The organism is Longimicrobium terrae (assembly GCF_014202995.1).
Lineage (GTDB): Bacteria > Gemmatimonadota > Gemmatimonadetes > Longimicrobiales > Longimicrobiaceae > Longimicrobium > Longimicrobium terrae.
On sequence record NZ_JACHIA010000019.1, the window covers coordinates 1 to 57,671 of the forward strand.

General features: G+C 69.1%; 51 protein-coding genes (1 of these 51 running past the window's edge). 45 read left to right on the forward strand and 6 right to left on the reverse strand.

The features are described from left to right. The first annotated feature begins 781 nt into the window (after positions 1-781). From era to HNQ61_RS22190, 33 genes are all read left to right on the forward strand, one after another. The gene (gene era, locus HNQ61_RS22030) at positions 782-1,717 is read left to right on the forward strand and encodes a GTPase Era (RefSeq protein WP_170036913.1); all 936 of its coding nucleotides are present in this window, start codon (positions 782-784) and stop codon (positions 1,715-1,717) included. Beyond that, a complete protein-coding gene (locus HNQ61_RS22035; RefSeq protein WP_221239714.1) occupies positions 1,714-1,902 on the forward strand; it encodes a Trm112 family protein in 189 nt (62 codons plus the stop codon). The genes era and HNQ61_RS22035 overlap by 4 nt, the downstream gene beginning before the upstream one ends. A gap of 79 nt (positions 1,903-1,981) precedes the next feature. Beyond that, a complete protein-coding gene (locus tag HNQ61_RS22040; protein ID WP_170036915.1) occupies positions 1,982-2,947 on the forward strand; it encodes a GGDEF domain-containing protein in 966 nt (321 codons plus the stop codon). Between the two features lie 29 nt (positions 2,948-2,976). Continuing rightward, positions 2,977-3,705, forward strand: coding sequence for a zinc-ribbon domain-containing protein (locus HNQ61_RS22045; protein WP_170036917.1), 729 nt, complete (start codon positions 2,977-2,979; stop codon positions 3,703-3,705). Between the two features lie 318 nt (positions 3,706-4,023). Continuing rightward, a complete protein-coding gene (locus HNQ61_RS22050) occupies positions 4,024-4,602 on the forward strand; it encodes a T6SS immunity protein Tdi1 domain-containing protein (RefSeq protein ID WP_170036919.1) in 579 nt (192 codons plus the stop codon). Positions 4,603-4,825: 223 nt separating this feature from the next. After that, a protein-coding gene (gene prfB / locus HNQ61_RS22055) for a peptide chain release factor 2 (protein ID WP_338088143.1) occupies positions 4,826-5,939 on the forward strand; the annotation gives its coding sequence in 2 pieces (ribosomal slippage) (positions 4,826-4,882 and positions 4,884-5,939; 1,113 coding nt in all). Further along, on the forward strand, positions 5,932-7,497 hold the full coding sequence (gene lysS / locus HNQ61_RS22060; RefSeq protein ID WP_170036923.1) for a lysine--tRNA ligase: 1,566 nt from the start codon (positions 5,932-5,934) through the stop codon (positions 7,495-7,497). Before prfB ends, lysS begins: the two co-directional genes overlap by 8 nt. 106 nt (positions 7,498-7,603) lie before the next feature. Next, positions 7,604-8,842, forward strand: coding sequence for an ABC transporter permease (locus HNQ61_RS22065; RefSeq protein ID WP_170036925.1), 1,239 nt, complete (start codon positions 7,604-7,606; stop codon positions 8,840-8,842). After that, positions 8,835-9,590 carry an ABC transporter ATP-binding protein gene (locus tag HNQ61_RS22070; RefSeq protein WP_170036927.1) on the forward strand — a complete coding sequence of 252 codons (756 nt, stop codon included), beginning with the start codon at positions 8,835-8,837 and terminating at the stop codon, positions 9,588-9,590. Before HNQ61_RS22065 ends, HNQ61_RS22070 begins: the two co-directional genes overlap by 8 nt. After that, a complete protein-coding gene (locus HNQ61_RS22075) occupies positions 9,580-10,089 on the forward strand; it encodes a UvrB/UvrC motif-containing protein (protein ID WP_170036929.1) in 510 nt (169 codons plus the stop codon). Before HNQ61_RS22070 ends, HNQ61_RS22075 begins: the two co-directional genes overlap by 11 nt. Further along, positions 10,086-11,183 carry a protein arginine kinase gene (locus tag HNQ61_RS22080; RefSeq protein ID WP_170036931.1) on the forward strand — a complete coding sequence of 366 codons (1,098 nt, stop codon included), beginning with the start codon at positions 10,086-10,088 and terminating at the stop codon, positions 11,181-11,183. Before HNQ61_RS22075 ends, HNQ61_RS22080 begins: the two co-directional genes overlap by 4 nt. Positions 11,184-11,245: 62 nt before the next feature. Next, on the forward strand, positions 11,246-13,732 hold the full coding sequence (locus tag HNQ61_RS22085; RefSeq protein ID WP_170036933.1) for an ATP-dependent Clp protease ATP-binding subunit: 2,487 nt from the start codon (positions 11,246-11,248) through the stop codon (positions 13,730-13,732). Positions 13,733-13,871: 139 nt separating this feature from the next. After that, complete coding sequence (gene bamA, locus HNQ61_RS22090) at positions 13,872-16,193, forward strand: outer membrane protein assembly factor BamA (protein ID WP_170036935.1); 2,322 nt, start codon at positions 13,872-13,874, stop codon at positions 16,191-16,193. Between the two features lie 27 nt (positions 16,194-16,220). Continuing rightward, positions 16,221-16,784: an OmpH/Skp family outer membrane protein gene (locus tag HNQ61_RS22095; RefSeq protein WP_170036937.1), complete on the forward strand. Its 564-nt coding sequence runs from the start codon at positions 16,221-16,223 to the stop codon at positions 16,782-16,784. 504 nt (positions 16,785-17,288) lie between these two features. Beyond that, positions 17,289-18,359 carry a UDP-3-O-(3-hydroxymyristoyl)glucosamine N-acyltransferase gene (gene lpxD / locus HNQ61_RS22100; protein WP_170036940.1) on the forward strand — a complete coding sequence of 357 codons (1,071 nt, stop codon included), beginning with the start codon at positions 17,289-17,291 and terminating at the stop codon, positions 18,357-18,359. Further along, complete coding sequence (locus HNQ61_RS22105) at positions 18,356-19,675, forward strand: bifunctional UDP-3-O-[3-hydroxymyristoyl] N-acetylglucosamine deacetylase/3-hydroxyacyl-ACP dehydratase (protein WP_170036943.1); 1,320 nt, start codon at positions 18,356-18,358, stop codon at positions 19,673-19,675. The genes lpxD and HNQ61_RS22105 overlap by 4 nt, the downstream gene beginning before the upstream one ends. A 10-nt stretch (positions 19,676-19,685) precedes the next feature. Further along, on the forward strand, positions 19,686-20,474 hold the full coding sequence (lpxA, locus tag HNQ61_RS22110; RefSeq protein ID WP_170036946.1) for an acyl-ACP--UDP-N-acetylglucosamine O-acyltransferase: 789 nt from the start codon (positions 19,686-19,688) through the stop codon (positions 20,472-20,474). Next, on the forward strand, positions 20,474-21,457 hold the full coding sequence (locus tag HNQ61_RS22115) for a Gfo/Idh/MocA family oxidoreductase (protein WP_170036949.1): 984 nt from the start codon (positions 20,474-20,476) through the stop codon (positions 21,455-21,457). Before lpxA ends, HNQ61_RS22115 begins: the two co-directional genes overlap by 1 nt. A gap of 44 nt (positions 21,458-21,501) precedes the next feature. Then, a complete protein-coding gene (lpxB, locus tag HNQ61_RS22120) occupies positions 21,502-22,662 on the forward strand; it encodes a lipid-A-disaccharide synthase (protein WP_170036952.1) in 1,161 nt (386 codons plus the stop codon). Then, positions 22,659-23,369, forward strand: a complete 711-nt coding sequence (locus tag HNQ61_RS22125; RefSeq protein ID WP_170036955.1) for a lysophospholipid acyltransferase family protein — start codon at positions 22,659-22,661, stop codon at positions 23,367-23,369. The genes lpxB and HNQ61_RS22125 overlap by 4 nt, the downstream gene beginning before the upstream one ends. Before the next feature lie 385 nt (positions 23,370-23,754). Further along, the gene (locus HNQ61_RS22130; protein ID WP_183685802.1) at positions 23,755-24,774 is read left to right on the forward strand and encodes a tetraacyldisaccharide 4'-kinase; all 1,020 of its coding nucleotides are present in this window, start codon (positions 23,755-23,757) and stop codon (positions 24,772-24,774) included. Continuing rightward, positions 24,771-26,342, forward strand: coding sequence for an L-aspartate oxidase (gene nadB, locus HNQ61_RS22135; protein WP_170036961.1), 1,572 nt, complete (start codon positions 24,771-24,773; stop codon positions 26,340-26,342). The genes HNQ61_RS22130 and nadB overlap by 4 nt, the downstream gene beginning before the upstream one ends. A 17-nt stretch (positions 26,343-26,359) precedes the next feature. Beyond that, entirely contained in the window at positions 26,360-26,533 is a 174-nt protein-coding gene (locus tag HNQ61_RS22140) for a hypothetical protein (RefSeq protein ID WP_170036964.1), read from the forward strand. Positions 26,534-26,656: 123 nt separating this feature from the next. Beyond that, a complete protein-coding gene (locus HNQ61_RS22145; protein ID WP_170036967.1) occupies positions 26,657-26,896 on the forward strand; it encodes an addiction module protein in 240 nt (79 codons plus the stop codon). Positions 26,897-26,925: 29 nt separating this feature from the next. Beyond that, a complete protein-coding gene (locus HNQ61_RS22150; RefSeq protein WP_170036970.1) occupies positions 26,926-27,207 on the forward strand; it encodes a type II toxin-antitoxin system RelE/ParE family toxin in 282 nt (93 codons plus the stop codon). Continuing rightward, positions 27,204-27,680, forward strand: coding sequence for a 23S rRNA (pseudouridine(1915)-N(3))-methyltransferase RlmH (locus HNQ61_RS22155; protein WP_170036973.1), 477 nt, complete (start codon positions 27,204-27,206; stop codon positions 27,678-27,680). The genes HNQ61_RS22150 and HNQ61_RS22155 overlap by 4 nt, the downstream gene beginning before the upstream one ends. 363 nt (positions 27,681-28,043) lie before the next feature. Then, positions 28,044-29,672 (forward strand): bacillithiol biosynthesis cysteine-adding enzyme BshC, encoded by a 1,629-nt coding sequence (gene bshC, locus HNQ61_RS22160; RefSeq protein WP_170036976.1) that lies wholly within the window; start codon positions 28,044-28,046, stop codon positions 29,670-29,672. A 53-nt stretch (positions 29,673-29,725) separates the two neighbouring features. Beyond that, a complete protein-coding gene (murJ, locus tag HNQ61_RS22165) occupies positions 29,726-31,480 on the forward strand; it encodes a murein biosynthesis integral membrane protein MurJ (protein WP_170036979.1) in 1,755 nt (584 codons plus the stop codon). A gap of 315 nt (positions 31,481-31,795) precedes the next feature. After that, the gene (locus tag HNQ61_RS22170; protein ID WP_183685804.1) at positions 31,796-32,014 is read left to right on the forward strand and encodes a hypothetical protein; all 219 of its coding nucleotides are present in this window, start codon (positions 31,796-31,798) and stop codon (positions 32,012-32,014) included. Next, positions 32,011-32,211, forward strand: coding sequence for an acetyltransferase (locus tag HNQ61_RS22175; protein WP_170036981.1), 201 nt, complete (start codon positions 32,011-32,013; stop codon positions 32,209-32,211). The genes HNQ61_RS22170 and HNQ61_RS22175 overlap by 4 nt, the downstream gene beginning before the upstream one ends. 82 nt (positions 32,212-32,293) lie before the next feature. After that, the gene (gene uvrC / locus HNQ61_RS22180; RefSeq protein WP_170036984.1) at positions 32,294-34,168 is read left to right on the forward strand and encodes an excinuclease ABC subunit UvrC; all 1,875 of its coding nucleotides are present in this window, start codon (positions 32,294-32,296) and stop codon (positions 34,166-34,168) included. Between the two features lie 504 nt (positions 34,169-34,672). Continuing rightward, positions 34,673-35,668: a D-alanine--D-alanine ligase gene (locus HNQ61_RS22185; RefSeq protein ID WP_170036987.1), complete on the forward strand. Its 996-nt coding sequence runs from the start codon at positions 34,673-34,675 to the stop codon at positions 35,666-35,668. Between the two features lie 109 nt (positions 35,669-35,777). Next, a complete protein-coding gene (locus HNQ61_RS22190) occupies positions 35,778-36,686 on the forward strand; it encodes a rhomboid family protein (protein ID WP_170036990.1) in 909 nt (302 codons plus the stop codon). 423 nt (positions 36,687-37,109) lie between these two features. On the opposite strand, the gene HNQ61_RS22195 is transcribed toward HNQ61_RS22190, so the two are convergent. Next, positions 37,110-37,682 (reverse strand): TetR/AcrR family transcriptional regulator, encoded by a 573-nt coding sequence (locus HNQ61_RS22195; protein WP_170036993.1) that lies wholly within the window; start codon positions 37,680-37,682, stop codon positions 37,110-37,112. 266 nt (positions 37,683-37,948) lie between these two features. Between HNQ61_RS22195 and HNQ61_RS22200 the strand changes: the two genes are divergently transcribed. The 5 genes from HNQ61_RS22200 (at position 37,949) to HNQ61_RS22220 (ending at position 43,774) form a co-directional block, all read left to right on the forward strand. Continuing rightward, the gene (locus HNQ61_RS22200) at positions 37,949-38,962 is read left to right on the forward strand and encodes a hypothetical protein (protein ID WP_170036996.1); all 1,014 of its coding nucleotides are present in this window, start codon (positions 37,949-37,951) and stop codon (positions 38,960-38,962) included. Further along, positions 38,959-40,050 (forward strand): tail fiber domain-containing protein, encoded by a 1,092-nt coding sequence (locus HNQ61_RS22205; protein WP_170036999.1) that lies wholly within the window; start codon positions 38,959-38,961, stop codon positions 40,048-40,050. Before HNQ61_RS22200 ends, HNQ61_RS22205 begins: the two co-directional genes overlap by 4 nt. Before the next feature lie 29 nt (positions 40,051-40,079). Continuing rightward, on the forward strand, positions 40,080-41,165 hold the full coding sequence (locus HNQ61_RS22210; protein WP_170037002.1) for a tail fiber domain-containing protein: 1,086 nt from the start codon (positions 40,080-40,082) through the stop codon (positions 41,163-41,165). Between the two features lie 75 nt (positions 41,166-41,240). Further along, positions 41,241-42,494, forward strand: a complete 1,254-nt coding sequence (locus tag HNQ61_RS22215) for a tail fiber domain-containing protein (protein WP_170037005.1) — start codon at positions 41,241-41,243, stop codon at positions 42,492-42,494. 86 nt (positions 42,495-42,580) lie between these two features. Then, positions 42,581-43,774, forward strand: a complete 1,194-nt coding sequence (locus HNQ61_RS22220) for a tail fiber domain-containing protein (protein WP_170037008.1) — start codon at positions 42,581-42,583, stop codon at positions 43,772-43,774. A gap of 471 nt (positions 43,775-44,245) precedes the next feature. Here the strand turns inward: HNQ61_RS22220 and ligD are convergent, their stop codons facing one another. The 4 genes from ligD to HNQ61_RS22240 all read right to left on the reverse strand — a co-directional run bounded on the left by ligD (position 44,246) and on the right by HNQ61_RS22240 (position 51,075). Beyond that, positions 44,246-47,065: a DNA ligase D gene (gene ligD / locus HNQ61_RS22225; RefSeq protein WP_170037011.1), complete on the reverse strand. Its 2,820-nt coding sequence runs from the start codon at positions 47,063-47,065 to the stop codon at positions 44,246-44,248. A gap of 14 nt (positions 47,066-47,079) precedes the next feature. Then, positions 47,080-48,027, reverse strand: a complete 948-nt coding sequence (gene ku, locus HNQ61_RS22230; RefSeq protein ID WP_170037014.1) for a non-homologous end joining protein Ku — start codon at positions 48,025-48,027, stop codon at positions 47,080-47,082. Between the two features lie 517 nt (positions 48,028-48,544). Further along, positions 48,545-50,308 (reverse strand): HEAT repeat domain-containing protein, encoded by a 1,764-nt coding sequence (locus HNQ61_RS22235; protein WP_170037017.1) that lies wholly within the window; start codon positions 50,306-50,308, stop codon positions 48,545-48,547. A 17-nt stretch (positions 50,309-50,325) separates the two neighbouring features. Beyond that, positions 50,326-51,075, reverse strand: a complete 750-nt coding sequence (locus tag HNQ61_RS22240) for a polyprenol monophosphomannose synthase (RefSeq protein WP_170037020.1) — start codon at positions 51,073-51,075, stop codon at positions 50,326-50,328. 100 nt (positions 51,076-51,175) lie between these two features. On the opposite strand from HNQ61_RS22240, the gene HNQ61_RS22245 reads away from it, so the two are divergent. Next, entirely contained in the window at positions 51,176-52,375 is a 1,200-nt protein-coding gene (locus HNQ61_RS22245; protein WP_170037023.1) for a glycosyltransferase, read from the forward strand. A gap of 326 nt (positions 52,376-52,701) precedes the next feature. On the opposite strand, the gene HNQ61_RS22250 is transcribed toward HNQ61_RS22245, so the two are convergent. After that, positions 52,702-53,088 (reverse strand): hypothetical protein, encoded by a 387-nt coding sequence (locus HNQ61_RS22250; RefSeq protein WP_170037026.1) that lies wholly within the window; start codon positions 53,086-53,088, stop codon positions 52,702-52,704. 99 nt (positions 53,089-53,187) lie between these two features. Between HNQ61_RS22250 and HNQ61_RS22255 the strand changes: the two genes are divergently transcribed. The 6 genes from HNQ61_RS22255 to HNQ61_RS22280 all read left to right on the forward strand — a co-directional run. After that, positions 53,188-53,379 carry a hypothetical protein gene (locus tag HNQ61_RS22255; RefSeq protein ID WP_170037029.1) on the forward strand — a complete coding sequence of 64 codons (192 nt, stop codon included), beginning with the start codon at positions 53,188-53,190 and terminating at the stop codon, positions 53,377-53,379. A gap of 10 nt (positions 53,380-53,389) precedes the next feature. After that, positions 53,390-54,025 (forward strand): methyltransferase domain-containing protein, encoded by a 636-nt coding sequence (locus HNQ61_RS22260; protein WP_170037032.1) that lies wholly within the window; start codon positions 53,390-53,392, stop codon positions 54,023-54,025. 78 nt (positions 54,026-54,103) lie between these two features. Beyond that, complete coding sequence (locus HNQ61_RS22265; protein ID WP_170037034.1) at positions 54,104-54,739, forward strand: Ig-like domain-containing protein; 636 nt, start codon at positions 54,104-54,106, stop codon at positions 54,737-54,739. 159 nt (positions 54,740-54,898) lie between these two features. Beyond that, complete coding sequence (locus HNQ61_RS22270; protein WP_170037037.1) at positions 54,899-55,465, forward strand: hypothetical protein; 567 nt, start codon at positions 54,899-54,901, stop codon at positions 55,463-55,465. 1 nt (position 55,466) lies between these two features. Further along, positions 55,467-56,597 (forward strand): glycosyltransferase, encoded by a 1,131-nt coding sequence (locus HNQ61_RS22275; protein WP_170037040.1) that lies wholly within the window; start codon positions 55,467-55,469, stop codon positions 56,595-56,597. Continuing rightward, positions 56,594-57,671, forward strand: the start of a protein-coding gene (locus HNQ61_RS22280) for a YfhO family protein (RefSeq protein WP_170037042.1). Its footprint extends 1,361 nt past the window's final position; the window shows 1,078 of its 2,439 coding nt (coding positions 1-1,078); the start codon lies at positions 56,594-56,596; the stop codon falls past the right edge of the window. The genes HNQ61_RS22275 and HNQ61_RS22280 overlap by 4 nt, the downstream gene beginning before the upstream one ends.

Here is a 57,671-nt window from a genome sequence, read left to right on the forward strand (position 1 = left end):
GGCCACCCGGTGGGAGAGTACGGCGCCGCCGGCCTTATCTTCAGAACCGCCCGTCTCGAGCTTCACGCTCGGGGCGGGCGTTTCTGCGTTTGTACACCAGTGCGTGAGTGCGTCAGTACGCGTACGAAGGTACGAGAGTACGAGAGTGGGGCGTCTGGAGCGTCCCTGCGGCGCCGCCTCCGCACCCGGGCGGCCGCGTGCTCCAGGCCAGGTGCGTGCTCCAGGCCAACCCGTGCTCCGGGCCAAGCGCGGCATCGTGCGGCGGAGATCCGTCCGGCGGTTGAAACCGCGCCTCGAAACACGCGAAGTCCGCCTCCGCGGACTGCGGCCGCGGACCTCGTGCACGCTCGCGCACTCTCTCGAGAGCACCATCGTTCTCGTCGGGCGCCCCACGGCGTCATCCTGAGGCGGCGCCGACGGGACTCTCCGTCGCACCGAGCCGGGCGCCGACGAAGGATCTACCATCCGCGCGAGAACGGGCAGAGGGACGTGGCCAGGCTCGGCCGCACAGTCCTCCTCTCCATCGCGAATCCTTTCTCCAACACCGCCCGCGCAGACGGACGACGCGAGAAGCGGAGGCGATCGGCCGCGTGGGGACGATCCGGTGCAGGTGATCGGCCGGTCCACGGCTGTCGTGTGTGCGGCGAGCGGGTGGCGGCAAGTGGTAGACCGTGGACCGCGGCCGCGGCGCATTGCGGATTATCTCACGAATTGCCTTGCGGGTATGGCTTCGCGGGGAATAGATTCGCGCATGGATTCCGTTGAGCACCAACCTGATGCCGTGACCCGCGACGACGATTCGCCCGCCGGGACCTCCGCCGCCACGCGCGCGGGCTACGTGGCCCTGGTCGGCTACCCCAATGCCGGCAAGTCGTCGCTGATGAACCGGCTGGTGGAGCAGAAGCTCAGCATCGTCACGCCGCTGGCCCAGACCACGCGTGAACGGGTGCTGGGCATCGACTCGCGCGACGGCGTGCAGATGGTGTTCATCGACACGCCCGGCCTGGTGGAGCCGCGCTACCTGCTGCACCGCGCCATGCTGTACGCCGCCACGGAGGTCATCGACGACGCCGATGTGGTGCTGCTGCTGGTGGACGCCGCCGCGGGCATGCCCGAGTTCTCCCCCGACGTGCTGCGGCTGCTGACGCTGGCCAAGTCGCTGCTGGTCATCAGCAACAAGCACGACCTGGCCAAGCCCGCGCAGCTTGAGACGGTGCGCAACTGGTCGCGGGAGCGCTTCGGGCTGGAGCCGTGGGAGGTGTCGGCGCTGGCGGGAACGGGGATCGACGAACTGCGGGCCGAGATCGCGCGCCGGCTTCCGGAATCGCCCTTCCTTTTTCCCGAAGACGACATCTCGTCGCAGCCGGTGCGCTTCTTTGTTTCGGAGTTCGTGCGCGAGGCCGCGTTCGAGCTGTTCGAGAAAGAGGTGCCGTACAGCATCGCCGTAAAGGTGGACGAATTCCGCGAGAATTCGTCGCCGCTGTACATCCGCGCCACGATCTACGTGGAACGGCCCACCCAGAAGGCCATCATCATCGGGCAGGGCGGGGCGGCCATCAAGCGGCTGGGCCAGTCGGCGCGGCTGAAGATCGAGGAGTTCGTGGGCGGGCCCGTGTACCTGGACCTGTGGGTCAAGGTGGTGCCGCGCTGGCGCAAGGACCCTCTGCAGCTGCAGCGCTTCGGCTTTTCTGTACCCAATCCGGAGAAGAACGCGTGATTGAACCGTGGCTGCTGGACCTTCTGGTGTGCCCCAAGTGCAAGGGCGACCTTCGCTACGATCAGGACCCGGAGTCGCTGGTGTGCGAGCGCGACCGCCTGCGCTACGAGGTGCGCGACGGCATTCCGATCCTGCTGATTGACGAGGCGCGGCCGCTGGAAGCCGCCGCGGGCACCCCGGCCTGATCCGGGGTTTGACAGCCCCGGCCGCCGCCGGATAAAATCTTTCCGCCGTTTTTCAGCGGTTCTACTTCGCTCCCCGTCCATGCCCCAGCGCATTCTTCTGCACTTTTCGCCGCACGGCCGCGCCGCGCCCCAGACCGTCCGCGAGTTCGCGGACGAGCGGGGGCTGCCGCTGGTGGACGCCGCCAGCGCCGCGGACGTGCTGGAGCGCGTGGGCCGTGCGTACCCGGCCGCGCTCGTGCTGGACGGCTCTCCCGACGCCGGGCAGGTGCTGGAGCTCTGCCGCCACCTCAAGGGCGTGGCGTTCACGTCCGTCGTCCCCCTCATCGTCTACGTGGCCGGTGGCGGCGAGGCGGGCGGGGACGACGCGGCCGCGCTCGCCCTGGAGGCCGGCGCCGACGAGGTGCTGGCGGACGGACTGTCGCAGCGCGAGTGCGAACTCCGGCTGCGCCTGGCGCTGCGCCGCGCCGAGCGCGACGTGAGCGTGCATCCCACGACGCTGCTTCCCGGCACCGTGCAGATCGAGCGCGACATCGCGGAGCGGCTGCGCGCGGGAGCCCGCTTCGCGGTGTGCTACTGCGACCTGGACCACTTCAAGGAATTCAACGACCGCTACGGCTACAACAACGGCGATCGGGTGATTCTGATTCTGTCGCGCATCCTGCGCGACATCGTGCGGGCGTACTCGCCCAGCGCGTTCGTGGGCCACATCGGCGGCGACGACTTCATCTTCAACGCGCCGCTGGAAGACTTCCGGCAGTGCTGCGAGGACGTGATCAGCGTGTTCAGCGAGCTGATTCCGCTGCACTACGCCGAAGAAGACCAGAAGCGCGGCTTCTTTCGCGGCAAGGACCGCCGCGGGGAGGAGTACGAGGTGCCGCTGATGACGCTGTCCATCGGCGTGGTGACCAACGAGCACCGCCGGTTCGTGCACACGGCGCAGATCAGCGAACTGGCGACGGAGATGAAGGCCTACGCCAAGACTTTCTCCGGCTCCATCTACGTCGTGGACCGGCGGCACAACGACGCGCCGCCGCCGCTGGGTTGAGGGACTCTGAACATTCCGCGAACAAGGCCATGAACGCCCAGTGCACGCACTGCAGCACCGTTTTCCGCGTGGATCCCGCCAAGGTTCCGGCCGGCGGCGTTCGCGTCCGCTGCTCCATCTGCCGCGGCGTGTTCGAGGTGGCGGGGTCGCCCGCGCCCGCGCCGGTGCTGGCGTCCACCGAGGCCCCGGCCGCGAGCGCCGCGACGGCTCCTGAGCCGGCCCCCGCGCCTGCCGCGCCCCCGCCCGCGGACGCGCCGACGGTCACCACGCACGCGCCCATCGTCACCACGCCGGTCGCCGCCGAGGCGCCCGCAGCGCTTCCCGCGGCCGCCCCGGCACCGGCTCCCTCCCCGCCGGCTTCCACGCCCGCTCCGGCTGCTCCCGCCGTGGCTTCTCCGGCGCCGACACCGCGTCCCGCGCCGGCTTCCGCGCCCGCCGCTGCACCCGCATCTGCCGCCGCGCCGGCTCCCGCGGCCGCGGCTCCTGCGCGCTCCGGCGGATTCGGGTTCGGCTCGTCCGATCCCGGCGCCAAGGCCCGGCGCCTGGCCCGCGCGCTGATCTCCGACATCGTCATGTACTATCCCGAGCGGCGCGACAAGGCGCTCGCGGACGGCTCGCTCAAGCGCGAGTTCATGGAGGAGATCAAGAAGAGCTGGGAGGAGTACGTGGGGCAGGTGGGCACGGAGACGGCGCGCAGCACGCCGCACTTCCGCGATTCGCTCAACGAGATCCTCGCCAAGGGGCAGGTAATCTTCTAGCAGGATCTCCGCGGCGCTTGGCAGGGGCGCTGTACGCGCGTGACCGCGGGCCCCTCGCGGCCACGGGACGAAGATCCTCGTGCAGCGACAGATCATCCAACGACAGCGCTTCTCGCCGTTCGGGTGAGGACCCGGTCCGGACAGTCCTGGTGAACGCGCCTCCCGGACTGTCCGGGCGTTTGTCCGTCGCCCTACCGGGTTCCCGCGATCTGCCCGCCCCGCCATGCGCCTGCCCGCTCCGACATGCGCCACGTTCATGGCTCCTCACCCGCAAACCGCTTCCCTCCCGGCAGGATCCGCTCGCGCCATAGGAGATTCATGTTCAGTTTCCTGAAACGAAAGATCCGTCCAGAGGCCGGGACGGCTGGCCTTGAGGGTGGGGGCGGGCCGTACCAGACGTTTTTGGGCGGGGCCTACCGGCAGCATGCGAGCGCTGATCGCGATCGGTACACCGCGTTGGCCGTGGAGGCGTTTCCGGACTTCGGCGGGCGCATCGACTGCTTCGGGATTGACTGGCTCGGAAACCAGTTCGCGACGGACTTGGCCCGCGTCGTTGGCGGCAGGCCTCAGATCCTTTTGCTTGAACCCGGCACGGGCGAGGTTCTCGAGTTGCCGGCGACCATGGACACCTTTCACGACGGGCTGCTCGTGCAGGAGCCGGACGCCGTCGCCGCCCATGAATTCTTCAAGCGGTGGCTGGCGGCGGGAGGCGCGGTTCCGGCGTACGGCGAGTGCGTGGGGTACAGAAAGCCCCTGTATCTGGGGGGAGCAGATGACATTGCGAACCTTGAAATCATCGATCTCGAGGTGTACTGGAGCATCTCTGCCCAGCTTCTCGCCAAGCTGCGCGGTCTGCCTGCGGGCACCTCTGTCGGACGGGTGACGCTCGACGACTGAGCTTCGCCTCGGCGGATTTATGCGAGTCGGCGCACGTCTGCGGTTCCAGGGGTCCGATGCCCTACTCCACGGCTCGGGGCGCTGCCATCCCGCCGGGGCTTCCGGAGTGCCGTACCCCCCCGTACTTTCCAGCACTTCCCGGAACGGATACATTCCCCGGGGCGTACAATGAATGGGGCCGCTCTCCCGGGCGGCCCTTGTCGTTGCCACAAACCGACTGACGATGAGCAACAATCTTCGCACCGACCTTGAAACGTACCGCAACCGGCTCGATGAGCTGGGGAGGTTTCTTTGACCTGGCTGCCAAGCAGGAGAAGCTGAGGCAGCTGGAGTCCCGCATGGCCGACCCGTCGTTCTGGAACGACGGCGAAAAGGCCCGCGACGTCATTGCCGAAACCAACCGCGTCAAGGGCTGGGTGGAGCCGTGGGAGACCATGTCGGGGAAGGTGACCGACCTGGGCGACATGCTCGACCTGCTTGAGGTGGAGAACGACGAGGGCATGGCCGCCGAGGTGCAGGCCGAAGTGGAGGCGCTGGGCCCCGCGCTGGAGCAGCTGGAACTCAAGAACATGCTGCAGGGCCCGGATGACCACCGCGACGCGCTGGTGACCATCCATCCCGGCGCCGGCGGCACCGAAAGCCAGGACTGGGCGCAGATGCTTCTGCGCATGTACACCCGGTTCGGCGAGCGCCACGGCTTCGACGTGGAACTCCTCGACCTTCAGGAGGGCGAAGAAGCCGGCATCAAGGACGCCACGCTGGAAATCCGCGGGCAGTACGCGTACGGCTTTCTCAAGGCCGAGCGCGGCGTGCACCGCCTCGTCCGCATCTCGCCGTTCGACAGCGCTGCGCGGCGCCACACGTCGTTCGCCTCCGTGTTCGTGTATCCCTCGGTGGATGACACGATCACCATCGAAGTGCGCGAAGAAGACATCGAGATGGACGTGTACCGCGCGTCCGGCGCCGGCGGCCAGCACGTCAACAAGACGTCGTCCGCGGTGCGCCTGCGCCACCTCCCGTCCGGCATCGTGGTGGCCTGCCAGCAGGAGCGCTCGCAGCACAAGAACCGCGCGACGGCCATGAAGATGCTCAAGGCCGCGCTCTACCAGCGCGCGCTGGAGGAGCAGGAGGCGGAAAAGGCGAAGCTGGAGAACACCAAGACCGACATCGCCTTCGGCAGCCAGATCCGCTCGTACGTCTTTCAGCCGTACACCATGGTCAACGACCACCGCACCGAGCTCAAGGTGCCCGACGTCCAGAAGGTGATGGACGGGGATCTGGAGCCGTTCATCCACGCCTACCTGCGGCAGTACGGGGCCGTGCACACGGATGAGTGACGAGTCGCTGACGGTGTCCGACGCGCTCACGGATGAGCGCGTCGTGGCGGACCGCGTGGCCAAGCTGGCGCGCCTGCGGGCGCGGGGCGTAGAGCCATACGCCTACTCGTATGACCACTTACATCCTGTGGCTGAGGCCATTCGGATGTTCGTCGAACGAGAGGAACGTAATGGCGACGCTACGTCGGAAGAGGGTGAAGACAATATTTGGGTCAGAGTAGCGGGGCGACTCGTTAGTAAGCGCGTGATGGGGAAGAGCACCTTCGCACACTTAGCTGACCGCACGGGCAAACTGCAGTTGTATTTTCGCGTCAATGATTTGACTGCGGACTACGATCTGCTCGATCTACTTGATCTTGGGGATTGGCTTGGGGCGGAAGGAACGCTCTTCCGAACCCGAACTGGCGAAATTTCCGTTTGGGTCACGTCGTTCCACCTGCTCAGCAAGGCGCTGCGGCCCCTTCCGCTGGGCAAGGAAGAGGTGGACGCGGAAACGGGCGAGCGCCGCGTCTACAGCGGCTTCACCGACGTGGAGGCGCGCTACCGGCAGCGCTACGCCGACCTGGCCGTAAACCCGGAAGTGCGCGACACCTTTGTCCTGCGGGCCAAGACGGTCAGCGCCGTGCGCCGCTTTCTGGACGACCGCGGCTTCGTGGAGGTGGAGACGCCGGTGCTGCAGCCGCTGTACGGCGGGGCGCTCGCGCGTCCCTTCACCACGCACCACAACGCGCTCGACATGCAGCTCTACCTGCGCATCGCGGATGAGCTGTACCTCAAGCGCCTGATCGTGGGCGGGATGGAGCGCGTCTACGAGATCGCCAAGAACTTCCGCAACGAAGGGCTCAGCCGCTTTCACAACCCCGAGTTCACCATGGTGGAGTTCTACGCCGCCTACATGGACTACGAGGACGTGATGCGCTTCACCGAGGAGCTTCTGGCCTACGTCGCGCACGAGGCGCTGGGCGGCGCGCCGGTGCGCTTCGGCGGCCACGAGATCCGCTTCGACCAGCCGTTCGCGCGCTTTACGATGTATGAGGCGCTGCGGGAGATCGGCGGGGTGGAGGTGGAGACGGGGAGCGAGGACGACCTGCGGGAAGCCGTGCGGCGCGTGGGCGTGTCCGCGGAGGACGCCAGGTCGATGGGGCGCGGCAAGCTGATCGACGAGCTGTTCGGCGCCCTCGTGGAGCCCAAGCTGATCCAGCCGACGTTCATCACGGACTACCCGCGGGAGATGTCACCCCTCGCCAAGCCCAAGCGCGGTGACCCGTCGCTCACGGAGCGCTTCGAGTTGATGGTGGCCGGCAAGGAGCTGTGCAACGCGTACAGCGAGCTGAACGATCCCATCGACCAGCGCGAGCGCTTCGAGTCGCAGACGCGCCTGGCCGCGGCGGGGGATGAAGAGACGCAGCCGCTGGACGAGGACTTTCTGCGCGCCATGGAGTTCGGCATGCCGCCCACCGGCGGCTTTGGCATGGGCATCGACCGCCTGGTGATGATCCTGAGCGGGTCGCCCTCCATCCGCGACGTCATTCTGTTCCCCACCATGAGGCCCGAATGAGGGCAGTGGCGACGGGGAACCAGGGCGGACAGACGATCGCATGCGTGATCGTCTGTCCTATTCCCTATTCCCTATTCCCTATTCCCTCGTTCCTGGCGGGTGCCCGATGAGGCTGGAGTGGCGCATCTCACGCCGCTACCTCTCCTCGCGGCGCGGGACGAAGTTTCTGTCGCTCATCACCCTCATCGCCATCGGCGGCGTGTCGGTGGGTGTCATGGCGCTCATCATCGTCACCGCGGTGATGAACGGGCTGCAGAACGAGTTGCGCCGCGGCATCCTGGGCGTCAATCCGCACATCTTCGTCCTCACCTACGGCGAGGGAATGCGGATGCCGGACTGGCGCACGCCGCTGGATTCCGTGCGCAAGATGAAGGACGTGCAGGCCGCGGGGCCGTTCATCCAGACCGAGGTGGGGCTGCGCAACCGTGGCGGCTACAGTGAGGGCGCGGTGATGCGCGGGATCGAGACGCAGGGGCCGTCGTCGCTGTCGACGGACATCCCGTCCATCCTGCGCAAGGCCGGCATCAGCCTGGGACCCACGCGGTCCGGGCTTCCCGCGCTGGCGGCGGGGCAGGGGCTGGCCAGCCGGCTGGGGCTGATTCCCGGGGACACGGTGACGGTCGTCTCGTTCACCAACATCCGCATGACGCCCATGGGCCCCTCGCCCAAGATGGAGTACTTCGAGTTCGTGGGCGGATTCCGCACCGGGATGTTCGAGTACGACAGCAAGTTCTCGTACACGTCGCGCGAGGCGGCGCAGGAGCTGTCCGGGCTGGGCGAGGCGGTGAGCGGGCTGGAGGTGCGCCTCAAGGACCCGTACGCCGCGGCGCCGGCGGGAACGCGCATCGAGCGCGCGCTGGGGCTGCCCTATCGGACGGACAACTGGATGGACATGAACGCGTCGCTGTTCAACGCGCTCAAGCTGGAAAAGCTGGCCCTGGGCCTCATCCTGCTGCTGATCGTCATCGTCGCCGCCTTCAACATCGTTTCCACCCTGGTGATGGTGGTGACGGACAAGACGCGGGAAATCGGCATCCTGAAATCGATGGGGATGACGTCGCGCCGCATCCTGCACCTGTTCATGATGCAGGGGCTGGTGATCGGCATGGTGGGCGCGGTGATCGGCGGGGCGGGCGGCGTGCTGGTGTCGTGGGTCACGGACCACTTCCGGCTGATCCGCATTCCCGGCGAGGTGTACTTCGTAAGCTACCTGCCGGTGAAGGTGGATCCGCTGGACCTGGCGGGGATCCTGTTGTCGACGGTGGTGATCTCCTTTCTCGCCACGGTGTATCCGGCATGGCAGGCCGCGCGGCTGGACCCGGTGGAGGCGATCCGTCATGAGTAGCATCGACCGGAGCACGGCGCCGGCGCTGGCCGCGCACGGGGTGAGCAAGACCTACGTGGGCGGCGACGGCACCCCCATCCGCGTGCTGGACGGGGTGGACCTGGAGGTGCACGCGGGGGAGATGGTATCCGTCATCGGCGCGTCCGGCAGCGGCAAGAGCACGCTGCTGCAGGTGATCGGCGCGCTGGACCGGCCGGACGCCGGCGACGTCTCCATCGGCGGAGAGCGCATCGCGGGGCTGAGGGACGAGGCGCTGGCGCGTCTGCGCGGACGACGCGTGGGATTCGTGTTCCAGTTTCATCACCTGCTGCGCGAGTTTTCCGCGCTGGAGAACGTGATGATGCCGCAGCTGATTACCGGCGTGGCCGAGCGCGCCGCGCGGGACCGCGCGCGGGAACTGCTGGAACTCGTCGGGCTCGCCGGGCGGGTGGAGCACAAGCCCGCGCAGCTGTCCGGCGGCGAGCAGCAGCGCGTGGCGGTGGCGCGGGCGCTGGCGAATCGTCCTCTCGCCCTGCTGGCGGACGAGCCCTCGGGCAACCTGGACCCCGACACGAGCGAGCGCCTGCACGAACACCTGTTCCGGGTCTGCCGCGAAGAGCGGGCGGCCATGGTGCTGGTGACGCACGACCTTTCCCTGGCCGCGCGCGCGGACCGCGTGATGCGGCTGCACGGGGGACAGCTGGTGGACGCCCGCGCCGCCCTGGAGGGCGGGGCGGGGGAACCGGGAGGACTGCGGGATGCTGTGTGAAAACTGCGGCAAGAACGAGGCGGCCATCCACCTCACCCAGATTCAGAACAACGAAATGACCACGCGCCACCTGTGCGAGGTGTGCGCGGAAACCATGGGCCTGTCGTCCGGCGGCGCGGGGCCCAGCGCGCCGCTGGCGGACTTCATCGCCCAGATGGGCAAGGCCATCGCCTCGGAAACGGCCACCACGGCGGGCACCTGTCCCTCGTGCGGCCTGACTCTGGCGGACTTCAAGAAGACCGGCCGGCTGGGGTGCGCCCGCTGCTATTCCGTGTTCGACACGTCGCTGCGCGGCCTGCTGCGCAAGCTGCACGGCGGCACGCAGCACAGTGGCAAGGTGTATCTGCCCAAGGACCCTACGGAAACGGACCGCACCGCGCGGCTGGTGAGCCTGCGCCGCGGGCTGGGACGCGCGGTGGACAGCGAAGACTTCGAGCGGGCGGCCGCGCTGCGCGACCAGATCCGCCGCCTGGAAGCCGGACAGGAGGTGCAGGGGTGAAGGAACGCTTTCTGGACGGCGACCCGGACGCCGGGCTGGCCTGGCTGCGCGCGGACGGCCCCAACAGCGACATCGTGCTCAGCACGCGCATCCGCCTGGCGCGCAACCTCCGCAACTTCCGCTTCGGCACGCGGGCGGACGCGGACGACCGCGGCGAGGTGCTGCGCCTGACGCTGGCCGCGGCCGACGCGGCGCCTTCGCTGCAGAGCGGCCGCAACGTCACCGTCAGCACGCTGGACGACACCGAGCGGCAGCTGCTCCTTGAACGCCACCTGGTCAGCCGCGAGCTGATCGGCGGCGAGGGGCACGTGGCGCCCACGCACACCGCGCTGGTCCTGGCCCCCGGCGAGGGGCTGAGCGTGATGGTGAACGAGGAAGACCACCTGCGCCTGCAGAACATCGTGGGCGGATTCCGCCTGCGCGACGCGTGGCGCGACGTGGAGCGGCTGGACGACGAGATGGGGCAGCGCGTACCCTACGCCTTTCATCCCGAGTTCGGCTACCTGACCAGCTGTCCCACCAACGTCGGCACGGGGCTGCGCGCCAGTGTGCTGATGCACCTGCCGGGGCTGGTGCTGACGCAGGAAATCGCCAAGGTGCTGCAGGGGATCAGCCAGGTGGGGCTCACCTTCCGCGGCCTGTACGGCGAGGGAAGCGACGTGGTGGGCAACTTCTTTCAGATCAGCAACCAGACCACGCTGGGCAAGACGGAAGAGGACCTGATCGACCACCTGCAGCGCATCGTGCAGCAGGTGGTGCAGTACGAGACGCAGGCCCGCTCCGTCCTGCTGCGCGACGCACCGACGGTGATTGAGGACAAGGTGTGGCGCGCGTACGGGTTGCTGCGGCACGCGCGGTCCACTTCGTTCGAAGAGGTGATGAACCTGCTGAGCGGCGTGCGGCTGGGGGTGGGGCTGAAACTAATCGAGAACGTTCGTGTACAGACCCTCAACCGGATCATGATCTTCGCCCAGTCCGCGCATCTGGAGCGCGCGGCCCGCGGGCGGCTCCCCGAGGGAGACCTGGACGTACGCCGCGCGGCGTTCGTTCGGGGGGTCCTGGCCGCTGAGGAATCTGGCGCGGCGAATGCGTAACCCGGCCCTCCGGCCGAGTGCAGAATGAACGTGGTCCCGCCCGAACCAAGGTCCTGCTGACAATGAATTACAACTTTACCGACCGCGTGCGGAAGGTCCTGGCCATGGCCCGCGAGGAGGCCATCCGCCTGCAGCACGACTACGTCGGGACCGAGCACATCCTTCTGGGACTCATCCGCGAGGGCGAGGGCGTCGCCGCGGCCGTGCTGAACAACCTGAACGTCGACCTGGAGCAGGTGCAGGAAAAGGTCGAAGAGTCGGTTCGGCGCGGCAAGGCCACCATCGCGCTGGGCGAGCTTCCCTATACGTCGCGCGCCAAGAAGGTCCTGGAGTTCGCCATGGCCGAGGCGCGCGAGCTCAATCACTCCTACGTGGGCACCGAGCACCTGCTGCTGGGGCTGCTGCGCGAAGAAAAGGGGATCGCCGCCGAGGTGCTGACGCAGCTCGGGGTGAGCCTGGAAGACGCGCGCCGCGAAACCCTGAAGCTGCTGGGAAGCGAGCCCAACGCCGCCCCCACGGCCGGCGCCCCCGCGGCCGCCGCCGGAGCCGGCACCACGCCCAAGGGCGAAAAGAAGAGCAAGACCCCCGCGCTGGACCACTTCTGCCGCGACCTGACCGAGCTGGCGCGCCAGGGCGACCTGGACCCCACCATCGGGCGGGCGGAAGAGATCGAGCGGGTGATGGAGATCCTGTCGCGCCGCAAGAAGAACAACCCCGTGCTCATCGGCGAGCCCGGGGTGGGCAAGACGGCCATCGTCGAGGGTCTGGCGCAGCTGATTGCCGAAGGCAAGTGCCCCGACAGCCTGCGCGACTACCGCGTGCTCTCGCTGGACATGGCCGCCGTCATCGCCGGCACCAAGTACCGCGGCCAGTTCGAGGAGCGGCTCAAGGCGGTGATGAACGAGATCAGCCAGAACAAGAGCATCATCCTGTTCATCGACGAGCTGCACACGCTGGTGGGCGCGGGCGCCGCGGAAGGCGCCATCGACGCCAGCAACATGCTCAAGCCGGCGCTGGCCCGCGGCGAGCTGCAGTGCGTGGGCGCATCGACGCTGAACGAGTACCGCAAGTACATTGAAAAGGACGGCGCCCTGGAGCGCCGCTTCCAGACGGTGAACGTGGATCCGCCGTCCATCGACGAGGCCATTCAGATCGTCACCGGGCTGCGCGGCCACTACGAGGACCACCACCGCATCCGCATCACCGACGAGGTGATCGAGGCGGCGGTGAAGCTGTCGGAGCGCTACATCACCGACCGGTTCCTGCCGGACAAGGCCATCGACGTCATTGACGAGGCCGGTGCCCGGGCGCGCCTGCAGACGCAGGTGCCGCCGCCGGACGTGGAAGAGCTCAAGAAGCAGCTGGAGGAAGTGGCCGGCAAGAAGGACGGCGCCATCCGCGACCAGGACTTCGAGCGTGCCGCCGAGCTGCGCGACTTTGAGCGCGACCTGCAGAAGCGCATTCAGGACCGCGAAAAGAGTTGGGAAGAAGAGCGCAAGACCAACCGTCCCGCGCTCAGCGAAGAGGACGTGGCGTTCATCGTCAGCCGCTGGACCGGCATTCCGGTCACGCGCCTGAAGCAGGCCGAAACGGCCCGCCTGGTGAACATGGAAGGGGAGCTGCACCAGCGCATCGTGGGGCAGGACCGCGCGGTGGAGATCATCTCGCGGGCCATCCGGCGCAGCCGGGCCGGCCTCAAGGACCCCAACCGTCCCATCGGCTCGTTCATCTTTGCCGGGCCCACGGGCGTGGGCAAGACGGAGCTGGCGCGCGGGCTGGCGGAGTTCCTGTTCGCCGACCGCAACGCGCTGATCCGCGTGGACATGTCGGAGTACATGGAGAAGTTCTCGGTGTCGCGGCTGATCGGCGCGCCTCCGGGATACGTGGGGTACGAGGACAGCGGCACGCTCACCAAGGCCGTGCGGCGCAAGCCGTACTCGGTGGTGCTGCTGGACGAGATCGAAAAGGCGCACCCGGACGTGTTCAACCTGCTGCTGCAGGTGCTTGACGAAGGCCACCTGACCGACAACTACGGCCGGGTGATCGACTTCAAGAACACGGTGGTGATCATGACCTCCAACCTGGGCGCCCGCGACATCGGCAAGGGTCCGGGGCTGGGATTCCACGCCCCCAGCGCGCAGACGCAATACGACCGCATGGAGGAAAAGGTCAAGGAGGAGATCGACCGCTCGTTCAACCCGGAGTTCATCAACCGGCTGGACGACGTGATCGTGTTCCACCCGCTGACCCGCGAGCAGATCGGTTCCATCATCCACAACCTGCTGCGGGACGTGGAGAACCGGCTCAAGGAAGAGGAGCTTTCGCTGAAGCTGACCGACGAAGCCATCGACTTCATGGTCGAGCACGGCTACGACGAGAAGTTCGGCGCGCGCCCCCTGCGGCGGGCCATTCAGCGGTATCTTGAGGATCCGCTCTCGGAGAAGATCCTCGGGTCGGAGTACAGCCCGGGCGACGAGATCGAGGTGTCGGTCGCCGAGGATCGCCAGAAACTGGCCTTCCGGGTTCCGTCGAAAACCCAGACCGTGTAATAGAATCCAGGTGTTTCACTCCATTCGGGGACGGGCCGCCGCGGCGGCCCTCCTCCTTTTCGCCTCCGGGGTACTGACCCCCCGCCTCGCCCGCGCACAGACCACCGGTACCCCGACCGCGCCCCCTCCTGGGTTCGTGGTGGACACCGTGGTGGTGCGCGGGTCGGCGCGGATTTCCGACGCGGCCGTCCGCTCGTCGCTGGGGCTTCGCCCCGGCGCCACGGTGACCGCGCCGGTGGTGCAGGACGCCATCCGCCGCCTGATGGCGTCGGGCAACTACGAGTCGGTGCAGATTTCGGTGCGCAACGCCGAGGCGGGCCACGGCCCGCTGGTGGTGGACCTGCGCGAGCGGCCGATTCTGGCCGAGGTGCGCTTCGAAGGGCTGCGCAGCATCTCGGGCAGCACCGTGCGCGACTCGGCCGGCCTGCGCGAGAACACCCCGCTGGAGCCGCAGCGCGTGGCGGCCGCCAGCAAGCTGATCCGCGACATGCTGGCCAAGAAGGGCGTGCAGGTGCTGGCAGTGGACACGGCGACGCAGCCGGTGGCCACGGGCGGCGTGCGGCTCACCTTTACGGTGCGCGAGGGCAACCGCCTGGCGATCTCGGACATCGACTTCGTGGGCAACCAGGCCTTTGGCGACGACGTGCTGAAGGGCGCGCTGAGCACGCGGGAAGAAGGCTTCCTGTGGTTCCGCACCGGCAAGTTCGACCGCACGACCTTTGACGAGGACCTGCGCACCAACCTGCCGGACTTCTACGGATCGCACGGGTACATCGACTTCGCCGTGGTGCGCGACACCCTGGTGGTGGACCCCGCCACGGGCAAGGCGCGGCTGACCATCGAGGTGGCCGAGGGCCCGCAGTACCGGCTGGGCGACTTCAACGTGGAAGGCAACTCGCGCTTTCCCAGCGAGATCCTGGCCGAGCAGTTCACCACGCAGCGCCGCTCGGTGCTGGGCCTGCCCTTTGGCAGCCAGCGCGAGCGCGAGGCGGGCGAGGTGTTCGACCAGGGCGCGCTCAACGCGGCCGCGGGCGCCATCGAGCAGCAGTACCGCAACGAGGGCTACCTGTACGCGCAGGTGATTCCCAACGTGCAGCGCATTCCGGGCGCGGCGGGGCAGCCTCCGCGGGTGAACGTGTCGCTGGCCGTTTCCGAGCAGCAGCCGTTCTACATCCGCCGGGTGGCGTTCGCGGGCAACACCAACACGCACGAGTCGGTGATCCGCGACCGTCTGTGGGTGGTGCCGGGCGACGTGTACAGCGAAGCGCGGGTGATGCAGAGCTACCAGGCGATCTCGGGCCTGGGCTTCTTTGAAACGCCCATGCCGGTGCCCGACATCGTTCCCAACCCGGAGACGGGGACGGTGGACATCACCTTCCACGTCAAGGAAAAGCAGACGGGGAGCGTGAACTTCGGCACGGTGTTCGGCGGCTCGCCGTACAGCGGCAACAGCGGGCGCTTCGCCGGCTTCCTGGGCTTTCAGGAGCCCAACCTGTTCGGCCAGGGCAAGCAGGCCAACGTGCGCGCGGAGATCGGCTACGGCCGCAGCACGCTGGAGCTGAGCTACACCGACCCGGCCATCAACGGCGGGCGCAACTCCGGCAGTGTGTCGGTATTCCGCTCCGGCGACCGGTACGCGCGCTTCGGCAACGGGCGCCGCACCCGCACGGGCGCCTCGCTGCAGTTCGGCTTCCCGGTTCCGGGATCGCAGCGCACCCGGGCGTTCCTGGGCTACTCGCTGTCGCGCACGGCGTACGAGACGGACGACGAGGAAGCGTGCTCGGGCTCCAGCAGCCTGTTCTGCCTTCCCGACGCCACGGCCAGCACGCTTTCGGCCTCGGTGGCGCGCGATACCAAGAACCACCCGCTCTTTCCCACATCGGGAACGCGGCAGTCGGTGCAGCTGGAGCAGACGGGCGGCCCGCTGGGCGGCAGCGCCAACTTCCAGAAGCTGTTTACGCAGGCCGAGTGGTGGGTGCCGGTGGGCAAGCTGGGCAGCTCGCCCCGCTCGCCGACCATGGCGCTGGGGCTGCAGGGACGCGCGGGCGCCATCTTCGGCGACGCGGGACCGCTTCCGTTTGAGCGCTTCTACGTGGGCGGCGTGCAGTTCGGCCAGCCGCTGCGCGGCTACCAGGAAAGCACCATCGGTCCGCGCGGCTACAGCCTGGCCTGCAACCGCAGCCTGGAGCTGGGCTGCCTGGGCGACGCCTTCTTCACCGTGACGGGTGAGTACGCGCTGCGCCTGACGGACGCGCTGTCGGTATCGGCCTTTGGCGACGCGGGCAACGTGTACGGCTCGGTGGGCGAGTTCAACCCCACGTCGCGGCTGTACCGCGGCGCGGGCGTGGGCGCCACGCTGGTGACCCCGTTCCTGGGCGCCATCGGCATCGACGCGGCGTACGGATTCGACCGCCCCGAGCCGGGCTGGGAGATCCACTTCAAGCTGGGCAATTCCTTTTAACCCCCGAGATTCAGGAGACTACCTGAAATGAAGCGCATTCTGTCGTTCGCCTTTGCGGGCGCCCTGGCCCTGGCCGCCACCGCGGCTCCTGCCCAGGCGCAGCTCAAGATGGGATACATCAACTCGCAGCGCGTGCTGGCCGAAACGCCGGCGTTCGCCGGCGTGCGCACCACGCTGGAGCGCGAGTTTGCCACGCAGCGCGCGGAGATCGACTCGCTGGAGGCCCGTCTGGGCCGCGCCGACCAGGCGCTCCGCGGCGAGGCCGGGCTGACCGACGCGGTGCGCCAGCAGCGCCAGCAGGCGCTGCAGCAGCAGTTTGCGGCGTACCAGCAGCGCGCGCAGCAGATTCAGCAGCAGGTGCAGAGCCGCGAGCAGGAGCTGGTGCGTCCGGTGATGGAGCGCATTCGCGGCGTGCTGGAGGAAGTGCGCGCGGCGGGCGGCTTCAGCTTCATCATGGATCCCCCGGAGGGCGTGATCGTGGCGGTGGACCCGGCGCTGGACGTGACGGACCAGGTGGTGCGCCGCCTGGGCGGCACGCCGGCCCCCGCCGGCGCGGCCGCTCCGGCCCCGGCCGGCCCGCGCCGCCCGTAAGCCTTCGCCCGGCTGGAATTTGCGGGGCGCCCCGCGCGCCGCTAGCTTCGATGCCCGTGACAGAGGATGTCACGGGCATCGTCGTTAGGGGAAGGGAAGTGCGTGAGTGCGGGGTGCGTGAGTGCGTTAGTGCGAACGACAGTACGGGAGTGCGGAAGTACGAGAGTGCGAAAGTGCGAAGGTGAAAAGCCGTGGCGGCTCCGGCCTGGTTGCCGGGGAGCCGGCGCCCCTCCGGGCCAGCACTAACGCACCCAGCACTCACGCACTTCTTTTCGCGTGAGGGATTCGCGCCCGCAGGGCCGAGACCGCGGAGTGCAGGGGCAACTGCTGTATCGTTGCCCCGGAACGGAGGGGGCTCGGCGCCGTTAGGCACAGTCGTATCGTGCCTTACGGCGCGCGAAGCCCGACCCGGAGCGCAGCGGAGGGGCACGCCCCAATCATCAGCTGTTCCCGTCGTGGTCCATCCCCATCAGAGACCACGCTGAACCATCTCATCAGAAGCACATGGCGGAGTTGACGGCGGCGGAGGTGGCACGCATCGCGGAGGGCGACCTGGAGGGCGACGGCACGCTCACGCTGCACGGGGTGGCCCCGCTGGAAGAAGCCGGGCCCGGACACCTGTCGTTCGTTGCCGAAGCGAGATACCACCCGTACATTCACGCGTCCCGGGCCGGCGCCGTGCTCGTCGCGCGCGACGCCCGGGTGCAGCTTCCCGCCGGGATGAGCGCGGTGCGGGTGGACGACCCGCGCCGCGCCCTCGCACGCCTGCTGCCGCTGTTCTATCCCGAAACGCCCGCCGCCCCCGGCGTGCACGCGACGGCCGTCCTGGGCGACGGGGTCGTGGTGGCATCCACGGCTACGGTCGGTCCGTACGCGGTGGTGGGCGAGGGGACACGGGTGGGGGAGCGGGCGCGGATCGGCGCGCAGACGGTCGTCGGGCGCGGGTGCGAGATCGGCGACGACGTGGTGCTGCATCCCCACGTGACGCTGTACGACGGGGTGCGGCTGGGCGAGCGCTGCATCGTGCACAGCGGGGCCCGGCTGGGCGCGGACGGCTTCGGCTACGTCCCGGACGCTGCCGGGCTGCGCAAGATGCCGCAGGTGGGACGCTGCATTCTGGAGGCGGACGTGGAGGTGGGGGCCAACACCACCATCGACCGCGGCTCCATCGGCGACACGGTGGTGGGGCGGGGGACCAAGATCGACAACCTGGTCATGATCGGGCACAACTGCCGCATCGGCCGCAATGTCATCATCGTCTCCCAGGTGGGAATCAGCGGGAGCACGCGGGTGGGCGACGGCGCGGTGCTGGGCGGCCAGGCCGGCGTGCAGGGCCACATCGAGATCGGCGCCGGCGCCCGGGTGGGCGGGCAGGCCGGGGTGCTGGGGAACGTGGAAGCCGGCGCAACGGTCAGCGGATACCCGGCCCGGCCGCACCGCGAGGCGCTGCGCGTGCAGGCGGCGGTGTTCGCCCTTCCCAAGCTGGTGCAGCGCCTGCGCGCGCTGGAAACGATTGTTCTGGGCCGGGGCGCGAAGGGCGCACCGGCCGCTTCCGGGCAGACTGACGGCCCTTGAGCCGACCATCGAGCGAAATGCAGACGACCACGCCACGCCAGAACACCCTCGCCCGCGCCTCGGAACTGCGCGGGGTGGGGCTTCACACCGGGGCCGAGGTGACGCTCCGCCTCGTTCCCGCGCCCGTCAACACGGGCATCGTCTTCCGCCGCACCGACCTGGAGGGCCGGCCGGAGGTGCCCGCCCACGTGTCGCACGTGGTGGGGACGGAGCTGGGCACTTCCATCGGCCTGGGGGAGGCGCGCGTCCACACGGTGGAGCACCTCCTGTCGGCCATGGTGGTCCGCCAGATCGACAACGCGTACGTGGAGATCAGCGGCGAGGAAGTGCCCGCCGCCGACGGAAGCGCGCGTCCGTTTGATGAACTGCTGGCGGAGTGCGGGCGCGAGGAGCAGGACGCGCCCGCCCGCTTTCTGACGGTGGACGAGGCGTTCTCGCTGAGCGCCAAGGGCGGCGCGGAGTACGTGGTGGCGCCCTCGCCGGACCAGCGGATCTCGGCCACGATCGAGTTCGACCATCCCCTGATCGGCCGGCAGTTCGGCAGCTTTCGCGTGGACGCGGACCGCTTTCCCAGCGAGGTGCTGGCGGCGCGCACGTTCTGCTTCGCCCGCGACGTGGACGCCATGCGCGGCCGCGGGCTGGCGATGGGCGGATCGCAGGAGAACGCCGTCGTCCTGTCCGAGACGGGGCTGGTGGAGGGGACGGAGCTGCGCTTCGCGGATGAGTTCGTGCGGCACAAGGCGCTGGACGTGGTGGGCGACCTGGCGCTGATCGGGGCGCGGCTGCGGGCGCACGTGGTCGCCGAGCGGCCGGGGCACCTGGGCAACGTCGCGCTCGCCAAGGAGCTGGTCGCCCGCGCGGAACGCAAGGCGCTGGCGCGGCCGATTCTCAACATCGAGCAGATCATGCAGTATCTGCCGCACCGGTACCCGTTCCTGCTGGTGGACCGGGTGGTGGAGTTCGAGGAGCGCAAGCGCATCGTCGGGCTCAAGAACGTCACCATCAACGAGCCCTTCTTTCAGGGCCACTTCCCCGGGCGGCCGGTGATGCCGGGGGTGATGATCATCGAGGCGATGGCGCAGGTGGGCGGGCTGCTGGTGCTGGAGAACGTGGAGGGGCTGGAGGACAAGGTCATCTACTTCCTGGGGCTGGACAACGTCCGCTGGCGTCGGCCGGTGACGCCGGGCGACCAGATCCGCTTTGAGGTGGAACTGGTGCAGGTGCGCGGGGCAACGGTAAAGATGCGCGGAGTGGGCACCGTGGACGGCCAGCTGTGCGCCGAGGCGGAGATGATGGCACGTGTCGTCGACCGCTGAGGTGGAGCCGATGTCGATCCTGAACGGGACGAAGATCCATCCCACCGCCATCATCGATCCCGCCGCGCAGCTGGGCGAGGACGTGTCGGTGGGGCCGTTTTCCATCATCGGTCCGAATGTCGTCGTGGGCGCGCGGACGACGATCGCCAGCCACGTGCTGATCGAGCGCGACACCGAGGTGGGCGAGGACTGCCGCATCTCGCAGGGCGCGGTGCTGGGGACGGATCCGCAGGACCTGAAGTACAAGGGCGAGCCCACGCGCCTCGTCGTCGGTGCGCGCACGGTAATTCGCGAGTACGCCACGCTCAACCGCGGCACGCTGGCCAGCGGGCTCACGTCCGTGGGCAGCGACTGCATGCTGATGAGCTACGTGCACGTGGCGCACGACTGCGTGCTGGGCGATCACGTGATCCTGGCCAACGCGGTGAACCTGGCCGGCCACGTGACCATTGGCGACTGGGTGATCGTGGGCGGCATGACGCCGGTGCAGCAGTTCGTCCGCATCGGCGCGCACGCGTTCGTGGGCGGGCAGTCGCGCATTGCCAAGGACATTCCGCCGTTCGTAAAGGCGGCGGGGATTCCGGTGGAGCTCTACGGGCTGAACTCGGTCGGCCTGCAGCGCCGCGGCTTTGACGAGGAGACGCGGCGCGAGCTGAAGCGCGCGTACCGCCTGTTCTTCGGATCGACGCACAACACCACGCAGGCGCTCGCCCGAGCGCGGGAGGAATTGCGGTCGCTGCCGGAAGTGGAGCAGTTCCTGGGCTTTTTTGAGAGCTCCACGCATGGAGTTTCGCGCTGATGCGCGTGGGCGTGCTGGGCGTGGGGAGCCTGGGCTTTCACCATGCCCGCATTCTGCGCGAGGTGGCGGGCGCGGAGATGGCCGGCGTATTTGACGACAGCGCCGAGCGGTGCGAGAAGGTGGCGTCCGAACTCGGCGTACGCGCGTTCCGCACGGCCGATGAACTGCTGGAAAACGTGGACGCCGCGGTGATCGCGGTGCCCACGACGGTGCACGCGCAGGTGGCGATGGCCGCCATCGCCGCGGGCGTCCATCTGCTGATCGAGAAGCCGATCGCCTCCACGCTGGAAGAGGCGAACCGCATCGTCTCCGCCGCGGCGGAAAAGAAGCTGGTCGTCGCCACTGGGCACGTGGAGCGCTTCAACGGCGCGCTGCGGGCCTGCGAGCCGTACCTGGAAGATCCGCGCTTCGTGGAGAGCCACCGGCTGGCTCCGTTCAACCCGCGCGGGACGGATGTGGCGGTGGTGCTGGACCTGATGATCCACGACATCGACCTCGTCCTGGGCCTGGTCCGCCGCCCGGTGGATGGACTGGACGCGATCGGCGTTCCGGTGCTGACGCCCAGCGCCGACATCGCCAACGCGCGGCTCAACTTCAGCAACGGCGCGGTGGCCAACATCACCGCCAGCCGCGTCAGCTTCGAGCGGATGCGGAAAGTCCGGTTCTTTCAGAACAGCGGCTACATGTCGCTGGACCTGGCCGCGGGGACGGGCGAGTTTCTGCGGCTGAAGCCCGGGCAGCGCCTGCCGGACGGGGAGATCGGCGTCGCCGCCCTGATGGGGCTGGTGGAGCGGATCGAGCTGAAGGGCGACGGGCAGGAGCCGCTGCGCGCGGAGCTGGAGGCGTGGGTGTCCGCCGTCCGCGGCGAGGGCCCGCTGGTCGTCAGCGGCGAGGCGGGTCGGGACGCGCTGGCGGTGGCGCTGCGCATCATGGAGCGCATCGAGGAGCACGCGGCCGCCGGCGCGGCCGACCTGCGCGCGTGACCGCGCGCACTCCGCGGACGTTCATCCCCCGGGCGTTGCGATAGATGGCTGAGGTTTCCTCCGGCGGCGGCCGTCCGCCGACCATCTTCATTTCCGCGGGCGAAGAGTCCGGCGACCTGCACGGCGCGGCGCTCGCCCGGGCGCTGCGGACGCGCTTTCCCGACGCGCGGCTCATTGGCCTGGGCGGATCGCGGATGCAGGCGGAGGGCGTGTCGCTCCTGGCCGGCCTGCGCGAGCTCGCCGTGATGGGGCTGGTGGAGGTGCTGCGCCATCTGCCCTTCTTTGTGGACCTGCGCAAGCGCGTGTTCGCCGCCCTGGAGCGCGAGCGCGTGGACCTGGTCATCCCCATCGACTACCCCGGCTTCAACCTGCGCCTCGCGAAGCATGCGAAAGCGTCGGGGATTCCCGTGCTGTACTACATCGCGCCGCAGGTGTGGGCCTGGCACAAGAGCCGGGTGCGCGACCTGGCGCGCGACGCGGACGAGGTGGCGGTCGTTCTGCCGTTCGAGGAGGATTTCCTGCGGAAAGGTGGCGTAAACGCCCGCTTCGTGGGGCATCCGCTGCTGGACCGCGCCGATCCGCCGCTGTCGCGAGACGAGTGGGCGCGTTCGCGGGGGCTGGATCCCGCGCGGCCGGTGCTGGCGCTCTTTCCCGGCAGCCGCGCGCAGGAGGTCGGCCGGCACCTGGAGCTGTTCAGCGCCGCGGCGGACCGCGTGGTCGCGCGGAATCCTCTCGTCCAAGTGGTGATCGGCGTGCCCGGCGGGATCGACCGCGCGGTGTACGCCGGCGCGCGCTGGCCGCTGGTGGAGAGCGCGGACGGGCTGCTGCAGTACGCGACCGCCGCTGTCGCCAAAAGCGGGACGACGACGCTGGAGGCGGCCCTCGCGCTGACGCCGCTCATCGTGGTCTACCGGATGAACGCCGCCAGCTACGCCGTGGCGCGCCGGCTGGTGAAGGTGCCGCACATCGCGCTCGCCAACCTGATCGCGGAGGACCGAGTGGCGCCGGAGTTCATCCAGGACGCCGCCACGCCCGACGCGCTCGCCGACGCCGTGCTGCCGCTGCTGGACGAGGGATCGCCGGAGCGCAGGCGGATGATCGACGGATTCGCGAACGTGCGCGAGCGGCTGGGCGGGCCGGGCGCGTCCGCGCGGGTGGCCGCGCTTGCGGCGGACCTTCTCGCGGCGAAGCGGAGCGGCCGATGAGCGACGAACCGGGCGGGACGGAAGGCGAGCCGCGCGTCGCGGAGCTGCCGTCGGAGATGACGACGCGGCTGTCGCTCAAGGAGTCGGTGATCGCGGGGCTCGGCGGGGCGGCGCTGGACGGATTGATGGCGTCGTGCCGGTACCGCACGGAGGGGGAGGAGCACTTCCGCCCGTTCTGGGACGCGGGGCAGCCCGTCATCTTTACGCTCTGGCACGGGCGGCTGCTGCCGTGCACATACCATCACCGCCACCAGGGCGTGGTTACGCTCGTAAGCCTGCACCGCGACGGGGAATACATCACCCGTGCCGTGCGCCGCTGGGGATATACGGCTGTGCGCGGATCCAGCAGCCGCGGCGGATTGGACGCGCTGCGCGAGTTGATCCGCCACGTAAAGCAGGGCCGTTCGCTGGCGATTACGCCGGATGGCCCGCGCGGCCCGCGGGAAAAGATGAAGCCGGGACCGGTGATCATCGCGCAGCGCACGGGCGCGCCGATCATTCCCGTGGTCTCGGGCGCGAGCCGCGCCTCGTACTTCGGGGGATGGGACCGCTTTCTGATTCCCCATCCCTTTGCGCGGCTGCAGATTGCGTACGGCGAGCCCGTGTTTGTGCCGCGCAGGGCGGACGAGGCGCAGATCCAGACCATCATGGACGACGTGGAGGTCCGGCTGGGCGGGCTGATGCGGCGCGTGGCGGAAAAGTGGTGATGGTGGGGACGGCGGCGGCGCGGTCCGGCCAGCTCACCGGCGGCCCCCACCCGGGCCGGCACCACCGGCCCACCCTCCCCCAAAAAAGACTGGGGGAGGGTTGTTCCGGGCGCATGCTCCGGCGCGGGCCCTCACCCCGCGCGCTCCGCGCGACGACCCTCTCCCACGAACAGATGTGGGAGAGGGAGCACACACCCGTGCCTTGCGTCGCGGCGGAGTTTGGTGCGGCGGAGAGACCGCTGGAGTTCGCAGTCGCGGCCGCACTCTCCTCCGCACTGAGGTCTCCCCCTCCCCCGCTTGCGGGGCGAGGGGGCCGGGGGGAGGGGGGAGCCCGCGGCCGCGTCCAAGCCGGCCGGAACGTTCTCAGGTCCTTCCCCACGTGAGCGTGGAGGCGTGGGTCCACCGCTGGTGGGCGGGCGAGGCGGGCGCCACGGGGCGCGCGGCGGACGTGGTGCTCGCGCCGGCGGAAGCGGCATTCCGCGCCGGCGTGCGGCTGCGAAACGGCGCGTTCGATCGCGGGTGGATGCGCAGCGAGCGCGTCGGCATTCCGGTGATCAGCGTCGGCAATGTGGCGGTCGGCGGGGCGGGAAAGACGCCGGTCTCCGCGTGGATCGCACGGCGGCTGGCGGAATGGGGACGGCGGCCCGCCATCGCGCTGCGCGGCTACGGCGAGGACGAGATCCAGGTCCATCGCGAGCTGAATCCCGGCATCCCCGTCTTTCGCGGCGCGCGCCGGGTGGACGCCGCGCGCGAGGCCCAGGCGGCCGGCCGCGACGTGGTGGTGCTGGACGACGCGTTCCAGCACCGGGCGCTGGCCCGGGATCTGGACATCGTCCTGATCGCGGCGGAATCGTGGGATGCGCATCCCCGCGTGCTTCCGCGCGGTCCGTGGCGCGAAGGGGTGAATGCGCTCGCGCGCGCGGACCTGCTCGTCATCACCCGGAAGAGCGCGTCCGCCGCCCGCGCAGCTGAGGTTGAGGCAGAACTCGGCGGGCTGCTGCCGCGAATGCCCGTGGCGCGGATCGCGCTGCGGCCCTCGGAACTGAGGCCGCTGCACGGCGGGGCGGCGATGGAGATGTCGGCGCTGGCGGGAAAGAAGGTGCTCGCCGTCGCCGCGCTCGCCACGCCGGGGCCGTTCGTGGAGCACCTGCGCGCGGCTGGGGCACAGGTGGACGCGGCACTGTACGCGGACCACCACGAGTTTACGGCGGATGAGGCACACACCATCCGCCAGCGTTCGGGGGCCGGGTGGATGGTGATGACGCACAAGGACGCGGTAAAGCTGCGAGCCCTGCTGCCGGCGGGTGCGCCGGCCTTCGTGCTGCATCAGCGCGTGGAGACGGAAGCCGGGGCTGACCTGCTGGACGTGGCGCTGCGGCGCGCGCTTGAGGAGCGGACGAGTTGATCCAGGCCGACGTGGTCGTAGTGGGGACGGGAATCGCGGGGCTGTCGTTCGCCATCAAGGCGGCGCGCTACGGCACCGTGGCTATCATCACCAAGAAGAGCCGCCCGGAAAGCAGCACCAACTGGGCGCAGGGCGGCATCGCGGCCGTGTTCGCGGACGACGATTCGCCCGCGCTGCACATGGAAGACACGCTGGTGGCCGGCGCCGGGCTCTGCCATCCGGATTCGGTGGACGTCCTCGTGCGCGAGGGCCCGGAGCGCGTCCGCGAACTGATCGACTTGGGCGTGCGCTTCACCACCGCGGGCGATGACCTGTCGCTGGGGCTGGAGGGCGGGCACTCGCGCCGGCGCATCGTCCGCGCGGACGACCTGACCGGTCGCGAGATCGAGCGCGCGCTGCTCGCCGCCGCGGCGGAGACGGGAAATGTGACGGTCTACGAGAACCACCAGGCTGTGGACCTGCTCACCGCGCGCGAGCCCGGCGCCGTGGGCGACCGCTGCTGCGGCGTGCTGGCGCTGGATTCGGAGACGGGCATGCTGGTGCCGATCGCCGCGCGCGCGGTGATGCTGGCCACCGGCGGCGCGGGGCAGATCTACCGGCACACCACCAATCCGTCCATCGCGACCGGGGACGGCGTGGCGATGGCGTACCGGGCTGGCGCGCGGGTGGCGAACATGGAGTTCATCCAGTTCCACCCCACGGCCCTGTATCCCGCCCGGGAGCGCACCTTTCTGATCAGCGAGGCGGTCCGCGGCGAGGGCGCCATCCTCAAGCGGCGCGACGGCACGCCCTTCATGCAGGACTATCACCCGCTCGCCTCGCTGGCGCCGCGGGACGTCGTCGCGCGTGCCATCGACCGGGAAATGAAGGCCAGCGGTGACGCGTTCGTGCTGCTGGACTGCTCGGCGATTCCGGAACACGAGATCCGCGAGCGCTTTCCCAACATCCTGCGCGAGACGGCGGAGCGGGGGATCGACATGCTGCGCGAGCCGCTGCCCGTCGTGCCCGCCGCGCACTACCTGTGCGGCGGCGTGCTGACGGACACGGATGGGCGGACGAGCATTCCCGGCCTGTACGCGGCGGGGGAGACGGCCTGCACCGGCGTGCACGGCGCGAACCGCCTGGCCAGCAACTCGCTGCTGGAGGCGGTCGTCTTTGCGCATCGCGCGGCGGCGCGGCTGGGCCCGGAACTGCGCTCCGCCCCCGCGCTGCAGCCCGTGGAAGTGCCCGCCCGGACCAATCTGCGTGTGGTGGATGAGGCTGCGCTGGCCGAAGATCGCGAGGCGGTGCGCAACCTGATGTGGGAGCGCGTGGGCATTGTCCGCTCGGACGCGTGGCTGGCGGAAGCGGAGTCGCAGCTGCGCGACATCCAGGTGCGTGTCGGCACGCTGTGGGCGGAGTGCCGGCCCACGCACGACCTCGTCGAACTGCGGAATCTGGTGCAGAGCGCGCTTCTGGTGGTGCGCTGCGCGCTTCATCGCAGGGAAAGCCGCGGCCTGAACTACAACATCGACCACCCGCACCGCGACAACGAACGCTGCCTGCGCGACACCTTGGTAATCCGTTGAGAAGAAGCGGAGGGCCGATGCAAGCTTCTGATTTTCAGATCGACTCTGTCAGGATGATGCGGGATATTCGCGCTCAGCTGGATTGCGAGATTTGCGATCTCAATCATGAGCAGATACTTGCATACATTCACGGGTTGGCCGGCGAGAACGACAGTCAGCCGTTTCCGGAACGGGACAGCGCGACAGGGTGATCAGCACGGAAGGTTCGCCACAGGTCGAACACACCCGTGCGGGCGTTATTCCGATCCGCCGCCCGGCACTGGGGTACGACGGAAGATCGTGACGATCATGTACGCTTAACAGGGGAGGAGCGCATGAGTGTAGTGGCAGAAAGCTTGGACGCCGAAGCTCTGGAATCGGCGGTGCTGCAGCTTCCGATCTCTGAGCGGGCTCGCCTCGCCGCGCGTCTCCTGTCCAGTCTGGACGAGGATGCCGTGCGTGAGGAAGCTTGGGATCGCGAGATCGCCGAGCGTATGCGGGCTTACGAGGCAGGCGAGATGCGGACATTCTCCCCTGAGGAGGTATTCAAGCGCTCGGCTGAACTGCTCCGGTGAACAGCCCGTTGCACGTAACGGAGGTTGCGATGGAAGAATTTCTGGATGCGGTGCGCTTCTACCGCGACCAGAATCCTGACATTGCTAGCCGATTTGACCAGGATTTCGCGCTGGTCCTGTCGATGATCCGTGAGCGACCCCTGCTGGGAACTCCACACCGACACGGCACGCGGAGAAAGCTGTTCCCCCGTTTTCCTTACGCGGTGATCTACACGATTGGAGTGGCTGGGACAGTGGTGTACGCAGTGTTTCACCAACACCGCGAGCCGGAGTACTGGGCCGATCGTCTTGAGCCGTTCCGGCCGGGATGAAGGTTGCCGTCGGGGTGATCGGGCGAGCGAAGGGCGCCGTGGGCGACGCGATCTCGGAGTACGAGACGCGCACGCGGCGCTATTTCACGTTCGAGTCCGCCGAGCTCAAGGAGGTGGCGTACCGCGGCCGCGGCGACGCTCCCCGCGTCCGCGATGAAGAGGGAAAGCGGCTGCTGGCGCGCGTCCCCGCGGGATGCGACATCGTCGCGCTGCACGAGACGGGAAAGGCGTGGGACTCGCCGAAGCTCGCGGCGTACCTCTCCGATCTACAGGTGCGCGCCAGCCCCGGCGCCGCGTTCCTGATCGGCGGCGCGTACGGCCTGTCGGACGAGATCCTGTCGCGCGCCACGCACCTGCTCTCGCTCGGCGCGTTCACCCTGCCGCACGAAGTCGCGCGGCTCGTGCTGACGGAGCAGTTGTACAGGGCGGGGACGATCCTGCGCGGGGAGCCGTACCACAAGGGCAGGGAATAGCGCACGGAGAACAGCGGGACGGAATTCCGCGCAGGATGCGATTACGCCCGGATCTCCGTCCTGAGGCGCACCGATGGGTGACGATCTCGAGATCGTCGTTCTGAGCGCATTCTCGAACGCTGTTTTTCCGGCGCGCTCGATCGGAATGCACGGTGTGGACAGTAGTTGGTGATGGGCCGGCGTGTGCTCTTGCGACGGGGCGGCGCGGCGGGCCTATTGCTCGCGGGTGATGATGAAGATGGCGGGCGAGGTGTGCCGGGTGGCCACCCGCCCTGACGACCAGGACGGCGGGCCGCAGCGGGCGGCCCCGGCCGTCATCCTGATGGGGAGGGCACGCTGACTCTGCGGATTGAAGTTTCGCCTTTGCGCGGCAACCGGCTCGCCATGGACTACCTGGCGGGCGTACCGGAGGCCGCGCATTTCTTTTCCGGTCATCCCAACGACCTGCAATCGTTCCGCGCCAAGCTGGACGAGGTCACGCGCCGCTTTGGCCGGGCGGAGCGCGAGGCCGCGGCGGCCGCGGTGCATCCCACCTCCGACTCCGCGCGCGAACGGCTCGCCCGCTTCGTGGAAGAGGGCGGGGCGATGGTCACCACAGGGCAGCAGACCGGTCTGTTCACCGGCCCGCTCTACACCATCCACAAGATCCTCACGGCCATCCGCCTGGCCGAAGCGCTGGAGCGGGAGCTGGGCACCATCGTGCTACCGGTCTTCTGGTGCGCCTCTGAGGACCACGATTTAGCCGAAGCGAACCACACCTTTGCGGTGGATGCAGACGGTGCGCTCCGCCGCTTTGCCGTGGCCGCGACGGTTGATCGTCCCGTCCCGATGAGCGAAATGCGGCTCGGAACGGATATCGAATCCGTCTCAGCTGAATACGGGGAAGTCGTTGCGGCGCTTGGCGGAACCGGTGTTGATCTCACAAGCTTCTCAGGTCCATACCGGACGGGAGAAACAGTGGCCGGGGCGTTTCGGCGGATGGTGGAGCAGCTGTTCGCCGGCTTCGATCTGCTGGTGACCGACGCCGCGGATCCCGCGCTGAAGCAGATTTCGGTCCCTGTTCTCCGTGCGGCGGTAGCACAGGCGTCGCAGCACGAACGCCTGCTCGCCGAGCGGACGGAGGCGCTGGAGGCGGCGGGGTACGCGCCGCAGGTGACGCTGGTGGCGGACGCGGCAAATGTGTTCCACCACGGACCGGCGGGCCGCGAGCGCCTGGTGCGCGCGGGGCGGGGTTGGGCGGCGCCGGAAGCCCGCATCCGGTGGACGCCGGAGGAGGTGGATGCGCGGATCGTGGCGGAACCGGGCTCCTTCAGTCCCAACGTGCTGCTGCGCCCGGTGGTGGAATCCGCCGTCTTCCCCACGCTCGCCTACGTGGGCGGGCCGGCGGAGGTGGCGTACTTCGCCCAGATCAACCCGCTGTTCGGGGCCATGGGCATGCTTCCGCCCGTCGCCTGGCCCCGCTTTTCCGCGCGCCTCGTCCCCGACGACGTGGCCGAAGCAGCGGCGGAGCTTGGGCTTACCGACGCCGAACTCGCGCTTCCGGAGCATGAACTGGTGTCGCTGGTCGCCCGACGGCGGCTGGCGCCGGAAATCGCCGAGCGGCTGGGCGCGCTGCGGACGGCCATCGTGGACGGCTTCGGGGCGGTGATGGACGCGTCGGCCGGGGTGGACGCCAACCTGGAACTGGCGATCGGCGCGCGGCGGGACCGGGCGCTGCTGGCCGCGGCGGACGCGGAGCGGAAGATCCTGGCGCACGCCAAGCGCTCGGACCGCGGGGTCACGCATCTTCTTCCCCTGGTCCGCAACACACTGATGCCGTTCGGCGCGCCGCAGGAGCGCAGCCTCAACCTGCTGCCGTTCCTTGCGATGCGTCCCACGCTGCTGCGCGATCTGGCGGAGCGGATGGAGATCCGGCTGGGGGTGGACGCGGCCCATCCGGAGAAGATGCCGGATGGCGCGGTCCATGCACCCGCGCAGCCGCAGACCCGCTGACCCTGTCGCCCGCCGCCCTCTGGCCGCGGGCGTTTCTCCTGAATGACCCGTTGATGAGTTCCGACGTACCGCCCCGCCAGGACCCGCTGTACGATCCGGATGTGACCGTGGAGATGGGCCCGGACGCGCTCAAGGACGCCGCGTTCGGCGCGGATCCGGTGGGCGAGGCCGCGCCCGGCAAGCCCGCCGAGCCGGCCAAGGGGCGCACCGGCAACCGCGGCTCGATGATGGTGGCCGCGGGAATCCTGCTCAGCCGCATCGCCGGGCTGGTGCGGCAGCGGGTGTTTGCGCAGTACTTCGGCACCTCGGTGTACGCGGACGTGTTCAACGCCGCCATGCGCGTTCCCAACTTCATGCAGAACCTGCTGGGGGAGGGAACGCTCAGCGCGTCGTTCATCCCCGTGTACGCGGAACTGCTGCAGGAGGGAAAGAAGGAGGAAGCCGGCCGCGTGGCGGGCGCCATCTTCTCGCTCCTGCTGGCCGTGGCGGGCGCGATGGCGCTCATCGGCGTGCTCTTCGCCCCGTTCCTCACCACGGTGTTCGTCCCCGGCTTCGAGGGCGAGCGGCGCGAGGTGACGGTGCAGGTGGTCCGCATCCTCTTTCCCATGACGGGCGTGCTGGTGCTCAGCGCCTGGTCACTGGGGATTCTGAACAGCCACCGGCAGTTCTTTCTGTCGTACGTGGCGCCGGTGGCGTGGAACGCGGCCATGATCGCGACCATGTGGATCATGGGCCACGGCGCGGACGGGCGTACGCTGGTGGTGGCGCTGGCGTGGGGCGCGCTGCTGGGCGGCGTGCTGCAGTTCGTGGTGCAGATCCCGGGCGTGCTCAAGCTGGAGCGCTCGCTGAACATGCGGTGGGGAACGCACGTAGCCGGCGTCCGCGAGACGCTGCGCAACGCGGCGCCGGCCGTCATGGGGCGCGGCGTGGTGCAGATCAGCGCATGGATCGACGCGATGCTGGCGTCGTTCCTGGTGGTGGGCGCCGTGTCGACCATGCAGTACGCGATGACGCTGTACCTGCTCCCCATCAGCCTATTCGGCATGTCGGTGGCGGTGGCGGAGCTTCCGGAACTTGCGCGGCAGCGGTCCGGCGGCGCGGAGCAGCTTCGCGAGCGCGGGTCCGCGGCGCTGGAGCGCATCGCCTTTTACGTGCTTCCCAGCTTTGTGGCGCTGGTGGCGCTGGGTGATGTGGTGGTGGCGGGGCTGTTCCAGACCGGCGAGTTCACCCGCGAGTCCACGCTGATCGTGTACGTCACGACGGCGGGCTTCGCGACGGGGCTGATGGCGACCACGGCGTCGCGGCTGCTGTCGTCCACCTTCTTTGCGCTTCGCGATACGCGGACGCCGGCCCGCTACGCGACTGTACGCGTCGTCCTGTCGATCGTGCTGGGCGTGGTGCTCATGCTGCAGTTCGAGGGCGTGGATCTGGGCGGTGGATGGAAGGTCGGGCCGGGGCTGTTTGGCCACGTGCGGGTGGGCGGGCAGCCGCTGGGCGTGTTCGGGCTGGCGCTGGGGGCGGGGATCGCGGCGTGGGTGGAGTGGTGGCTGCTGAAGCGCTCGCTCAAGGCGAAGATCGGGCGCGTGGCGCCGCGGACGGCGTCGGTGGTGCGGATGGTAGCGGCCGCGGTGCTGGCCGCGGCCGGCGGATGGGCGCTGAAGCTGGCTTTTCCGGACCTGGGGCCGTTCCCGAGGGCGGTCGTAGTATGCGGCGCGTACGGGTTCCTCTACTTCGCGATCGCGGCCGCGCTGGGGCTGGAACAGGCCGGCGCCGTCTTCCGCCGTTTGCGCCGGATGATCGGGCGGTGAGCTGAACTGCCGTTTCACACGGAGGGCACGGAGGATACACGGAGGTCACGGAGGCAGGTCTCCGTGACCTCCGCCCGCGTTCGGGACGATGTATCTCGTTCTGCGCGGAGACATCCGCATGAAGGCACCCCCGCTTGTCATCCTGAGCGAACGGCGATGATGCCTTTCCGAGTGCGCCGGACCATGCAGCGAGTCGAAGGATCTTGCCACATGGTCCGCCCCGAGCGCCGAGGCCCCGAGTCTGATCCGCACCCCGCCTGCCGGCACTCCGCATCCACCGTGGCAAGATCCTTCGACTTCGCGCCAAGGTACGGCGTGTCGGACAGGCCGGCGCGGCGCTTCGCTCAGGATGACAAAGCCTTTGTGCGGGATGTGTTTACCGACGCACGTGATCACGTCGATCCACCGATTTCTGGACAGGCGGACGCACGTGATCATGTCGATCCACACCGGCTCCTGGACGGGCGGACGCACATGATGACGTCGATCCACCACCCGAAGACCATCATCCCCGAAATCCACCGATGCACATGAACGACAACGATTTGCGGATCGCGGACGCGATGCGGCGGGCGTGCCTGGAGGCGGGGGAGAGCGCGTATGAGGACGCCGGGATTCGTGGCCTGTACGCCGACGGACGCTGGGAGGCCGCGCACGATGCCATCCGCCGCGTGGACCTGCACGCCGTCATCCGCGACGCCATCCGCGACGGTGGGCAGACGATCCGCTGAACGGCGCGCCTGTGACCGGAACGGCGTGTTCGGTGTATCATCCCATCCTGAACCGCACCCGTTCCGCCGTCCGCACGATCCGATGTCTGAACGCACCACCCATCTGGATTCCAAGCTCCGCACGCTCTCCACGCAGCCCGGCGTCTACCTGATGAAGGACGCCGAGGGCACGATCATCTATGTCGGAAAAGCCAAGTCTCTGCGCTCCCGCGTGCGGTCGTACTTTCAGAGCGGGGCGCAGCACGGCATCAAGACGCGCGAGATGGTGCGGCGGGTGGAGGACTTTGAGACGATCGTGGTCCGCAGCGAGGCCGAGGCGCTCATCCTTGAGAACAATCTGATCAAGGAAAACCGCCCGCGCTTCAACATCAACCTCAAGGACGACAAGACTTATCCGTACATCAAGGTGACGGATGAGGTGTTTCCCAAGGTTTTTGTCACCCGCACCCTGCGCAAGGACGGTAGCCGCTACTTTGGCCCGTACACCGACGTGCGGCGCATGCGGCAGTCGCTGGAACTGGTGAAGCGCCTGTACACCGTGCGCTCCTGCCACTACAACCTGCCCAAGGAAGCGCCGGCGCGGCCCTGCCTGGACTACCACATCGGCCGCTGCAAGGCGCCGTGCGTGGCGCTGCAGTCGCCCGAGGAGTACCGGGGGATGGTGGAGGAAATCGCGGAAGTGCTGGGCGGCCACACCAAGCTGGTGGCGCGGCGGCTGCGCGCGGAGATGCAGATCGCCGCGGGGGAGATGAACTTTGAGCGGGCGGCCGAGCTGCGCGACGCCGTTGGCCAGCTGGAGTCGCTGGAGCGCAAGCAGCAGGTGATGGACGTGTCCGGTGCCGATCGCGACGTGATCGGCTTTGCGCGCGATGGCGCGGAAGGATGCGGCGTGGTGCTGCAGATCCGCGAGGGCAAGCTGCTGGGACGCGAGGCGCAGTTCCTCACCAACCTGGGCGACGAGTCGGACGAGGACGCGGTGTCCGCGTTCGTGGCGCGCCTGTACGCGGAGCGCGTGACGCGCGACCCCGAAAGCGTGCCGCCGGAGATCTACTTTCCGCTGGACTTTCCCGACCGCCCCGTGCTGGAGCAGCTTCTGCGCGAGGCCGCGGGCCGCGCCGTGCGCCTGCACTGGCCGCAGCGCGGGGAAAAGCTGTCGCTCGTGGGCCTGGCGGACCAGAACGCGCGCCACATGCTGGAGGAGCGCAAGCTGATGGGCAACGCCGCCGCCGAACGGGCCCCCGACGCGCTGTACGAGCTGCAGGAAGTGCTTGAGCTGCCGATGGTTCCGCGCACGATGGTGTGCTTCGACATTTCGCACACGCAGGGCTCGGAAACGGTGGCGTCGGCCGTGTTCTTTGAGAACGGCGAGCCGGCCAAGGGCGAGTACCGCAAGCTCAAGATCCGCGGAGACTGGGGCAACGACGACTTCGCCTCCATGCACGAGGCCGTCACCCGCTGGTTCCGCCGCCGCGTGGAGGAGGGAAAGCCGTTGCCGGAACTGGCGGTGATCGATGGCGGCAAGGGACAGCTGTCTGCGGCGCGCAAGGCGCTGGAGGCGCTCGACATTCCGCAGCAGCCCATCGTGGGTCTGGCCAAGAAGGAGGAGGAACTGTTCCTTCCCGGCCGTTCGGACAGCATCCGGCTGCCGCGCCGCAGCCAGGCCCTGCGCCTGCTGCAGCGCCTGCGCGACGAGGCGCACCGCTTCGCCATCACGTACAACCGCAAGCTGCGGACGCAGCGCACCGTACGGTCGGAGCTGTCGCTGATTCCGGGCGTGGGCCCGTCGCGGCAGAAGGCGCTGCTGGAGAAGTTCGGGTCGATGCGCAACGTGGCCGCCGCCTCCGAGGCGGAGATCGCGGCGCTGCCGGGGTTCGGGCCGTCGCTGGCGCGCAAGGTTCTGGAGGCCGTGCGCCCCGATGCCAAGGGCGGCGCGGGGCAGGGAACGGCGGCGGCGTAGGACGGCTTCCCTGCGACGGGTCGGGGAACCGGAGAAAAGGTGCGTGTTGGATGGTGTGGCGCATGCTGAGGCACCCCTCACCCCCCAACCCCCTCTCCCGCAAGCGGGAGAGGGGGAGCCGTTCGGCGCGAACGAGCGATTCGGCTCGCGTCCTCAGTTCCGTTGCGGTTGAAGCCCCGAACGGTGCGCGAATAGCGCCGTGTCGGGGCTTTCCGCTTTTCGAGCGGCGGATTCATTCGCTCAACATACTCGGCTTTCTGCGCCGATCTCCGTGTCCCGCACCAAAGCGTCCGCCGCCACAACCCTCCCCCAGTCTTTTTGGGGGAGGGTGGGCCGGTGGTGCCGGCCCGGGTGGGGGCCGCCCGCGACGCTGGCGCATCGCACGGAAATCATCCTCCGCCGGGGCTCACCCATGCCCCGCACGCGTGCGCGTACACTTCGTGCGTAGGGGGCGCGCGGCGGGAAAACCGCACTGTACACGACCCGAACCGAATAAAGGCTGGGATGAAGATCGCCGTGCTGATGGGGGGAACGAGCGCCGAACGCGAGGTGTCACTGGCTTCGGGCGCCGCGATCGTCAAGGCGCTCCGCGAAAAGGGGCACGAGGTCGCCACCGTGGATACGGCCCGCGGCTTCGTGAGCCCGGACCAGGAAGCCAGCCTTCTTCCCGGCGGCGTGCACTCCGCGCCGCCCGCCGCGGTGGAGCAGGCGCTGCCGCTGGTGGAACTCGGCAACATCCCGCAGCTGCGCGAGGCCGAAATCGCCTTTCTGGCCCTGCACGGCGGCGACGGCGAAGACGGCACCATCCAGGCGCTGCTGGACGTGCTGGGCATCCGCTACACCGGCTCCGGCCCGCTGGGCTCCGGCATCGCCATGGACAAGGACGTCAGCAAGCGCCTGCTGCGCGACTCGCAGGTGCCCACGCTCCCCTGGCGCGTGGCGCGGGCTCCGGACTTCGCGTACGATCCCGACACCATCGAGGACCTGGTGGGGCTGCCCTGCATCGTCAAGCCGTCGCGGCAGGGCTCCAGTGTGGGCATCCACATCGTCAACGACCGCTCGGAGCTGGAGGCCGCCGTCCGCGACGCCGCCCAGTACGACACCGAGGTCATGATCGAGCGCTTCGCCAAGGGGCGCGAGCTCACCGTGGGCATCCTGGGCGACCAGGCGCTTCCGCCGGTGGAAATCCGCCCCAAGAAGGGCATCTACGACTACGAAAGCAAGTACACGCCGGGAATGACGGAGTACCTGTGCCCGGCGCCGCTGGACGAGGAGATCGTGTCGCAGCTGCAGGCGTACGCGCTGCGCGCCTTCAAGGTGCTCAAGCTGCGGGGCTACGCGCGAATCGACTTCATCCTGGCCAAGGAACAGCTGTGGTGCCTGGAGGCCAACACCCTGCCGGGAATGACGGCCACCAGCCTGCTTCCCAAGGGCGCCAACGCCATCGGCATCGCCTTTCCCGAGCTCTGCGAACGCATCGCCACTTCGTCGCTGAAGTGATTTCCGGGTAGCGGACCGGAGGCGCGCGACTGGTGTAGAGGAGGGCCGAGCGCCCCTCTGCACCGGGAGCGCGCCTCCTGTTTTCCCTTGTTCACGTCGGCTTCGATCAATGGCTTACCGGGATTCGTACGGGGGCTTCGGCGGAGTGTCGGTCACCCCCTGGGTCAAGCGCCTGCTGATCGCCAACACGGCGGTCTTCCTGGCCCTGTTCATCATGGACCTGATCCCCGCCACGCGCGGGTTCACCCCCCTGTATCTGGCGTTCCGGCCGCGCAGCTTCATCACGCAGCCGTGGACGCTGGTCACCTACTCGTTCGTCCACGCGGGAATCTGGCACCTGCTGGGCAACATGCTCACGCTCTTCTTCTTCGGCCCGCCGCTGGAAGAACGCTGGGGCGGCCGCGGGTTTCTGAAGTACTACGCGGTCGCGGTACTGGGCGGCGCGCTGCTGTCGGCGGCGCTGTATCCGGTGGATCCGGCGGCGGCCATCGTGGGCGCGTCGGCGGGAACGCTGGGGCTGATGCTGGCGTTCGCGATGATCTGGCCGGACATGCTGATCCACATCTGGGGGATCTTTCCGGTCAAGGCCAAGTGGCTGGTGGCCGGTCTGGCGGTCATCAACCTGATGATGGCGGTCAGCCCGGGCAGCAACGGAACCGCGGTTCTGGCGCACCTGGGGGGAATGGCCGCCGGATTCCTGCTGCTCAAGAGCCCGTGGGCGCCGCCGGCGTGGGGCGAGATGGCGTCGGTGGTGAGCCGCGGGCAACCGGTGCGACGGGGCGGGGCGCTGGTGCCATGGACGCCGCGCAAGGCCGAGGCGCCCCGTGCGCCCGCCGGCACCGCAACGCAGGCGCGCCCGGCCGCGACCGGGAGAAAGAAGGCCGCCTCCGCCGAGCGCGAACTGCTGGACGACGTGGATCGCATTCTCGACAAGATCTCGTCGCAGGGACTGGCGTCGCTTACGGAGGATGAACGCCAGCGCCTGGACGAAGTCAGCCGCCGCTACCGTACCAACTGACCGCGGCTTCGATCATCTGAAAGCCCGCTCCCCAATCCGGGGGGCGGGCTTTCTGTTGTCCATCAATGTGGAAAAGCGGGAACGGCGGAGTTCCTGTGGATAACGTGCGCCGGGCCGGAGTTATCCCCAACTGTGGAGAACTCGGCGGGATGCGACACGATCAGCGCTGGCTGAAGACGTGGCCCGCAAGGATGGCCAGGAACGGGCGATCCTGCTGTGGAGAAGGGTGGGGGAAGGTCGCGGGTGGATGGGTCGTTCTGCGCGATTCAGCGCGCTCTGGCTGCGGGGCGACTGAAGTCGCGGCAACAACGGCGCGAAGTCCGCCTTTGCGGACTGCGGCCGCAGGCTGGCGTGCGTGGACCAAGGGCTCGAGAGGAGATGAAGGCATAAAGGCAGCAGGGACGCGGAAGTTAACGTGTGTTATCATGCGATCAGTCTATGTTCATGAGATGCAACACCGTCGATGAGGGATGTTAACGCGCGTTCACTCATGGATTCCGCGGGGATGATACCGGCTTGGTGCAGGGAAGCCAGGCCGTGCAGCGTCGCCCAGATGGTGAGGGCGATTTCCTCGGCGTTTCCGTCCGTCAGCGCCCCCGCCGCGATCCCTTCGCGCACGCGGTCGCGCAGAAACCGGCGTACGGCGTCGCGCTGGCGCAGCACGGGCGACGCTTCATCTGCCGAACCGGCCTCGAAGAGCGTTCGATATGCCTGCGGCTGGGCAACGGCAAACTCCAGATACGCCGTCGCCGTTGCGCGCAGGCGATCCAGCGCCGTCGGGGCTTCCAAGGCGAGAAATAGGTGGCTGCCCAGCAGGCGTGAGCCCTCGCTCATCACCTCGCGCAGGATGGCGTCCTTGTCCGCGAAGTGGCGGTACAGCGCCGTCGCCGTCACGCCCACGCGCTCGGCGACGGCACGCATGGTAACGGCGTCCGCCCCGCGTTCACGGTACAGCGCCCGTGCTGCGTCGATGATCCGGCCCTTGATGTCGCTCATGTTAACATAAGTAAACTCACGTCAACGCAGCGTCAAGAGCAGCATCGAATGGGCGAGGGGTGTATTGGCGTGTTGTTAACAATGGTTAACACCGGTGAATGGCGGCTTGGTTGCGTACTGCGGGGTGGGTGGGGGCGGGCTGGCGCACTGACCGGAAATCCTACACTTCCTGCCAAAGATCTGCTTGCGCAAAGTGAAGCAGTTAGCTATTTTGAGACACGTTCTCACCACCGGCCGCTCCTGGCCTCATCTCTCTCCGACTCCTCATGAGCAACTCTATCCGAACGGGGCGTGGCCTCGGGCTGCTCGCGCTTGTGCTTGCGGGTGCCTGCACGGACAGCTCGCCCCTGCTGCCTTCCCCTGAAGGCGGCACAGAGTCGATGGCCCGCGTCGAGTGCACCGTGGACGTGCGCTCGAGCGCCATGCAGTGCGTGACCGTCGAGCCGGCGCAGGCGCGGCTGGGAGTGACGCTGAACAAGATCATCGGCGGCCAGAATCGCTACATCAAGCTGGCCAGCAGCGGCACCCGCTACGACCCGGGCACAGAGATCCTCAGCACGAATGTCACCGTGCAGAACCTGTTGCAGTCGCAGATGGGCACCGACGGGGTCACCCCGGAAGGCATCAAGGTGTTCTTCGTCTCGGGTCCCGCGGTTACCAGCGGAACAGGCACCGTGTCGATTGAGAATCCCGCTGGAACCACCACTATCTACGGGCCCGAGCAGGAATATTTCCTCTACAACGAGGTTCTCGACCCGTACGAGATTTCGCAGTCCCAGGAGTGGCGCTTTAATGCTCCTTCTTCGGTGTCGACGTTCACGTTCAGCGTGTATGTGGATGCGCAGCTGACGAACGAGACGAACCTTTTTGACGCGGCGTGGGTGGGCAGGGTGAGCAACGATTGGTTCGTGGCTGAGAACTGGTCGAAGAACGTCGTGCCGGGAGAATCCAGCATCGTGACCGTCCTGGCGGACTCCGCGGTTAGGGTTCCGACTCTGACGCGCGACTCGTCCATCGCCGCGCTGAATGTGGGGCCCGCGACCACGCTGGATCTGAACACCCACTCGCTGCAGATCGCCGGTTTTGTGAACGCTCCGGGTGAAATCATCGGTGGCAGAATCATCATGACCGGATCGGCCGCCAAGCTGAGCGGCTTCGTGCCCTCGCTCAACATCACGGGCGCGACCGCGCTGCAGGGCCCCGTCAAGACGACCGGCGCCGTCGCGGTGCAGGGAACGCTGACGGTGACCGATCAGACCCTCACCATCCGGATCCCGTGACCGGCGGCTTCAGGATCTTCGCGCGCGCCGGACTGGCGGTGGCCGCCCTCGCGGCCGCCGCACCGGGCGCCGCTGCCCAGGTCCCGGATTCCGCCATTGCCGTGAGCCACGGCGGCGCGAGCCTGTTCCGCGTCAACATCGACGGCGGCGCTGTTTTCGGCGGCGTGTACAATGGGGGCAACTCCGGATCCAATATCGCGGCCGAGGGCTCCGGCACGCGGATGCTGTGGTATCCGCAGAAAGCCGCGTTCCGCGCCGGATACGTCAACGGCACGCAGTGGGACGACGCCAACATCGGCAACTACTCCGTCGCCATCGGCCAGAACGTGCGTGCCAGCGGCGACAATGCGGTGGCGATGGGCGTGCGCTCCACGGCCGCTAACGGGTCGTCGTTCGCCGTGGGCGAAGACAACACCGCGACCGGGTATGCGTCGGTGGCGCTGGGCTACCACGCGCACACCAACGCGCGGCGCGGCAGCTTCGTGTTTGGCGACAACGTGACCGGCGGCACCCAGGATTCCGTCAGGGCCGAGCTCGTGGGGCAGGCCGTATGGCGGCTGAGCTGCGGAATGCGGATCTACACCACGCAGTCGCTCAACACCGGGGTGGCGTTCGGCGGCCCGGCCATCAACCCGTCGGTGTGCGGCTCCTCGTACTACTTCGGGCAGAGCGGCGCCATGATCAGCACCAGCACCGGCGCGTACCTGTCGTCGGGCGGCACCTGGACCAACGCCTCGGACGTGCGGCGCAAGCACCTGTTCGAGGAGGTGTCGGGCGACGATGTGCTGGCGCGCCTGCGGACCATCCCCATCCGCAGCTGGAGCTACCGCGTGGATGATGACGGGGTGCGCCACCTGGGCCCCACGGCGCAGGACTTCCGCGCCGCCTTCGGGCTGGGCGCCGACTCCATCTCCATCGCCACGGTGGATGCGGACGGCGTCGCGTTGGCCGGCGTGCAGGCGCTGGATGCCCGGACCACGGAGCAGGCTGCGCGAATTGCCGCACTGGAAGCGGAAAACGCCGCGCTCCGTGCACGGCTGGAGCGCATTGAAGCCGCGCTCCGCTCTTCTACATCGACCCCCGATTGATTCCCCTCCTGAACGTGATAGAGGTAACGATGAAGATCATGATTCGTGGCGGGCTGGCCTTGGCCGCCCTTGTCGCCTCCGCCGCCACGGCGGCCGCGCAGACCCCGGATTCCGCCTTTGCCGTGAGCAGCGGCGGCGCGGGCCTGTTCCGCGTAAACGTCGACGCCGGCACCCTGTTCGGCGGCGTCTACGACGGCGACAACAGTGGAACCGGGATCCCCGCCGAAGGCTCGGGAACGCGGATGATGTGGTATCCGCGCAAGGCCGCCTTCCGGGCCGGCGGCATCAACGGCACGCAGTGGGATGGGGCCAACATCGGCGACTACTCGGTGGCCATCGGCCAGGACGTGCGCGCCAGCGCGTCGAATGCCACGGCGTTCGGCCTGCGCAGCACCGCGGCGCAGCAGTCGTCGTTCGCCGTGGGTGAGGACAACACGGCGTCGGGCGCCGCGTCGGTGGCCATGGGCTATCACGCGCACACCAACGCGCGCCAGGGCTCGTTCGTGTTCAGCGACCGCTCTTCGGTCGACACGCTGCGCGCGGGGGTGAACCACTCCGCCAACTGGCGCACCAGCGGCGGCTTCCGGATCTTCACCAGCAGCAACCTGAGCACCGGCGTCACCATCCAGTCCGGCGCGACCGTCAGCAACTGGGGGCAGAGCAACGCGGTGATCAGCACCAGCACCGGCGCCTACCTGAGCACCAGCGGCGTGTGGACCAACACCTCGGACGTGAACCGCAAGCACCTGTTCGAGGCCGTGTCGGGCGAGGACGTACTGTCCCGCCTGCGCACCATGCCCGTGACGTCTTGGAGCTACCGGACGGATGACGCCGGGATCCGCCATCTGGGCCCCACGGCGCAGGACTTCCGCGCCGCCTTCGGCCTGGGCAACGACGACGTGACCATCGGCACGGTGGACGCGGACGGCGTGGCGCTGGCCGGCGTCAAGGCGCTGGATGCGCGCTCGGCGGTGCAGGGCGAGGAGATCCGCGCGCTGCGCGAGCAGAACGCGGCGCAGCAGGCCGAGATCGAGCGCCTTCGCGCCGAGCAGGCCGCCACCGCCGCCCGCCTGGAGCGGCTGGAGCGGGCCCTGCATGCCGTGCCGGGCAACTGATCGACTCTGTTCTTCGATGACGCGGCGGTACGGCCTCCGGGCGCACCGCCGTAACACCACCTGACGATGATCATCATGAGCAATCGCGCTCGTTCCGCCACCGTCGCCGCCGCCGTGCTGGCCGCCGTGGCCGCGTACACGCCCTCCGCCGCCGCGCAGGCGGACTCGGCTTTTGCCGTAAGCGCCAGCGGCGCCAGCCTGATGCGGCTGAACACCGACGCCAGCTTCGTCGTCCGCGGCACCGCCGACGAGCAGGCCGAAGTCTACTCCGGCAACGTGGCCGCCACCGGCGCCGGCGTCCGCATGCTGTGGATCCCCCAGGCCTGGGCGTTCCGCGCGGGCAAGGTGGACAGCTTCGGCGCCAACTACTGGAACCCGGGCAGCATCGGCTTCGGCTCGGCCGCATTCGGCGAGAACACGCGCGCCAGCGGCAACCACTCGTTTGCGGCGGGCCTCACGACGAATGCCAGTGGCGACGAGGCAGTGGCGCTGGGCAACAGCGGCACGGCCACCGGCGACCGCTCCTTCAGCTTCAACGGCACTGCCTCGGCGGTGGGCGCGGTCGCGATCGGCAGCGGCGCGCAGGCCACCAACGACGATGCGCTCGCCATGGGGCCCAGCTCCATCGCCGGCGGCCTCGCCTCCATCGTGATCGGGCCCAGCATCGCCAACGGCAACTTCGGCGTGGCGATCGGCCTGCAGAACAGCGCCAGCGGCCAGTTCTCCGTGGCCATCGGCAAGAACGCGCGTACCGCCAACCGGCAGGGCAGCGTGGTGCTGGGCGACGGCTGCGCCGGCTTCTCGTCGGACTCGGTCTATCCCACGGCCAACAACCAGTTCATCGCGCGTGGCTGCGGAGGCATCAAGTTCTTCACCAGCCAGAACCTGTCGTCGGGCGTGCAGGTCGCGGCGGGCGGCGGCTCGTGGAGCAGCATTTCTGACCGCAACCGCAAGGAGCACTTCCTGGAGCTGGATGGGGAAGACGTGCTTTCGCGCCTGCGCAACGTGCCGGTGAGCACCTGGAACTACATCGCGCAGGAAGATTCGGTGCGCCACATGGGCCCGATGGCGCAGGACTTTTCCGCCGCGTTCGGCCTGGGCGAGGATTCGCTCATGATCAACACGGTGGACATCGACGGTGTGAACATGGCCGGCGTCAAGGCGCTGACTACGCGCACGGATGCGCTGCGCGCCGAGAACGAGCAGCTTCGCGCGCAGGTTGCCGCGCAGCAGGCCGAAATCGTGCGTATGCGTGACGAGCAGGCCGCCACCGCCGCCCGGCTGGAGCGGATCGAGCAGGCGCTGCGGGCCGCGGCTCCCCGCCCGTAGTACGACGGTCTCATCGCTGGATTGCAGACAGGCGGGCCGCCCCATCCGGGCGGCCCGTTTCTACTTCGCCTACGGAACGCACTGAAATGGCAACTCGCGCCCGTTCTACCGCTCTGATCACCGCCGTACTCGCCGCGGCGGCCGCGTACGCCCCGTCCGCCGCGGCGCAGGCCGACTCGGCCCTGGCCGTGAGCCGCAACGGCGCCAGCCTGATGCGGCTGAACGCCGACGGCGGCTTTGTCGTCCGCGGCACGGAGGGGGAGGGGAGCCTTCCCGCGACCGGCGCCGGAGTGCGCATGATGTGGTTTCCCAACCGGGCGGCGTTCCGCGCGGGGCGGGTGGGAACCTTCGACTCGAATGACGGCTCGACCTACTGGGACCTGAACAACGTCGGCGTGGCATCGGCCGCGTTCGGCACCAACACCCGCGCTTCGGGCGCGAGCTCGTTCGCGGCGGGGTACCGGGCAACGGCCAGTGGCACCAACAGCTTTGCGGTCAACGGCACCGCTTCGGGACTGAACTCTGTCGCCATGGGTGACGGCGCGCAGGCGACCAACGAGGGCGCGGTCGCCTTGGGGCCCAGCTCCATCGCGGGCGGCCTGTACTCCATCGTGCTCGGGCCCAGCATCGCAAACGGCAACTTCGGCGTGGCGATCGGCCTGCAGAACAGCGCCAGCGGGCAATTTTCCGTCGCGATCGGCAAGAACGCGCGTACGGCCAACCGGCAGGGCAGCGTGGTGCTGGGCGACGGCTGCGCCGGGTTCTCGTCGGACTCGGTGTATCCCACGGCCAACAACCAGTTCGTGGCCCGCGGCTGCGGCGGCATCCGGTTCTTCACGACCCAGAACCTGTCGTCCGGCGTGGAAGTGGCGCCGGGTGGCGGCTCGTGGAGCAGTATCTCTGACCGCAATCGCAAGGAAAACTTCCTGGATCTGGATGGCGAAGACGTGCTGGCCCGCCTGCGCAATGTTCCGGTGAGCACCTGGAACTACCGCACGCAGGATGCGTCCATCCGCCACATGGGTCCCATGGCGCAGGATTTTGCCGCCGCCTTCAGCCTGGGCGAGAGCAACCTGCTGATCAACACGGTGGACATCGACGGCGTGAACATGGCGGGCGTAAAGGCGCTCACCACGCGCACCGACGCGCTGCGCACGGAGAACGAGCAGCTCCGCGCCGAGAACGCGCAGCAGGCCGCGCAGATCGCCGACCTGCGCGCACGCATGGAACGCCTGGAGGCGCTGGTCAACGCGGGGCAGGGAACCGCGCCGAAGCCCTGACGCTCCGGATCCATCCGCAGGAAACCGAATCGCCGCCCCGAGACTGCTCGGGGCGGCGATTTTCGTCTCAGGCGCAGAGCCCGTGAGCAATCGGGATCGTCACACCATCAACAAAAGACCTCGCCTGCTGGATGGCCCCGCCGCGCGAGCCGTCGCTGGCGATGCGCTGAGGTCTCCCTTTCTCCCGCGGAGCGGGGGAGAGGGGGGGCCTCTCCGGCCGGTAGGCACCGTCCGGAACGAGATGAGTGGTCCTTCTCCCCTCTGCGTGCGGCAGTTTGCACGGGGAGGGGCCGGGGGAGGGGCCTCCCCGGCCGGCGCTGAACGAGGCTCCCGCAGCAGAGAAAGTCGGCGCCCGATACCCGACCCGAGTACCGCGCAAGCGAATCGCCGCCCCCGGACCTCTTCGGGGCGGCGATTCCGTAGTCTCACGCGGAGGTCGCGGGGGACGCGGAGGTCGCGGGGACTCCGCGCCTATTTCAGCCCCAGTTCCGTCCGCATCTTTTTCGTCAGCGACTGCTTCGTCGTCCAGAACTCGGCCCACGGATCATCCTTGAGCCCGCGGACGCGCTCGATGACGGCAGCGGGGGTGAAGTCGTCGGTCCGCAGGGCAGGGGTCAGTTCATCCCACCGCAACGGGACGCTGATGGCGCCCGACGGCCGCGCACGGATGCAGAACGCCGCGATCGCGGTGGCGCCGCGCCCGTTTCGCAGGAAGTCGATGTAGATCTTGCCCTTGCGCGCGGCGATCGTCGACTTCGTCACGTACTTGCCCGGGTTGGCCGCGCTGATGTCCGTCGCCAGCGCCCGGCTGAACTCCTTTACCTCATCCCACGTGTGGCGCTTGTTGATGGGGACGACAACGTGCAACCCCTTGCCGCCGGTCGTCTTTACGAAGCTCGCCAGCCCCAGCTCCGCCAGCCGGTCGCGGATCTGCAGCGCGGAATCCATGATGCGCTGCCACGACACGCCGGGCCCGGGATCCAGGTCCATGATGAAGCGGTCCGGCTTCTCGAAGCTGGTGCGTTTGGCGTTGGAGGTGTGCATCTCCAGCACGCTCATCTGCACCAGCGCCACCAGCCCGGCGGTGGAGTGCACGTACGTGTAGACCTTTTCCTCGCCGTCGTTCTCCGTCACCGTGGTGCGGCCCACCTGAGGCGCGAAATGCTCGTCTCCGTGCTTCTGGAAGAAGCAGGGTCCTCCCACCCCGTCCGGACAGCGAACGAGCGTCAGCGGGCGATCCTTGACGTGCGGCAGCATCCAGTCCGCCACCGCCTCGTAGTAGCGCGCCAGCTCCAGCTTGGTGATCCCTGCGGCGGGAAAGAGCAGCTTGTCGGGGCTGGTCAGCCGGATGCCGGCCACCATCGCCTCGTTCGCCTTGCCGCGGCGGGGCACCGTCTTTGTGGTCGAGGGAGGCACGGGGCGCGTGGTGGCGGAGGGTTTCTGCTCGCGCGCGGTGGCGGTCGGCTTTCCCGCGCGTGCGGGCCTGGCCGGCGTCTCGGCCGCGGACAGGTGGCCGGCGCTCTCGCGGACGACCTGCGCGGCGGGCTTGTCCTCGCGCAGCCCCTGGAACACGGGGTGGCGCAGGATGTTGTCGCCGGTCCATTCGGTGAACGAGATCTCGCAGACCAGCTTCGGCTCCACCCACGTCACCCCGGCGGGACGGCGCCCCTTGCGCCCGTAGTCGCTGAACGGCGATTCCTCTCGCGACAGCGGGCGGAGCGCGGCGTGCAGCTGCCGCAGGGAAGCCTCGTTGAAGCCCGTCCCCACCTTGCCGGAGTAGATGAAGTCCCCGTTCTCGTCGTGCACGCCCACCAGCAGCGCGCCAAAGTGCGAGCGCGAGCCCTGCGGCGCGGTGAACCCGCCAATGACGAACTCCTGGCGCAGCAGGCACTTGACCTTGAGCCAGTCGCGCGTCCGCCTGGTGGCGTACGGGCTGTCCGCGCGCTTGCTGATGATGCCCTCCAGCCCCATCCCGCACGCCTGCTGGTAGAACACGGCGCCGTTGCCCACGATGTGGTCGCTGTAGCGCACCGGGCCCGCGGAATCGCCCGCCAGCAGCTCGCGAAGTGCCTCCTTGCGGGAGAGCAGGGAAGCCCCGCGCAGGTTCATTCCGTCGCGGTGCATCAGGTCGAACGCGTAGAACACCAGCTCGCTCGTCCGCCCGCTGTTCAGCACGTTCTGCAGCGCCTGAAAGCTGGTGCGGCCGTCGGGGGATAGGACGACGAGTTCGCCGTCCAGCACCGCGTCGCGAACGGGGAGCGCGGACAGGGCGGTGGCCATCTCAGGGAATTTGCTCGTCCAGTCGTTGCCGTTGCGGGTGATGAGCCGCGCCTTGCCGCCGCGCACGTGCGCGACGAGCCGGTAGCCGTCGTACTTGATCTCGTGGATCCAGTCGTCGCCGGCGGGGACGTCGTCCACCAGCGTGGCCAGGGCAGGGGTGAACTCGGCCGGAAACGCCGCCCGCTTCGCCCCGGGGATCGCGGCCGGCTTCGCGGCGGGAGCGGCTTTCCCCGGTGCGGCTTTCCCGGACGCGGCCGTCTCCGCCGTGGAGCGCACGGCGGATTTCGCGGCCGGCTTCTTCGCGGCGGCGGGCTTTCTGGCGGCCGGCTTCCTCGCCGCGGGCGCTGGCTTCTTCGCGCCCGGCTTGCCGGCGGGCTTCTTCGCGGGCGTTGAGCGGATCAGTGCCTCAGCGGCGGGTGCCTTGCTGTCCCAGTGCGCGTCCGCGTCGGCGGCGATCTCCTCCATCGTGCGCCCCGTATCCACGCTGGTCATCACTTCTTCGGTGATGATGCCGGCGGATTCCGGCCGGGCGACGTCGTCCTCGTCCTTGAAGAGCAGCCACTGCTCCTTTTCGCCGTCCGCGCCGCGGCGGGAGCGCACCAGGTGCCATCCGCCGTGCAGCCGTTCGCCGTCCAGCCGAAAGCGCAGGTGGCCCTTGCGGTACGCCTTGCGCGGGTCCTCGTCCGGCACCCACGCGCCGCGGTCCCACAGCATCACCGTGCCGCCGCCGTACTCGCCGCGGGGGATGATCCCCTCGAATACGCCGTACTCGATGGGATGGTCTTCCACGTGGATGGCCAGCCGCTTGACGCCGGCGTCCAGGCTGGGGCCCTTGGGCACCGCCCAGCTCAGCAGGACGCCGTCCAGCTCCAGGCGAAAGTCGTAGTGGAGGTGGCTGGCCGCGTGCTTCTGGATGACGAACGAGAGCACGTCCCCCGAGTGGTGGACGTGCCCTTCTGGTTCATCGGTGACGCGAAAGTCGCGCTTGCGCTTGTACTCGTCGAGGCCCATTCGGCGATTCCGGGTCAGGCCGCCTTGCGCTTCTTGGCGCTGCTGGGCCGGGGCTTGGAGGTGGCGGCCGAGGTGGCCTTGCGCGGCTTGGGCTTGGCGGCGGACGGGGCGGTGGACGCCGCCTTGGGCTTCGCGGCCGCCTTGCGGGGCGCAGCCTTTTCGCCGCCGGTGGCTTCCACGCTGCGCTTGAGCAGCGACATGATGTCGATCACGCCCTCGCGCGATTCCGCGGCCTCGGGAACAGGCGTTTCATCCGGCGCGTCGGTCTGGCCGCTCTCGATGCGCTCGTGGATGAGGTGCATGAGGTCGTCGCGGTAGCTGTCGTGGTACTTTTCCGGCGACCACTCCGCGGTCATGCCTTCCACCAGGCGCTCCGCCATCTCCAGCTCGCGCTCGTTGACGCCCAGGGCGCCCAGGTCCTCGCCGGGCACCTCGAGCTCCTCGGTGGCGCGGATCTCGTTGGGATAGCGCAGGATTTCCAGCACCAGCACGTCGCCCTGGGGCACCACGGCCGCCAGGTGCTCGCGCGAGCGGATGACCACCTTGGCGATGCCCACCTTGCGGGTGCGCTTGAGCGCCTCGCGCAGCAGCGCGTAGCCCTTGGGGTTCTTGCCCATGGGCGCCAGGTAGTACGGCTTGTCGTAGAAGACGGTGTCGATGTCGTCGAGGTCCACGAAGTCGGTGATCTCGACGGTCTGCGTCTTTTCGGGATTCGCCCGGCGCAGGTCCTCGTCGCTGAGCACGACGTAGTGGCCGCTCTCGTACTCGTAGCCCTTGACGATGACGTCCATCTCGACTTCGTCGCCGGTGGCCTTGTTGTACTTGCGGTAGCCCACGGGCGCGAGGTTGCGGCGGTCGAGCTGCCGGAAGCTCAGCTCGTCAGGCTTTTCGGCGCTGAACAGCCCCACGGGGATGTTCACGAGTCCGAAGCTGATGTTGCCTTTCCAGATTGCGCGTGCCATCTCGTTGCTCCTGAGTCACATGGGAACCCCGTCCAACGCAACCCCCGGTCCAATTCGTATAATATGCATTATGTAAACTAGGTGCTGTGGAGAAGTGTGGAAAAGCCCTCATGGCCGTGGGAATCTGTGGATTAGGCTGGATTGGCGGGCTGATCCCCCGCTCCGGCGGGTGCTTCGGGGCGATGACCGTCAGGCCGCCCGCAGGACGCGTTTGACGTCGCAGAGAGCGCCGGGAGGATGCCCGTGTTGCGGATCGCGCGTCCTGGGCGATTCTCGCGAGCCGATTTTTTTCGGGCCGATGACAGAACCGCCGCCCGGGCGTCAGCGCGGGCGGCGGGCTCTACTGCCGTTTCACACGGAGGTCACGGAGGATGCACGGAGGGCACGGAGGTAGAAACGAGAAAGGTCTCACGCCGGGGTCCCCGGAGTCTCGGAGGGGTTTCCCTCTGTTGACTCCGTTGACTCTGTGTGAGACCGATCTGTTTCCGTTCTCTCGGTAGAGATGCGGTTGATGGGGCTACAGCGTGGCGAGCAGCCGGCGGGCTTCTTCGGCCAGCTCGTCGCGGCCGCCCGCTACGGACTGCAGCGCGTCGCGGGCCGCGGGCGCGCTGATCCTGGCGATCGCCTGCAGCGCGGCCAGCTTGGGCTTGGTGACTTTCTTGAGCGACAGCAGCGACCGCTTGGTGACGATGGCCAGCAGCGCCGGCAGCGCCTCCGCCGATCCCAGCCGCCCGAGTGCCTGGGCCGACGCGATCTGCAGCTCCTCGTCGCCTTCGTTCAGCGTGCGGGTGAGGAACGGGACGGCGGCCACCTCGCCCACCGCGCCCAGCCCCTGCACCGCTTCGCGCTTCACCGTCCGGTCCGTATCACCCAGCAGATCCAGCAGCAGCCGCATGGAGCCGCGCCCGCCCAGCGACGCCGCGGTGCGCGCCGCGTCAGCGCGCACGGCGGGATCGCGGTGGGCGGCGGCTTCGGTGGCCCACTTCCGCCCGAGCTCCGCGTCCACGCCGGGCCCGCGCACCAGCTCCAGCAGCGTGCGGACACGGACGGCGCCGGCGTCCTGCACCGCGGCGGAGATCAGCCGTGCGGGCGCGCCCTCGGAGGCAATCAGCGAGCGGAACACGGCGCCGCGCAGCTCCGCGTCCGCCGTGCGGAAGAGCGTAGCCTCCAGCAGCGCCACCGCGTCGCCGCCGGCGAAGCTGAAGAAGCGCAGGATGCGGTCGCGCTCCACGCTGCCGTGGCTCAGCCCCTCCGCCAGGCGCTGCAGCGTGTCGGCGTTGCCGATTCGCTTGAGCGCGGCCCCCGCGCTTTCGCGAAACAGCCGCGACCGGTCCGCGCGCTGCGCCTCATCCACCAGCGTATCGATGATCTCCACCGCCTGCGCCTGCGCGTCGGAGCGCAGCAGCAGCAGCGTTTCCCACGCGGCGGCGTCGGCCAGCTCGTCGTAGCGCGACATGTTGGCGGTTTCGCGAAGCAGCCGCGGCAGCGCCTCCGTCTCGCGCCGGTCGCTGCCCGCCGCGCGAAAGAAGTGGTACATGTCGCCGCTGGACGGCTCCTCGCGCGGCGCGTCGCCCGCGGGCGCGTCGGAATCAGCGGCGGGTGCTTCCCCGCCCGCCGGCGAGACAAGTTCCTGGAACGGGTCCAGGATCTCGAACTCCGCCAGCTCCGTCCGCTCAAAGTCGTCCCCCATCCACACCGACGCCCCCGTTCCCGCCGGGACCGCCGCGTCCGCCGCTGACTCAGCCGGCGCGAAAGCCGGCGCTTCGCTGGGCGACGGCGTGTCGGTGGACGACACCGCGCCGGCAGACGATGTCTCGACGGAAGCCGTCCCGGTGGATGGCGGGGCTTCGGCGGGGGGCGCGGCGCGGCGCGGGGCCGGCTTGTAGACGTCGCCCGCCGCGGTGCTCGCGTACACGCCGTGGGGCGCGGCATCCGCCAGCGCGCCGATCAGCCCGCCGGCGCCCAGCTCCCCCGCCCCGCGCGCGGCGGCGGCAAAGACGGCCTCCAGGTCCTCTGCGCTGGCGTCCGGCGTGAAGCCGATGCGGTTGATGCGCAGCGTGATCAGGTGGCCCGCGGAGCGCAGAACGACCGGATCCACCGCGCCCACCGGCTGGCCCTTGCTGGTGAAGCCGGTGAACTGGACGTCCAGCACCAGGCTCTTCTGCGCCGACAGCACCTCCGACAGCGCCTCGTGCGCCTCCGCCGCGCGCGCGGACGGCTCGCCCTCGCGCTGAATGGCGAGGGCGAGAACGCGGACAAAGCGGGCGGCGGCTTCCTGCATGCGGTCGGCGGCGGAAATCAGGGGGTCAGCCGCGGGTCCCGGCGGCCTTCCAGCCGGCCTAGGAGCGAAAGCGCGCGCAGCCGCCACACGCGCCACACGGCTTCGCGGATGATCTTCTTGCTCATCTTGCTTTCGCCCACGTCGCGGTCCACGAACATGATGGGGATTTCGCCCAGGCGGAATCCCTTCTTCCACGCGCGAAAGCTCATCTCGATCTGGAACGCGTAGCCGTTGCTTTCCACCCGGTCCAGCGAAATGGACTCCAGCACCTCGCGACGGAAGCACTTGAAGCCGCCCGTGGCGTCGGCGATGGGCAGGCCGGTGACCCAGCGGGCGTACAGGTTGGCGAAGTAGCTGAGCAGAAGCCGCCCCATGGGCCAGTTCACCACCGTCACGCGGCCGTGCAGGTAGCGCGAGCCCAGCACCAGGTCGTACTCCTGGATGGCCTCCAGAAAGTGCGGCAGGTGCGTGGGATCGTGGCTGAAGTCGGCGTCCATCTCGAACAGAAAGTCGTACTCGCGCTCGATGCCCCACTTGAAGCCGGCCAGGTAGGCGGTGCCCAGCCCCTGCTTTCCGGCGCGGTGCAGAACGTGGACGCGCGACTCGGCCGCGGCGATCTCGTCGGCCAGGCGGCCGGTTCCGTCGGGCGAGTTGTCGTCCACGACGAGGATTTCCAGCCGCTCATCGCGGGAGAGCACCGACGGAACGAGACGCGGCAGATTCTCGCTCTCGTTGTAGGTCGGGATGATGACGAGGGCGCGCTGCAAACGTCCGAAACGGATGGAAGTGCTTGTACCGGCTGAGATCAGCCCGTAGGTTGGGCGGGATGCACAATCCTATCGCGGCGCCCCTCTCCCCACAAGAGAAGTGAAGGTTCTGTACCTGGTTTCGGCGTACGCCCGGGACCCCGAGGACGTGATCACCCCGTGGCTGGTGGAAACGATCCGCCGCCTGCGCACCCGCGGCGTGGAGGCCGAGGTGCTGGCCCCGTCGTACCGCGGGCTGGCCACGCAGACGGTGGAGGGCGTGCGCGTGCACCGCTTTCGCTACGCCCCGCGCCCGTGGGAAACGCTGACCCACGACCAGACGGCGCCGGACCGCATCCGCGAGCGACCCGCCTTTCTGTCGCTCGTCCCCGGGTACGTGGCCGCGGGCTCGCTGGCGGCCGCGCGCCTGGCCCGCACGGGGGAGTTCGCCGCCATCCACGCCTTCTGGCCCCTGCCCCACGGCGTCATCGGCCTGGCGGCCAAGCGCGCGTCGGGGGTGCCGCTGGTAAGCACCTTCTTTGGCGTGGAGCTTACGTGGATGGAAAAGGAGCTGCCGTTCCTTTCCCCCGTCCTCCGCCGCATCGTGCGCGGGTCGGACGCGGTGACGGCCATCAGCAGCTACACGGCGGAGCGGCTGCGGCGGCAGGTGCCCGGCGCGGACCCGGCCATCATTCCCTTCGGCGCCACAGTGGAGCCCTCCGCGTTCGCCACGGCCGGCGTGCCGCGCGATGCGGACGCCCCGTTCGAGCTGCTGTTCGTGGGGCGGCTGGTGGAGCGCAAGGGCGTGCATCTGCTGCTGGACGCGCTCGCTTCTCTGCCCCCGGACCGGCGCGTGGTGCTGCGCGTGGTGGGCGACGGGCCGGATCGCGCGCGGCTGCAGGCCCGCGCGGAAGAGCTGGGGCTGGGCGGGCGCGCCGTCTTTCACGGCTTCGTGTCGAAAGATGAACTGCAGTTGCGGATGGCGGAATGCGACTGCTTCGTCCTTCCCGCCGTCGTCGATTCCAAGGGCGACACCGAGGGGCTGGGCGTGGTGCTGCTGGAGGCGATGAGCTACGGCAAGCCGACCATCGCCAGCGCGGCGGGCGGGATCGTGGACATCGTGCGCGACGGGCGCAACGGCTTTCTCGTCCCGCCGGGAGACGCCACCGCGCTCGCCGGCGCCATCGGCCGGATGATGGACGATCCGGAGGGTGCACGGCGGATGGGGATGAACGGCCGCGACGACGTGCGCACGGGGTTCTCGTGGGACGTCATCGTCGGCCGCCTGGCGGAGGTGTACGACTCCGTCCGCCGCCGCTGATCGACCGAAGCGCAGTCATCGACGGACGCAGATCAGGTAGATAAACGACGGCGGCCCCCGGGATGATCCCTGGGACCGCCGTCAATCTTTTGCAGGAGCAGCTGAAGTCATCGGAACAATGGCGGTAATCCTCACACACCGCCGTAACGCGTCACCGGCACGTGACCGCGGAGCCCGGCGTGAGTTCTCCCCTCTCCGTGCGGCAGTTTGCACGGGGAGGGGCCGGGGGAGGGGCCTCCCAGCCCGGCGACGAGCGATCATTCAGGAAATCCTCGATCACTCGATCCACCGATCCGCTATCCGTGATCCACCATCCCCTGCCCCGCTCACCATTCCGCCGTCCACGTGCCCTCCCACGAGCGGTCGTTCTGCGTCCAGACGACGAAGCCGCCAGCGGTGCGTCCGCGCACCGTGCCTGAGTACTGGGCCGTGAAGTCGCTGTTCTGGCCTGAATCCTCGCGCCGCAGCTCGATCTCGTGCGAGGTGAATTTCGCCACGCGGACGCGGGCCGTCGCGCCGTCCGCCCACGACGCCGCGTACTCGCTGCCCGTCCACCTGAAGGTGCCGCAGATGCGGGCGGTGTTTTCTTCGCAGACCGTCATCCGCGCGGGGGGCACGGGCGGCAGCTCTCGCCACGAAGCGCATGCCGCCACGAGCGACAGCATCAGCGCGGCGCGAACCGGCAGCCTGGAGAAAGCGCTTGTGTGGAGCATGGGCATGGCGGGGATCAGGTGAGATCAGGAGTCCCGCCGAATATGCGCGTTCACTCGCACGCGTGACAACGGTGGCGTGTTCGGCGGGATGTTGGGTGGATGGCCATCCGCCGACCGCTCGATGGGCACCACGCGGAACGCTCGCCGCCTTTCCCCCATCGCACGATCCGAAGTAGATTCCCCGAATCCGCACCGGCCGGGCGCGCACCGACGCCGCCGGCCGCCGCGGACGATCCACGCAGCTCCCTGCGCGACAACGGGATCGGCTGCGCGCACCTCACCATCGACTGAACGCCCTTTCGTGGTACAACCCGCCGACTGGAACAACTTCCGGGTAGACCAGATCTCCTGGCCCACCTTTGCGAAGCGCAACCTGATCCACTGGGACCTGATCCGCGAAACGGTGCGCCGCGCGGCGGGTTCCGCGCTGGAGGTGGGCGTGGGGAGCGGCGCGCAGTCCGCGCTGATCTCGCGCTGGGTGCCGCACACGGTGACGGTGGACAACGACGCGCGCATCATGAAAGCCGCGCTCCCCAACCTGGAGCGCTTCGGCCCGCGCACGCGCGTGGTGGGCGCGGACGCGTTCCGCCTGCCGTTCGCCGACCAGTCGTTCGGCGTGTCCCTTTCGCAGGGGCTGATGGAGCACTTCAGCGACGAGCAGATTCACGGGCTGGTTCGCGAGCAGCTTCGCGTGTGCCGCTCCGTGGTGTTCAGCGTGCCCTCCGACCGCTACCCGCGCCAGGACGTGGGGAACGAGCGGCTGATGACGCCCGCGCAATGGGCCGCCATCATCGGCGGTGTGGCGGACGCGTCGCGCTACACCGTCCGCGCGCGGTACTATCGCGGCGACCTGGAAGCGCTCAAGTACTCCATCCTGGCCCGCAAGGCGCTGGGCTCGTTCAGCGTGCTGGTGACCATCGACCGCAAGCGCGGCTGACACGCGCCCGGGTGCCGCCGCGTTCGGCGGCGCACGCCCATTCTCACACGCGGAATCCGCACCGAAGCGTTGCGATTGATGAAGATGCGTTCCTGCGCGCCGCTGGCCGTCCATGCCGTGGCGTTCGTGGTCCTTGCCGCCTGCGCCAGCGCCGACACGCCGACCGAAACCGGTCCCCGGCCCGCGGGGCTCAACGCCGACGTGGTGGCGGTCGCGCCCGGGGGCTCGCGCACCCTGCGCCTGGTGGACGCGGCCGGAACGGCGGTCGCCGCCGGTGGCGTCAGGTGGAAGTCCGCCGACCCGAGCGTGGCCAAGGTGAACGGTTCCGGCGTGGTGACCGCCAAGAAGCTGGGCGGCGCCGTCATCTCGGCGCGGGTGGGCGACGACACGTTCAGCGCGGTCGTGTGGGTGGTTCCGCCTTCCATCCAGTCGTGCGAAACCAACACGGCGCGGCTGTGCGCCACCTGGACGCTGAACGAGAACGGCCAGTACGACGCGGTGTGGACGCAGGGTTCGGTGGCCGTGATCTCCGTCCGCAAGTTCACCCCGGACAGCGCCGCGTTCCTGCGCGTGGACCCCAGCGGCACGTCGCGGGGAATGCGCGCCCACTACCAGGGCGCCCACGAGGACGGCAGCCTGCGGGGCGGGCTCGTCACCTGGACGGCCGCCGGGTCGAACACCAGTTTCAGCGGCACGTGGGTGGCAGGCTGGTAGCCCGCGATGGAGCGGCACACCAGCGGGGGAGCGTCCGGGCGGGCGCTCCCCCGCTCCGCATCCGGCGTCCACCGCGTACACGCGGCCCGCAGCAGCTTGCTGCATCCTCGCTCGGCCCGGTATCTTTCCCCGCTTCTGCTCACGCGCTCCAAGGTGCGAATGTCTTCCCTTCTCCGCCGGTCCCTTCCGCTCGCCGCCGTGCTCGCGCTCGCCGCGGGCGCGTTCGCCGGGTGCGCCGCGCGCGACCCGGTGATGCTGGAAGACGCGTTCGACGGGGAGAACGGGGGAAGACCGGCGCTGATGTACGCGGGGTTCTCCAACTGGGTGGTGGAAGGCGGGACGGTGGACCTGATCGGCGCCCGCTCGGAGTGGGACTTCATCCCGGGGAACGGGCTGTACGTGGACCTGGACGGCGACCGGCCTGACGGCGTGACCTTCAAGCCCGGCGTGCTGGCGAGCCGTGACGAGTTCGCGCTGCAGCCCGGCGTTTATGAGCTGACGTTCCGCGTGGCCGGCTCGCAGCGCGGCGACCGCAACACCGTGGTGGTTACGCTCGGCTCCGTGTTCCGCCGGTCCATCACGCTGGAAAGCGGCGACCGGTTCGGGTATTCCGTTCACCGCATCGTGGTGCGGCGGGCCCAGAAGGCGCGGCTGCGCTTTGACAACGCCGGCGCGGACGGGTACGGCCTGCTGCTGGACGACGTTCGCCTGGCCCGGGTACGCTGACGTGCTGCGCGTTCTGCACATCATCTACGACGATCCCGCGAACCCCTGGGTGGCCGGCGGCGGCGCGGTGCGCGTGCTGGAGCTGTACCGGCACCTGGCGGACCGCGTGGACGTCACCGTGGCCACCGGCAACTACCCCGGCGCGCGGGATGAGACGATCGGCGGCGTGCGCTACGTCCGCCTGGGCGCCCCCGGCCCGTACGCGTACAGCCGCCTGACGTACGCGCGCGCCGCCAACGCCCTGCTGCGGAGCGCGGCGTACGACGCGGCGGTGTTCGACTTCAGCACCTACACCCCGGTGTTCGTGCCGACGGACCGTCCGGCGGGGATCACCGTGCACCACGTGAGCGGGCCCACGGCGCGCGCGCGCTGGGGCCCGGTGCTGGCGCCCGCCATCGGCCGGCTGGAGCGGATGATGATCCGCCGCGCGGCCCGGCTTTCCGCCACCTCGCTGGCCACGCGCGACCTGCTGCGCGCGCTGGCGCCCGGCGTACCCATCGACATGGTGTACGCCGGCGTCCCCGACGAGCTGTTCACCCTGCCGCGCGCGCCGGAGGAGTACCTGCTGTACTTCGGCCGGCTGGACGTATTCCAGAAGGGGCTCGATACGCTGCTGGAGGCCGTTGCCCTCCTCGCGCGCGAGCGCCCCGGGCTGGAGCTGCGCATCGCCGGGCGCGGCAAGGACGCCGAGCGCGTGGCGGCGATGTCGCGCGCGCTGGGGATCGACGGCAACATCCGCATGCTGGGCGCCGTCTCCGAGCAGGAGCGGCAGGCGCTGTTCGCCGGAGCCGCCGTGCAGCTGATGCCGTCGCGCTTTGAGGGCTTCGGCATGGTGGCGGCGGAGGCGATGGCGGCGGGCGTGCCCCTGGTGGCCGCCGCCGCGGGCTCCCTTCCCGAAGTGGTGGATGCGCCCCGCGGGGGATTGACCGTTCCCGCCGGGGACGCCGCCGCGCTCGCCGAAGCGACCGCGCGCCTGCTGGACGACCGCGCCGAGCGCGCCCGACTGTCCCGTTCCGCCCGCGTGTCGGCGGAACGCTTTCGCTGGGCCGCCGTGGCGGCGGACCACCTTGCGTTTCTGCACCGCATCGCCGAGGGGCGCACCGCGCCCCCTTCCCCCTCCGCACGGCCATGACCAAGACCGCTCCCCCGCCCCGCCGCCCGTCGTCGCTGGCGGCCACCGTCGCCGACCATGAACCGGCGCCGGGCGCCGCGATCGCGGCCGGGGCGTACTTCGCGCTGGCGCTCATCTACTTTCTTCCGGCCATGCTGCCGGGGCGCCACATCTACGGCACCGACTACCTGAACGCCGGCTACTTCTTCTACGAGTTCGTGGAGCGGAGCATGTCGTCGGGCCACCTGCCCGGCTGGGTGCCGCAGGTGTACGGCGGCGTGCCGCACTTCGCCAACCCGGGAAGCACCTATTACCCGGTGCTGTACCTGTCGGAGCTGATCGCCCCCGTGCGCATGCTGCTTCCCCTCCTCTTCTGGGTGCAGTTCGGCCTGGCGGGATGGGGAATGTACCTGCTGGGGCGGGAGATGAAGTGCCGCCCGTGGGTGGCGTTCGTGGTGGGGTTCGCCTTTCAGTGGACCGGCATCCTGACCTCGTGGGTGTACGCGGGGCACGACGGGCGCATCATCGTCGCGTCGCTGGCGCCCATGCTCTTCTTCTGCCTGCACCGCGGCATCCGCACGGGCCGCGTGGCGCCGTTCGTTGCGGCCGCGCTGACGGTGTCGTGCGCGCTGCTCTCGTTCCAGATCCAGAACGCGTGGTACCTGCTGCTGGGCGCCGCGCTGTGGGCGCTGTTCCTTCTCATCCACCTGGGCGTGCACCGCGACCGGCCGCGCCTGGCGAAGACGGTGGGGATGGGGATCGCCGCGGTGGCGTTCGGCTTCGTGGCGGCCTCGGTGGACTTTCTTCCCTTCCAGGAGTACGTGGGCCAGTCGCCGCGCGGCATGAGCGGCGGGCGCGGCTACGAGTACTCGACGTCGTTCTCCATGCCGCTGCGCGCGGTGGCGGGGCTGGCGGCGCCGGAGCAGGTGGGCGCCAACGTGCAGAACCCGGCGGGCGAGTACATCCTTCCCGTCTACCGCGGCGAGAACGCGTTCCGCCTGCACACGGAGTACGTGGGCGCGCTGGTGCTGCTGCTGTTCGCGGCGGGGATCGTGTATGCGCGGCGCAACCGGTACTGGCTCTTCTTCGCGGGGC

Excerpts from the sequence above, each read along its gene's own strand:
- HNQ61_RS22040 (WP_170036915.1), top strand. The coding sequence starts at position 1,982 with ATGCCCCAGCGCATTCTTCTGCACTTTTCGCCGCACGGCCGCGCCGCG.
- HNQ61_RS22045 (WP_170036917.1), top strand. The coding sequence starts at position 2,977 with ATGAACGCCCAGTGCACGCACTGCAGCACCGTTTTCCGCGTGGATCCC.
- HNQ61_RS22050 (WP_170036919.1), top strand. The coding sequence starts at position 4,024 with ATGTTCAGTTTCCTGAAACGAAAGATCCGTCCAGAGGCCGGGACGGCT.
- lysS (WP_170036923.1), top strand. The coding sequence starts at position 5,932 with ATGAGTGACGAGTCGCTGACGGTGTCCGACGCGCTCACGGATGAGCGC.
- HNQ61_RS22065 (WP_170036925.1), top strand. The coding sequence starts at position 7,604 with ATGAGGCTGGAGTGGCGCATCTCACGCCGCTACCTCTCCTCGCGGCGC.
- HNQ61_RS22070 (WP_170036927.1), top strand. The coding sequence starts at position 8,835 with ATGAGTAGCATCGACCGGAGCACGGCGCCGGCGCTGGCCGCGCACGGG.
- HNQ61_RS22075 (WP_170036929.1), top strand. The coding sequence starts at position 9,580 with ATGCTGTGTGAAAACTGCGGCAAGAACGAGGCGGCCATCCACCTCACC.
- HNQ61_RS22085 (WP_170036933.1), top strand. The coding sequence starts at position 11,246 with ATGAATTACAACTTTACCGACCGCGTGCGGAAGGTCCTGGCCATGGCC.
- HNQ61_RS22095 (WP_170036937.1), top strand. The coding sequence starts at position 16,221 with ATGAAGCGCATTCTGTCGTTCGCCTTTGCGGGCGCCCTGGCCCTGGCC.
- lpxD (WP_170036940.1), top strand. The coding sequence starts at position 17,289 with ATGGCGGAGTTGACGGCGGCGGAGGTGGCACGCATCGCGGAGGGCGAC.
- lpxA (WP_170036946.1), top strand. The coding sequence starts at position 19,686 with ATGTCGATCCTGAACGGGACGAAGATCCATCCCACCGCCATCATCGAT.
- HNQ61_RS22115 (WP_170036949.1), top strand. The coding sequence starts at position 20,474 with ATGCGCGTGGGCGTGCTGGGCGTGGGGAGCCTGGGCTTTCACCATGCC.
- lpxB (WP_170036952.1), top strand. The coding sequence starts at position 21,502 with ATGGCTGAGGTTTCCTCCGGCGGCGGCCGTCCGCCGACCATCTTCATT.
- HNQ61_RS22125 (WP_170036955.1), top strand. The coding sequence starts at position 22,659 with ATGAGCGACGAACCGGGCGGGACGGAAGGCGAGCCGCGCGTCGCGGAG.
- HNQ61_RS22140 (WP_170036964.1), top strand. The coding sequence starts at position 26,360 with ATGCAAGCTTCTGATTTTCAGATCGACTCTGTCAGGATGATGCGGGAT.
- HNQ61_RS22145 (WP_170036967.1), top strand. The coding sequence starts at position 26,657 with ATGAGTGTAGTGGCAGAAAGCTTGGACGCCGAAGCTCTGGAATCGGCG.
- HNQ61_RS22150 (WP_170036970.1), top strand. The coding sequence starts at position 26,926 with ATGGAAGAATTTCTGGATGCGGTGCGCTTCTACCGCGACCAGAATCCT.
- HNQ61_RS22155 (WP_170036973.1), top strand. The coding sequence starts at position 27,204 with ATGAAGGTTGCCGTCGGGGTGATCGGGCGAGCGAAGGGCGCCGTGGGC.
- murJ (WP_170036979.1), top strand. The coding sequence starts at position 29,726 with ATGAGTTCCGACGTACCGCCCCGCCAGGACCCGCTGTACGATCCGGAT.
- HNQ61_RS22175 (WP_170036981.1), top strand. The coding sequence starts at position 32,011 with ATGAACGACAACGATTTGCGGATCGCGGACGCGATGCGGCGGGCGTGC.
- uvrC (WP_170036984.1), top strand. The coding sequence starts at position 32,294 with ATGTCTGAACGCACCACCCATCTGGATTCCAAGCTCCGCACGCTCTCC.
- HNQ61_RS22185 (WP_170036987.1), top strand. The coding sequence starts at position 34,673 with ATGAAGATCGCCGTGCTGATGGGGGGAACGAGCGCCGAACGCGAGGTG.
- HNQ61_RS22190 (WP_170036990.1), top strand. The coding sequence starts at position 35,778 with ATGGCTTACCGGGATTCGTACGGGGGCTTCGGCGGAGTGTCGGTCACC.
- HNQ61_RS22195 (WP_170036993.1), bottom strand. The coding sequence starts at position 37,682 with ATGAGCGACATCAAGGGCCGGATCATCGACGCAGCACGGGCGCTGTAC.
- HNQ61_RS22200 (WP_170036996.1), top strand. The coding sequence starts at position 37,949 with ATGAGCAACTCTATCCGAACGGGGCGTGGCCTCGGGCTGCTCGCGCTT.
- HNQ61_RS22210 (WP_170037002.1), top strand. The coding sequence starts at position 40,080 with ATGAAGATCATGATTCGTGGCGGGCTGGCCTTGGCCGCCCTTGTCGCC.
- HNQ61_RS22215 (WP_170037005.1), top strand. The coding sequence starts at position 41,241 with ATGAGCAATCGCGCTCGTTCCGCCACCGTCGCCGCCGCCGTGCTGGCC.
- HNQ61_RS22220 (WP_170037008.1), top strand. The coding sequence starts at position 42,581 with ATGGCAACTCGCGCCCGTTCTACCGCTCTGATCACCGCCGTACTCGCC.
- ligD (WP_170037011.1), bottom strand. The coding sequence starts at position 47,065 with ATGGGCCTCGACGAGTACAAGCGCAAGCGCGACTTTCGCGTCACCGAT.
- ku (WP_170037014.1), bottom strand. The coding sequence starts at position 48,027 with ATGGCACGCGCAATCTGGAAAGGCAACATCAGCTTCGGACTCGTGAAC.
- HNQ61_RS22235 (WP_170037017.1), bottom strand. The coding sequence starts at position 50,308 with ATGCAGGAAGCCGCCGCCCGCTTTGTCCGCGTTCTCGCCCTCGCCATT.
- HNQ61_RS22250 (WP_170037026.1), bottom strand. The coding sequence starts at position 53,088 with ATGCTCCACACAAGCGCTTTCTCCAGGCTGCCGGTTCGCGCCGCGCTG.
- HNQ61_RS22255 (WP_170037029.1), top strand. The coding sequence starts at position 53,188 with ATGGCCATCCGCCGACCGCTCGATGGGCACCACGCGGAACGCTCGCCG.
- HNQ61_RS22265 (WP_170037034.1), top strand. The coding sequence starts at position 54,104 with ATGAAGATGCGTTCCTGCGCGCCGCTGGCCGTCCATGCCGTGGCGTTC.
- HNQ61_RS22270 (WP_170037037.1), top strand. The coding sequence starts at position 54,899 with ATGTCTTCCCTTCTCCGCCGGTCCCTTCCGCTCGCCGCCGTGCTCGCG.